This window comes from Chryseobacterium urinae (assembly GCF_030518295.1).
GTDB lineage: Bacteria > Bacteroidota > Bacteroidia > Flavobacteriales > Weeksellaceae > Chryseobacterium > Chryseobacterium mucoviscidosis.
The window spans coordinates 1-57,133 of record NZ_JAULSJ010000027.1; the positions used below are offsets into that span (position 1 = coordinate 1).

Sequence of the window (57,133 nt, forward strand, 5' to 3'; positions counted from 1 at the left end):
GCAGCATTTGTCTGAGCTCATTTTCTGGATTTCGGCTGTGGCGGCAAAGCCGCCACAGCCGAAATCCAGAAAATAGCGAGTGCGGAGAGCGGGATTAAGCTCCTGAAAACAATGGTTATCAGTTTTTTATTTTAAAAGCAGTGCCTTTTACAGCACTACTTTTTTAATCATTTCTACGGCAGATTTTTTGTCTTCCAAAGCATTCAGTACGTCGAAAATTTTGTCGGACCAACCTGCGATAAGGTATACATCGTTTTGTTTGATATCCAAAGGCTGTCTTCCGTAACCCGCCAAGTCAAAAATATACAATTTTGCATTTGGGTGAAAACTTTTGTATTGATTCCATGAATCTTCGAAAGAATTTCGGGTTCCGTTGCTGTTCCAAAGCTGAGTATCGGTGAAAATCATTACTTTATCCACTTTTTCGCGTCTGTTCAGCAAATCTTCGATAACCAGATAACCGTTGGTAGAGTAACCTACTTCGCCTTCTCTTTTGTAGAATGCATCTACATTTCTCAGAATACCGTTTTTAGGCATCGGAACTCTTTTCCAAGTGTCACCGAATATTCCTGAAACCACATTTTTGCACTGTGACTGCAGCATCATCGACATCAACAGACCAATATCGTACAGCAAAACTTTAGATCTTGGAGAAACCGACTTTTGCATTGAACCTGAAACGTCTGCCGCGATCACCACCGAAGTATCGAATCCAAAACCTTTGATATTTTTGGCACTCACCAAAACCGCATCTTCCAATGCTTCGAGAATTGATGACAGATAAGGTGATTTCATACTTTTCAGTTCTCTGTACGCCGACAAGAATCTGAAAGGCAGCTGTTTTGAATTTCTCACCGCTTTTTCATCCGAAAGATAGCTGCAAACTTTCTGCATCGCATCCGGAGAAACGTTGGCTTCCAGAATATTTCTGAGGTTTCGCAAAGTTGCCATATAGCCCAGTTTGTTGCTGAAAATCAGTTCTTCCCATTTGTTTTTGAAGGCGGCTTTTCTTTCGGCATCATCGGCAAATTTTGTTTGTCCCAAAACGGAAAGTTCTACTTCCCAAGTGTAAGGTGTTTCCAACGAATCGTTGACGATTTTGTTGAAAATTGCCTGTTGGTTTTCATCTTTTGCTTTCGGGTGAACCAAAAATAATGCATCTTTCAAGGTTACTTCCGCTTTTCTGTTGTATTTTGCGAACTGGTATTCATCAAATTTATTGAATGATTTTACCAGACCTTTCTGAATTTGCTTTGACAGTTTGTTGAGTTTTTTAAGATCTGTTCTTTCGTTTGCCAATTGGTAATACGCCAAAAGTTCAGTAATTTCATCCGCTCTCTGAATAACTCCGTCGATGGTTCTGCTTACCAAGTCTGTACCTGAAGTCTGCTTTGCCAATTCGGTCGTCAAAACCAACGGAATGGATCGCAGATACATATCTTTTCTTGCGTAAACTGCCAGTTTTGCAACGAATTCCGGATCATTTTTCTGAATCAGGGACTGAATTCTTGTGAGTCTTTCATTTCCTTTTTCATAAGTGGTATTGGATAATCCTGTTGTAACAACAGCACTGTATAGTTCTTCAGCAGGTGTCATGGTATAAGCTTTTGCACCTTCGTAGTTCGTTACTACTTTATTCTCTTTTCTTAAAAAATTAAATTTCATGGTTACTGTTTTTTTTGTTAAACATTTCAGAGGATTATCACTTTCTCCCTGATTTCTGATGCAAAGTAAGGATGCTTTTGCGCAATGTTTTTGCGTAGTATAATTTTTTTGAAAAAAATTTTATTTAAACACTAATTACACGGATTCTTGCACTAATAATACCAATCTTCTTTGTGAAATCTGTGAAAAAATTTGTGGGATTTGTGTTTAGAAAAAATCTATCATGCATTTTATATAAAGGAATTAATAATTGGGAATTTATGAAAATACGTTTTCTAGATTTGTTTCATTAAAATTTTAAACTCATGATTAAAGGACTGTACGAAACTCATGTTCAGGTGAGTGATCTGGAAAATGCAATTGAATTTTACACCAAAGTTTTAGGATTAGAATTTGCCCATAAAGAAGAAAACCGAAGAATTGCTTTTTTGTGGATCGGAAAAAACAAGGAATCCATGTTGGGATTATGGGAGCAGAAGGAAAATCTTCAAACAAGGCATTTTGCTTTTACCGCTGATAAAGAAGATATTCTGAATTATTCTGTCGAATTTCTGAAAAATAAAAATTTAAAACCTTACAATTTTCTGAAAGACGGCATTGAAAAACCGATGGTTTTTGCATGGATGCCTGCTTTAGCAATTTATTTTAATGATCCGGATGGAAACCAGCTGGAATTTATCTCGGTTTTGGATGGTGACGGAAAACCGGAGTTGGGCGTGCTTTCTTATGAGGAGTGGATGGAAAGGAAATAAAAAAACTCCCTTTCAAAAGGAAGTCCTTGTTACATTTTTCAGATTACTGAATTGTTATATTAGTATTGTTGCAAACACCAATACAAAATTTTTGCAATATTTTTAGCATCATCTACACCTCTGTGATGTGTACCTTCAAGCTTAAGATTCAGCTCACCCAAAGCACTTGCCATACCTACACTTTTACGAATCGTGGGATGCAGTTCTCCGAATAATGTTTTCACATTGATATGGTCATCGCTCAAAGGATAATCTACATTAAATCTTCTTGCCTGATTTTGAAGCATATTAAGATCGTAGTTTCCGTAACTTGCCCAGGTCAGATCTTCAGAATCGTATTCCACTCTCAGAATATCTAAAGCATCTTCTAACAAAACACCTTCATCATCAAGCATTTGTTGTGTAATGGAAGTCAGTTCCGTACAGAACGGACTTACTTTCGAGTATTGAGGTTTTACCAAAATCCCCTCATTTTTGGAAATCTTTCCGGTTTTTGCATCCATGATACACACTCCGATTTCTATGATTTCGCTTTCCTGTCCTCTCGGCGGTCGGTCTTCCCAACATGTGGCTTCAAGGTCTATAATTAATATGTTGTCTGTTGTTTTCATTGTTGTAATATTTAATTGTTAAAGGTTGGAAGATGGATGCGGGAAGATGGAAGTTTTTACAGCGTGTAATTTACTTCAAGCCTCCAGCTTCAGACTTCTAACCCAAATTCACCCCAAAATTTCTCTTAAAATTCTGGCGGCGTTGTAAGCATCGTCTGCTCCGCTGTGATGATTTCCTTCAAAATCCATATTCATATAGCTCAGGGCTCTTTTCAAACCCATCATTTTAAACAGTCCATTGTATTTTTTGAACTGATACATAATATTGATGTAATTTTCGGAAAAAGGATCTTCAATTCCGAGATAATCGCACTGTTCCATGATCTGCTCTTTGTCAAAGTTTCCGAAACCTGCCCAAGTAAGCTGAGCTGAGCCATATTCATCTCTGATTTTTCCGCAGGCTTCTTCGAAATAGATTCCTTTTTCTTCAATTAATTGCGGTGTAATTCCTGTGAGATTTGTACAAAATTTATTGATTTCAGATCTTTCGGGAATTACATAAATACTTTGTTTTTTGGAAATTTCCTGCGTTATTCTGTTTAATTCGCAAATTCCTATTTCTATAATATCGGTTTTTTGTTCTGCGGGAATTCTGTCATTTTCCCAACAAGTAGCTTCCAAATCGATAATTACGATTTCGTTTGTTGTTTTCATGATTTTGATTTTAGGTTGGAAGATGGAAGCATGAAGATGGAAGTTTCACACTATGAAAATACTTCCAGCCTCCAGCTTCAGACTCCCAACTTTTTAATTTCTCGGTGCAAACGGAGGTGTCCATTTTTTCTTTTTCATGATTTCCTTTACTTCCTCGTAAGAAACCGGATAAAAATTATGGCAATCTACTCCTACATCGAAGCTCAGAGCCATTTCATCGTCGGGTAATGTTCCGTGCGAATGTCCGTAGAGCTGCCAAACTCCGCGGTGTGAGCCGTTCCATGTTCTCATGGCGTAATGAAAGAGGATGATCTTCTGTTTGCCGTTGCTGTTTTCAGGCTCATCAATTTTCAGTTCGTGATAATCTCTGATGGAAGCAAATCGTTTTGGATAAGTCAATGCTGCACCTTCATGATTTCCTTTTATCAAATGAATGTTTCCGTTTAACCGATCCAGAATTTCTTTCGTGAAATCCGGTTTGCCTAAACTGATGTCTCCTAAATGATAAACGGTGTCATCTTTACCTATTTTCTCATTCCATCTTTTGATGAGTTCTTCGTTCATGTGTTCCAAAGACTCAAAAGGTCTTTCGGAGAATTTTATAATGTTTTCATGACCAAAATGATGGTCTGCTGTAAAAAATATGTTTGGTTTCATTTTTTTTAATTGTTTGTTTTTAACTATAATATTTCACTATTTCCTCTGTCATTCTGAACGGAACGAAGTGGAGTGAAGAATCTCTAAAATCTTTATGTGAGGTTCTCTGAACTTCGTTCTCATCCCTTCAGGCTGTGTCAGAATGACAACTTAATGCATAAATTTTGTAATTTTAGTTCAATAAATATTTAATTCGTTAAGGTTTCATCACCATCCACAGATCTTTGAAATCCGGAATATGAGTTGTAATCAATGATGAGTTGTGTCCGGAGTTTTCTTTTACTTCACGGGAGCCCCATTCACCACGCTGTCTGTAAGGAATTACTTCTGCCCAGACTGCTTTTGTCGGATCTATCGCCAATAAAGCTGCCACAGTATCATGAAGTGCCTTTTCTTTGAGTTCCACTGCTTTAAGAAACAGCTTCAATCCTTTATTTTCATTTCGAAAAGGGATCAGGATTTCTGCATCTTTCTTTGTAAAAACAGCAGCATGACAAACATTTTTACTGATCATCCGTCTCTCAGTCATTGGGATTGAAAGCAGCTTTTCAGCAGCCAACGGATTTCCATTCAGATTGAATGTCGCACAGGTAAGCTTTCCGTCAAATTTTTCCAGCCGATGTTCTTTTGGGACAATATTATCGCCTGCAAAACCGCCCTGACAAAACCAGCGATCGAAGAAAACTCCGGTTTCCCACAATGAATGCGGATTTGTAAGTGCTGCCCCCGTCAGTAAAGTACAATCTGGAAATTGATGAAGTGTTTCATTCATAATGTTTGCTGCGGTATCATCCGCTTCTGAGTCTTCAAATTTTCCGATCCAGTCTTGGTAAAAACCCGAAACACGGCTCGCCGAAGATTTTGGAGTTCCTGCGCCGACGCGGACATCTTCCCTATCCAGAATTTGCAGAACACGTTTTACAAATCCTATCTGATCTTTTCCTCCCGGATGTATGGATACGCTTGCGAGATGAACCTTGGGATGCGTTGCCAAAACAGACAACGTCATCGAATCATCAGGATCAGCCGTTTCCATATCAAAATGAAAAGGTAATTTATTTTGCATGATTATTTTTAGTTTTTTAAATTTTAGTTGAATAAATAATTTTAATTAATTGATTTATAAAATCATATTAATTTATCGCAAAGAAAAACAAAAGATTTTTTTTACTTATTGAAAGTTGGTAAGCTAAACAAAGGCACTTCGTTTATTTAAAAAAGACAAAAATGGTATTACTTTGATAAGTTTTACGCCTTTGTATATCTTAAAAGCTGAATTCTTGATAATTGAAACTCTTTGTTTTACCTTGCGTTTAAGAAGACTTATCACGAACTCAGGTCGATTAATTTCCCTGAAATGCTTTATAAAAAGCGGTTTCAATTTCCAGTTGATCGCTTTCGACATATCGTCTTGAAAAGTGAATCGGAATGGCTTCTCTTACTTCACATTCTTTCATGATTTTCCCCGATGCAGAAGCAAAACTGTGATAGTTGATCTTCGCAAATTCATGATCTTCATCTTTGTAGAATGTTTCGATGTACACCATATCCGCTTCTCTGAAAACTGTTTTTATCTTTTCATAATTGTCTTCGCAGACCGCGTGATCCATGATTACGCCTAATTTATATCCTTTGTTTCGAGTCAGAAAGTGAAATAAATCGGATGCTTTATAAACCGTTCCTTCGATTTCAATTTCTTTTTCGGAATCGTTATTTTCAAAGGCTTTCTTCAATTCGCTGATCCATTTTCCTTTTTTGAATTCTAAACCGTTTTCATTAAAAGTAACCGAATCTTTTTCTCTGAATAAATAAGCGATGGAATCTGTTTTGTGATCCAAAATTGCAAAATCAACATTCACATATTCGTCTTCAAAAAGGAAATTCTGGGTTTCTATCAATTCCAGATTCCAATGTGGAGGACGAATTTTATAGACATTAATTTCTTCTTTTGAAACGATTTCTCTAATCTCATATTCAATTGCATTTTCATCAATTAAATTCCAAGTGTAAGATTTTAACCTTGCTTCAATCTGCCGGTGAATATTTTTCGGTCCGCAAATCACGATTTTTTCTCCGCTTCCAATTTGATGTCTGAAAATGCCATCAAAATTGGAAAAGTGATCAATGTGAGTATGACTGATGAATATCGCTGAAACTGACTGTACTTCTTTTACCGTCAGTAAACTCGCTTCACCACAATCACACAGATAATGTTTTGCTGAATTCGGGACTTTTATTAATATACTGATGTCTTCTTTTAATAGACTTTTTATTTCTGCCTGTACCATTTTTTTAGTTTTTTTAACCATAATTAATTACTTCTTCTGTCATTCTGAATGGAACGAAGTGGAGTGAAGAATCTTTAAAAAAAATTGATATTGAGATTCTCTGAACTTCGTTCGCATCCTTTCAGGCTGTGTCATAATGACAAACTTCCTGCATATTAGACAGATAAATTTATGGTTCAATTTAACACATAAAAAGTTCCGGTAAATATATTACCGAAACTACACTTTTAGAGTCATTAACTCTTCTTTTATCACATCAATGACCAAAGAATTCAGTTTTTTATTGATTCTTTTCTGTTCTTCTTTTTCTATGGTGGTAAAAACTTTCGGGAAATCTTTTTCAAAATCTTCTAAAATATCCTGAGCAAAAATGCCGATCACTTTCCCAATCATTTTGGGTTCGAATTCACCAATTTTGCTGACCACATTGTTTAGCCTGTTTACAGTTGCATATTTTTGGATTTCTTCCCAGATATTCTGAGCTTTTTCACTAAAGCTGATTTGCTTTTGAGCGGTTTTTTCCTGTTTTCTTACCACTTTAGATTTTTCAATCCATTTTTCATTTTTATTTTTCAAAATGACTCTTGAGCCGTTTCCAAAATATCTGGTTTTTAAAGTTTTCACAATGGTTCCTTCACACCTATTGTTCTCGATTTCAGGAAGTCCAAGCCAGCCCGGAATTTTAGAATCGAAAACATTCGGAAACTTCAAAGCATCTTCCAAAGTTCCCTGAAAAAGAATTTTTGCATAGAAAAATCCGGTTTCTTCGAAAATTTCATTCACCACATCGGTATCCAGATAAGTAGTTCCGTTCAGCTTAATGTCGAATGCGTAAAATTCGTTGTGCGGAGCATATTCAATACCTTTCTGCACTTTTACCGCATCTTTTACAGGTTCCACTTCTTTGTGTTTGTAACCTCCGCCGAACAATTCACCGTAGATCACAACCGTTTCAACATCGGGATGAATATTTTTCACTTTTTCGAATACTTCGATGACGTTTTTTCTGTAACGTTCTAAAATCTGATGTGCGTTGAAGAATTTTTCATCCTTTTCGATGAAAGCAGTTCTTTTGCCGATTTTAATTTCCTTTCCGTCGGTAAAGAAAGAGAAATTAGCTCCGTGAACCTTCTCCTGCACGATGAAAACCTCATCCCAAAAACCCTGAATCCTGATCTGATCGATTACGCGGGTCTGGTAAGCGTTTTCTATTGAGTTATATGTTTTGAAAATCATTTTTTTTAATTTTTTGATTTGTTTTTACTTAAACCTCACAGGTTTTGAAAACCTGTGAGGTTTCATTACTGTATCTATCAGCCTAAAAATATCCATTACCATTTTTTAAAGTTTTTTAAAAGGCTTTCAATATTTTCCTTTCCGACAGGATTCATGGAATGGCAATAGAACTGTGGCAAATCCAAATAATTATCCATGCAATATTCTACCAGCCATTTTGCACAATCGTAGCCTGTTTTTTCCACAAATTCCTGAGAATCGGGTTTCAAATAATGTTCATCGGCAAGATCGTTGTCAAAAGAGATCATTTCCGGAAGTCCTTTTTCCAAAATCCTGTTGACAAACTGTTCGTAATTCCGAACGATATGCCAGTCTTTTCTGAGGAAAATATCCTGTTTGGTATAATGATCCGCTTCAACAGGATATCGTATATCATCCAGAAACAGTAATCTTTTTGTTAGTTCCATTGCTTATTTTTTTAATTTGAAAAGTAAATATTCAAAGCTTTGATAATACTTTTCACATTTGTATTCGGATAAAATCCTGAACTGTTGATACAGTTGATTTCAACAATTTTCCAGCCTTTATCGGTTAAACAAATATCCATTACAAAAGCTTCTTCCAAATTGAAAAGTTTGATCATTTCATTGGCGAAACTCAATCCGTCTTCTGAAACTTTTTCCTCAAAAGGAGCATGATAATTGAATTTATAATATCCTGCATCGATAATCTGTCCGCCAACAATCCAAAGTCTTGCTTCTTTGATCGTTCGTTTTGCTTCAGAAATCTGAACCAAAGAATCTTCTGTAATTCTGTTGGTTTGATCTTGCAATGCTTCAAAAGCAAAATCTTTCCATTCTGTTTCTGTGAAAACTTTTCCTGTAAAAATTTTAGCTTCATTGTATGGTTTAATGAATTTGAGTTCATCTTTTTTCCAAATCAATTCTTCTGAAATTTTATGTACGGAAACTTTGTGGTTGAGAAGGTTTTCACCATAATATTTGGAATACACTTCATACAAATGATTGCCTCCGTAAAAAGAACCGGGAAACCAATCTGTATTTTGCTTTGCCAATCTTGCAATCGTCACCGAACCATATACGAAAACATCTTTTCGGTCTGTTTCGAAGTCAATTTTTTGTGCGGTTGGAGGAATATTAATTACGCTGTAATCAATATTTAATTCTTCCAAAGCATCAAAAATTTTGTAATGATCGGGATCTAAATATACATTAGCCTGAACTAAAAAATACATGGTTATTAATTTTTTAAGGTTTTTATTTCTTGGATGGAAGCTAGAAGCTGGATGAGGGAAGTAATCGAAGCGTTTTAAACTTCCATCTCCCATCATCCCACTTCCAGCTATTTTACACCATCATATCAGCACAATTGGAACTTGCGAAGGCGTAAGGTTTTGCTTTAAACACATATCCCATTCCCAGAATATATCCCATTGCGTCTCTTAAGGCAACATTGGATTTGAAATCCGGATCGGTGTTAATGTCTGCGTGTACCTCCATTTCCACTCCATAAGCATCCAGAACAGCGCAAATAGCGTAAGCAATTTCTACGGATTTGTTCACCTCGTTCAGCATACGTTCTTTGATACTGATAGTCTGTATTTCTCTTTCTTTTCTGATAAAGGTAAACGCTCCTTTTCCCTCACGAATAAATACTACTGCCGTAGCATAATTAATGGCATCCCCATATACATGGGAATCTGAACCTACACAAACCTTCAGTCGGTGTCCATTTGCCTGTTCGCGGATGATGGCTTCTTCTACCAGTTGGGTGATAGAGTTTTGGAAAATTTTTCCTGTCATGTTCTGCCATACTTGTTGTTGCGTTTCCATTTTTTCTACATGTTTTGTATTTGTTTTAATATTTGTTTTAACGCAAAGTGCGCTAAGTTTTTTTATCTACTATTTGTTTTTAAGTTCGCAAAGGCGTTTCACTCAGCTAAGAACACAAAGCTTTTTTAAATTCACTTGCGAAGCAAATTGACCATTGACTATTAACATTCCTGCACTCCGAACCGGACTCGAACCAATACCATCAGTTTTGGAGACTGAGATGCTGCCATTACACTATCGGAGTAGTTTTTGTTGATTCATCAGGACTCGAACCTGAACAACAAGAGTCAAAGTCTTGTGTGCTGACCAATTACACTATGAATCAGTTTTATAAGTAATGAGTAATAGGTAATTAGTAATTTTTTTGCGCATAATTCATTACTTATTGCACACTACTTATTACTTATATCTCGTGGAACAGACAGGAATCGAACCTGTACCTTTAGTTTTTCAGACTAACGTGCAGACCTGCTACACCACTCTTCCAATTTTATAGGTAATGAGTAATTGGTAATCAGTAATATTTTTTGCCTGCAATTTATTACCCATTGCTTATTACCGATTACTTATATTCTGTACGGGAAGAGGGATTCGAACCCCCAAAACCTTGAGCCTAAATCAAGTGTGTCTGCCATTTCCACCATTCCCGCGGATTTCATTAGTAATGAGTAATTGATAATCAGTAATAAAAATTATCTTCTATAAATTTATAATTCGTATTAACCTTCAATAATTATTCATTGCTCATTACTTATTACTTATATTTTTAGGTTCGAGAAAAGCCTGTCTATATTTATAAACTATGCCTGTAATGTTTTTTAAAGATCTTCTGCGCTCGACAGACCTTTCTCTTTCCATTTAACCTATTTCTTTGTGAATTGTCAATCGTCAATTTACTTCGTAGTCAATTATTAAATTCACTTGCGGAGCAAAATTCACCATTCACCTTTTCACTTTCCTGTACTCTATAAGGGAATCGAACCCTTGTTTTCTGCTCGAAAGGCAGGCGTCCTGAACCGTTAGACGAATAGAGCGTTTTTGTTGTGAATTGTTAATAGCCAATTTCTTTGCAGTCATTTTTTTAAATTGACAATTGACTATTTACCATTCACTTTTTTTGACCATCTGACCAGGAGTCGAACCTGAACAACAAGAGTACATTTCCTGCATGCTGCCATTACATTATCAGCGGTATGGTGGAAGTAGTAGGATTCGAACCTACTCAGCAATGAAGCAATAGATTTACAGTCTGCCCCGACTCTCCAGCTTCGGCGTACTTCCCTTTTTTCATGAGTAATAAGTAATTGGTAATGAGTAATATTTTCCAACTAACTTTTTTAATCTTTAATTTTTGAAGAAAAACAAAGCCTGTCTTAATTTTTAGTTTGATGTAAGAACTTCTGCGCTCGACAAACTTTTTCTTTCTTCGGAACTAATCTCATTTTAGTTATTTGAGATGGTTATGGGATTCAAACCCACTCAGCTTACGCAACGGTTTTGCAGACCGCCCCGACTCTTCCACTTCGGCGAACCATCGTTTTTATGAGTAATCAGTAATGGGTAATGAGTAATTTCCCAATATTCTGATTATTCTTTTTTATTTAAATTTTCATTAAAAATAAAGTCTGTCTTAATTTTTGTTTGATGTAAGAACTTCTGCGCTTTGACAAACTTTATTTGATCTAAAATTTATAATATGTTTAAAAATTTCATTATCTCGCTTCAAAATGAGTTAAGAAAAAGCCTGTCTATATTATATCGTGTTTTTGGCTAAAGATCTTCTGCTCTCGACAAGCCTTTTCTTTTTTCTTTTTGAAACAATTAACTTAGTTTGAATTGTGAATAGTCAATTATCAATTTGCTTTGCTTGTCAATTTTTAAATTCACTTACGAAGTAAAGTTCACCATTGACTATTCACTTTTCTGTAATTTCGGAAGGACTCGAACCTTCAACCTTCGGCTTATGAAACCGATACTCTAACCTATTGAGCTACGAAATCGTTTTTAATTTGGTGAATAGTCAATTGTCAATTCGCTTTGCTTGTCAATTTTTAAATTCACTTACGAAGTAAATTCACCATTGACTATTCACTTTTTGCACTCCATAAGGGAATCGAACCCTTGTCGTTCGGTAGAAAGCCGAATGCACTAACCTCTATGCTAATGGAGCAAACTGTCTGGAAAGCAGGGTTCGAACCTGCGACCTCCCGCGTCCAAGGCGGGTAAACAACCACCGTTATCTTTCCAGTTTTGCAGATTCACTTCCATTTTCTTTTCCGGGAGACAGCCGAAGCCGAAATTTTCCGTGAATCTTTGCGGTCTATGCGAGAATCGAACTCGCAGTGCCCGAGAGACAGTCGGGAAGGTTAACCATTACCTCAATAGACCTTTTGTGATTCCGAGAGGATTCGAACCTCTATATTTGGTTTAGAAGACCAACATTCTATCCTGTTGAATTACGGAACCTTTTTGTAATCCCAGAAGGACTCGAACCTTCAACCTTCGACGTATCAGGTCGATGCTCTATCCAATTGAGCCATGAGATTGTTTTTAATTTGTGAATTGTTAATCGTCAATTCGTCTTGCTCGTCAATTTTTAAATTCACTTACGAAGTAAAATTCACTATTAACTATTCACATTTTTGGGGTATCTCCGGGGATCGAACCCTGTTCTCCGGTGCCACAAACCGACGCTTTACCAAATAAGCTAGAGAAACCATATACCATAAAAAAAGCGCCTCTTTTCGGGAGGCGCTTTATATTTCTGGACGTGTCAGTTCATTAGCTGACCCATGTATATAAGCACCTTTTTCCCACAAATTCACTATCAAGAAGAATAACACAAGCATATCTTTGCCCCATCGGTTCTGTACCGCGTTGTCCTGAATATAAATTAGATATGTTATGTAATTGTTTCATTTTATTCTTGTTGTTTTAAAAATGTTTTTTTGAAAGGCTTGAAAACCTGTTGCTTTCAATTTTCGGTTGCAAAGTAAATATGATTTTTTTTAACTCGCAAATTTATTTTTCATTTAAATATTTGAAAATCAATTAATTATGTAATAATTTTAGAATAGAGAATTTCCGTCCGCAATACTTTGCAGATGTCTTAAATACCTAAATGACTGTCTCTCATCGGGTTACTGATCACGCTCTATTTTCTTATTAATTGTTCATTTGTTATTAAATAATTTTCATTTTTATGGTTATTTTTTTTCATTCTAAATAATTTCTGCTCTAAAAACACAAAAAACGCCTCGGTAATCGAGGCGTTTTTGCAGTATTTTGATAAAATTTTTACGGTTTTACAGTAAATAATTTTCAAAGCAAGCACATTTCGCCTCATAAGATATCATCCATTCATACCCAAACGATCCCTTTAGTACAGGGCGATCGCATAGATTTAAACTGATATGTGCTCTTTGTATTGTCATTATTTTATGGTTGCAAAGATAAATCTTTTTCTTAAAAGTTTTTTATTTTGTCTTTGCGAACTGAAAGTGAAGCAATCTATATTATATCATTTTACTTTGAGATTGCTTCGTCGCCTTGCTCCTCGCAATGACAAACAAATCAATTCCTGAATATCCTGTTCCTTCCCGTCTTATACCTGGAAATATCTTTCAAGATCACTTCATCATCCGGATTGAAATGCTTCAGTTCATTTACGATTTCTGAGCGGGTTGCTACTTTTTCGGCGATGATTTCATAGGCAATATTTCTTGTGGTCGATTGAAGTTTCGGATCTTTTTTAAATTCATGCTTCATGGCTTCAAGATAGGTAATCTTCTTCTCTGAAGGCGTTTTCTGATAAAGTTCCTGAATCTGCTGATCGAGTTTTTTCACATCAAAAATATTGGCAAAATAATTATTGAGACAGTTGAAGGCATCACGGTCTTCTTCCCATCCTTTCAGCAGAATTTTCTGTGCCTCATCGGGCAATTCCATTTTTTTACGGTAAATTAAAGAACCTTTTACCATCTGACTGTTGTTTACATAATCGTCCACCACCATCTGATAATAGATATTGGCATTTTTGGCATCATTCATTTTCCTGTAGAGATCGCCTACTTTTTCTTTCTGTTCGAGTTCTTTGTACAAATCGATTGCTTTTTTATACTGCTTTGCTTTTTCGTAGCAGTTTGCGGCTTCCGATTTATTTTTCAGTTTTTTAAGAAAAATTACTGCGGCTTCATTGTATAAGCCTCCGTCTTCCAGTGTTTTTGCTCCGCGATAGTAATCTTTCATCAAGTTCATGTATACTTTTGCCGCTCTTTTATAATCTTTTTCACTGATGTATTTCTGAGCCAGTTCTTCGTATTTATTCCTGATCTTATCGAAAAGGGATGCTTCCAGATAAAAATTTCCTCCTCCGTTTCTGCCTTTTCCCGAAGAGTTGTTTTCTTTTTCCTTTTTTTCCAACTGCATGAGTACCACAAAAATGATGAACGCAACAATGGCAAAAATCACTAGAGTTCCCACCACACTCCAAAAACTCTGATGGAAAAGCTGCGCCAGAATTCCGATTATTTTGATGATGGCGAGAATGAAAAAAGCCGCCATAAATTTGTCTGTAAATTTCTGTCTATTCATCCTTATCAGATTTTAAAATGGTTTCATCTTCGCTGAAAAGACGGTAAAGAAGCAATACAATGCCGATAATAAGAATCCATACAAACCAGTTGTACCCGAACATTTCGATCAGCGGATAGAAAATGTACGCCAACATCGCCATCAGAATAATCATTAGGAAAATCTTGGTTCCCGCCGGAACATTTTCACCGCCTACATTCAGCGATTTTCTTTTAACGAAGAAAGAATACAATCCTACCGCTCCCGTCATCGCAACAATCAGCCAGAAAATTTCTGTAAAAGAGGTGCTTTTTTCTTCCGGATTACTTTTTTCAGCGTTCAATGTCGAAATAGCAGGCGGAGTCTGTGGAAGTTCTTTCGTTCCGTACAGCCTTCCCAATGAATCTTCCACCAAAATGGCTTTCTTTTTCATAATGGTTTTTACAACTCCTTCATCGGCAGGTTTCCCTGAACCTGATTTCTGAATGGAATCTTTAATTTTCTCTCTGATTTTCCCTTCATTCTGAGCCAGATATTTTACAATTTTCTTTCGATATACTCTTTTTAATGAATCGGTTGCCGCATCTGTTTTGTCATTCAGCTTAAAAATATCATTCTGAATTTTATCAAGCGGTCTTCCACCGTTTTTGAGATATTCCTGATAACTTTTTTCACCCGGTTTGCTCATGCTTAGAGAGGCACTCATATGTTCTTTCATCAGTTCTCTCCGCTTTTTTCCGTACATGGAGTCGATTTTCATATCAATATCGGTAACTCCTGATTTGTACGCCACTACAGGAGCCATCATTGTTTTATCCCGAGTCTGGACTTTGCCTGAAGAAATGGATTGAGATTCTTTCGCTCCATCTTTATTAAGATTCATAAAAACTCTTGCTAAGCCGATCATTAAAAGGACAACCCAGAATATCCAACGGTAATTTCTACCGGAAGATTTTCCATCCAAATTGTCTTCCTCTTTTTTACCAAACAGTTTTTCGAGCCATGAATTTTTAAATTTGAAAATTCCGAAACCATCTCCTCTCGAAGTTCCCATAATATCCAACGGAACGCCAAGTTCTACAGCTCTGTCCGGATATTTTTCGATATATTTTAAATATTTTTCTATTTCCTTTTTATTTCCCACCATTACCTTTTTCATGTCAAACGGAAGATTTTTCATCCACTCTTCTTCGGTTTGCGGCTTTTCGAGAGATTCCAGAACTTTTTCATCGTCCATTTCAACGGTAAAACTTTCGATTTTCTGAGGAATCTGTACTCCTTTCGAGGGTTTTCTTACTTTATCTTCAGAGATCTCCGGATTCTGAATAATGGAAATCCAGTCGATTTCTTCATTTAATTTAACCAGACCAAATTCAGGATGCATGATGAGATATTCCGCATCGATATTCTGCCACTCTTCAGGATTTACTTTCGGATAAAAGACCGTATTTTCCGGAATAAAAAATCTATTGTCTACACATTGAAAGTAAGAATTTCTGCCAATTTCATTCGGAGCCGGATTTTTAAATACCAAAAAACATCCGTATAAAATATTCGGTTCTGTGGAAGGAATCGGGAACGACTGAATTTGATGTAAATCTATTCCTAATATTTCCATCTCGTTAAGCCATACAAGCGGCGAAGAACCTTTGATTAAAAGTCCTTTTTTGGGGTAATTATTTTTCGGAAAGGGTTTAATTCTAAGTTCCATATTCCCAAATTTGATCTATAAACCGTTCCATATATTCAACATACATTTCTTTCATTGTTCGCACTTTCAAAAGTGTATTCTGTGGCAGATAATATTCTGAGCCTCCGAATTCCGTGTTGGTTGCCAACGCCAGATTTCCATATTCTGTGGAAGGAATATAAAATTCGGGGATATTTTTGTTGCTGCTTTTAAAAGTCAGCATTCCGCGATTGTCCGTAATAATTTCGCTTCCGTCTGAAAAGGTAAATTTGTTTTTATTCTGCTCCGCACAGATTTCCAGCGGATCATTATTTCTGTAAAACGTGATGGAATCTTCGTTATATAATTTGTTTAATTCGTTATTTGAAATGACTAGCTTTTTTTCTGTATTGATTCCGATATTGTGGAAATTATTCAGGATTTTTAATCCACTGTGGATTAATTTGTTAAGTTCAGATCCAACTCTTAAATTATTTTTATAAATTTCTTTCTCATTCACAAATGCCTCTTCAAAACTAACATTTCCATCTATAGCAATTTTATTGCTGTAAGGAATATCATCCAAATGCAAATAAAAACTTTTATTAAAGTATATAAGTTGACTTTTAATAGGTATATTTCTTCCTGTCAAATTCAGCTCAGAATATTCTTTAGTATTTAAATTTAATTTGGAAATCAGCTTTTTATCGGGTTGATACTGGCATAAAATAAAGTCTCCCTGCTTATTTTTTGCCAACGCAAACTGACCTTTTGGCTTTACGGAAATATCATCAATTAAAATTTCGCAGCCATGATGCGTTTTATACGTGTCATAATAATTGCGGTTGTAATAATTGTCTGAAAGATAGGTTCTCAGCAACTGTTTTTTATTGCTTAAAATAAAAAATTCCCCTTCATAGAGAAAGGTTGCGATTTTATTGATCGGCGCAGGAAACAAAATCGGATAATTGAACGGAACATTTGCTTTTTTGCCGTTCCCTGAAAATTTACTTTCCCTTCTCTGTCTTCTTTCCGGCGGGTTTGCCCACAGTTCCTGCAACGGAAGCATAATTTTCTGGATGTGCTTTCTTGTTCCTTTATGATATTTGTAAAAGTTCAGCTCACCGTTTGCAGAAGTCGTCACCAAAAATTTCAGGCGGTCTCTGTTTTCTTGAATGATTTTCTGAAGATTTTGATGGCTTAAGTTTTCCTGATTCGTGATGAAAAAAACTTCCAGATCTTTTTCTTTATGTTCTTTATTAAAAAACTTTTCAAGTGCGCCTGAAACTTCCAGAACCGGACTTACATGATTGAGATTTTCCACTACTTCATCCACATTATCCAGAGACATCGGGATGATATTCTGTCCCAATGCAAAAACTTTGCATTCTGAAAGTGCTTTCGGATGTTTGATGACCGCAATTGCCGATGCAAACCCCAAAACTTTCGGGGTTCCCCAGTTTTTCAGGGAAGTATCAATTAAAATAATTCTTTCAAAAATATTTTCTTCGGGCGGAATTTCTCTTTGGATAAACAACGCTTCATTGTTTGCAACACGGTTCATGAAAATGTCGTCTTCATTGGCAAATTCAGACAAAAGCATTCTGTGAAGTTCGCCTTTATTCGTCATATCCGAGATTCCTCCAATCGGCTGTTCTCCGGGCGAAAGATGACGCATCGGGATTTTCAGACCGCTCCAGATCCTTTTAATCAAACTTCCGACCTGAAACGTTTTCGGCTCTTCAATAAGTTCCTGAATAAAATCTTTATCGGTTTCAACGGTGGTTTCTTCTTCCACCACTTCATCTTCCAATTCCGAAATATCTGTGAAACCTTTCATGGCATTGATAATGGATTTTCTAGTCGGAAATTTATTCTGAAGAAGCGCTAAAGTTTTAATATCTCTGTTAACCGCAATTGAAGTCAGAGGCTTTTTAACAGCAGCTTCGCCGATGATATGAGGTTTGGTCTCAAATATTTTTAAGATTAACCCTGAATTTACAGAGGAAACCCGATTGTGACTGTCTTTAAAAATGGTCTGTAAAAGAATGATTTTATTCTGTCCCCGCTTTAAAGAACTTCCGATACTGCTCAGATTTTCTAAAAATTTAATGACAAGATCTACATCGGATTCATTTTCCGCAAAATTATCTTTCTGTCTGTTCAGATAATAAAAAACGCCGTCTAAATTTAAGTAGCCATCATGAAGCGCATACAAAACAAGCAATAAAGAACCGAAAGGCGGAAGACCCTGTTCTTTAAGTTCCTTAAGAATTTCCATTACGTAGGGTCTGTACGCAATTGCGCCTACATTCGGGATCGAAATAAGGTTGTTTTCATTATATCGGGTGTCGTCCGGAACATCTTCGTCGGTTGTCCACTCCCAGAAATAATTGATATATGATTGGAAATATGCAATTATATCCATTCCTGTGATTTTTCAGTCAGTCGGAAAGAGCTTACGGATAATTTGCGGAAATCTTCTTTATTTAGGTAAAGAACATTTCCGTTTTCGTTCCATAAAAGCCACTGATCGCGACCTGCGTTATATTTTCTCTGTAATAAAGAGCTCATGTTTTTAAATTCAAAATCGCAACCTGTCGGTAAAAGATGTCCGTCTTTTGACCAAAATGTTTTTCCCGGAAAACTTAATAAAGGTTTTCCGATAAACAAAGCATTGTCATTAATTACCATCCAGTTGATTTTCTCCAGCTTAAATTTCGGCAGTGTGATTAAGGTTTCCCTGATTTCTTTTATTGAGCATAACAACGCTGTTGCGGGATGCTCTTCTTCGCTCGGTTTCAGTTTAATTTCAATTTTTCCGTCAATTCCGAAAAAATTATTATTGAATGACGGGAAAGTTAATCGCAAAGCTTTATCAATGGGAGTCCAAAGCAAAGCCGTTCTCATTTTTCTGCTCGGAACCAGAGCCTCTTTTCTGAATAAAAGTCCGTCTCTTAATTCATAAAGCAGAAAATTCGGTAACTGTTGAATTTCCGATGAAACCGCCTGTTCATCTGTAAAACCTTTCAGCCAGACCACATCTTCTTCTAAAGCAATCTGAACATTTTTCCAGTCGCGGATGGAGCCCAGAACATCTTCATCTGCACGTGGAATTTCTGCCCAGAATTCTTTTAGACCGTTTGAAGAATCTTTTGCCATAGATTTTCAATTTCCTGTTGAATGTACTGTTTCTGCTCAGGATTTCTGATCCACTCGCATCTCGTCTGAAGATATCTCAATTTATCTTTGATGACGTTCTGCTCTTCAAAACTCAAAGATCCCTGATTCCATTTTTCGACTAAGATTTTTACGTCTTTCATCACTTCTTCCGGATTCGGCGTTTTGTTTTGCAACGCCTGCGGATGAGATTTCGGATGGTCGTCTTTTTCAATGGTTCTGTTGATGATTCCTTCAAGAATTTCGATCTGTTCTTCGGTATCCCAAATGTGTTTTAATACCCATAAATCTGATAGAATCGCTTCGTTTCTATCACAAATTAAAGCACTTGCCGCGATAAGGTTCTGCAATTTTACGGCTCTACGGTCGGAAATGGCAATTCCTGTATTTCGCAGACTGATGATGGTGTTTAAATAGACTTCGTAAATGGGTCTTAAATCGACTGTTTTACACAAATTCTGAAGTTCTTTTATTTCGTGGGAAAGAATTTCGGGAGTTTCTGTTTCCAGATTATTTTCCAGTTTTCTTCCGGCTAAAAGCACCTGTTGAAGAAGATCGGGATGTACATAATCTACATTAATTCTGATGAGAAAACGGTCGAACAACGCGTTCAATGCTTCGTCTTCAGGAAGAACGTTACTCGCTCCCACGAACATGAGCGCAGGAAGGTGCTTGGTTTCTTTTCCTCTTTTAAAAATCTTTTCATTTAAAGCCATCAACAGCGAATTCAGAATGGCTGAATTGGCATTGAAAATCTCATCAAGAAAAACCATGGACGCTTCGGGCATCATTCCTTCGGTGTTGGTTAATAATTCTCCTTCTTTTAATTTTCTGATATCAAAAGGTCCGAAAATTTCGTTCGGTTCTGTAAAACGGGTTAATAAATATTCGAAGTTTTTTCCGTCTTTTACGGTTTTTGCCAACGTTCTTACAATGGCAGATTTTGCGGTTCCAGGAGGTCCGTACAAAAAGGCGTTTTCTCTTGCCAGAAGACAGATTCCCAATAAATCGACGACATCGTTTTTTCCGACAAAGGTTTCTTTGACGTGGTTAAGAACGGTGTTTAATTTTTCTATATTTTGAGTCATTTGTTTTTATGTTATAATTTTTCTTGATGGAAATTATTATTTTTTTTGAACTGTTTTTTTAACGCAAAGTCCGCAAAGTTTCTTTTAACTACTAACTGTTTTTAAGTTCGCAAAGGTACTTCGACAAGCTCAGCATAAACTATTCACTTAACAAAGCGAGCAAAGGTCTAAATTTATTGTTATTTTTCTTTTTTGACGAAAATTATTGTTTTTTTGAACTGTTTTTTTAACACAAAGTCCACAAAGTTTTTATTTACTTTCTATATATTTTAACCATTAAGATTTATTAAGGGTTTAAGATTAGTTAAGAGAAATAAATTTCTTAAGCTTGCCTTTAATTTGCTTACCTATTCTTAATTGTTTAATTTTTTGCGTGATTTTAGGTTTTTAACGCAAAGTCTGCAAAGTTTCTTTTAATTATTTACTGTTTTTAAGTTCGCAAAGGCATTTCACTTAACAAAGTAAATAAAGATTTATAATTAATTTATTTAATGAAAAATCTTAATGATAAAAAATATAAAAACCCGCTTACGGTAAGTGATATCAGTAAATCTATATAAAAGCTAATCGGCAGTTCAAAATATTTGAGACCCATTATAACATAAGATCCTAAAATCAAAAACATCACAAGTATATTGATAAAGACCGAAAATGGTGCTAATGCCAAAAGAAAGGATATAAAAACAAAATACGTAATTGCCGCAAAAAAAAGATAAAAATACTTTCCATATGTTATATATTGGCTGTTTACCATTGCTTTAAATTCTGAGAAACTGTGCTTTCCTGCTATAAGATCATAAAAACTTTCTACCAAATCTCTGAAAATAGTTATCGGGTTATATCCATACATGAGGCTTACAAAGCTTCCGACTACAATAATTAAAACCATTGTGACCACCTGCAACAAAGATATATTTTTAGCAAAATTTCTGAAATATCTTTTTCCTTCAGGAGAATCTAATGAAAAATCTTCCAGATGGAATTTAAGACCATAATTAAAAGGAATATAACCAAAGTTTATTTTTACTCCGTTTTTTAGGCTGTAGGAATAAAGAGGTTTACCGAATGTTGAAAATACGTGCACTTCATCTACTTTCAGCTTTAAAAATCTGCTGCTCAAATAATAAGCAAAAATGCAGAACAGAAAACCGTAAGTCGAAAAAATAATGCCGAGAGTGAAAGCTGTATTTATTTCCATAATTAGTTTTTACTTAAAAAATTCCACCAGCTTTTCTTTTTTGGCTTTTCTGCTTTTTTTCCTTCCGATTTTTCTTTATCCAAGAGAAATTTAGATCTCTTATAAGCATCAGTAACATCAAAATACAATTCAGAACCGTTTTCAAGAGTTAATACATCTAAATATTTATCTTCATGCTGAATTAATCTTTTCTGAAGATATTTTTTGCTTAAACGAAGCTCCAGAAGGTCATCTTCATCGGAAGCCCTGATAACAATATAAGGATTTTCTATAGTTCCGTCTCCTGTTTTTTCTATACAATTCAGAATATTATGACAGATAAATACTATACTTTCTGCGGCTTTTGTATTTCCTATCTCATTTAAAGAAATAAATTTTAAAAAATGTGCTCTTGGACTTAATAAAACATTAATGGTAACGTAATAATTCAGTTTATCATATTCCTTATTTTCATATAGTTTTTTCATGATTTCCAAATCATCAGAATCAGGATCGTAATCAGGATTAGTGATAATCAATTCTCTGTGTTTTAAAAAATTTTCTTTTGTAGGATCTGCCACAAAATCAAATACAGTCTTTTCTCTCATTCTCTTAGGTTATTGTTTTTAGTTTTTTCTAAAGAGCTTCTGGTTTATCGTTTCTTTTTAAACGCAGAATTCGTAAAATTTTAATGATCTATTGTTTTTAATTCTTTCCAAAATACGTCTTTATGCAAGCCAAATTCGGCAGTCAACAGATTATTGAGGTAAGGAATTTCTGCAAGCTGATAGGATTTCTTTTCTACAATTCTTTCCAGATAGAGCTTTCGGTAGGTTTTGTCTTTTAATTCTTCTTCCCAGTTGGTGTCTTCGAGATCGAGATCAAATCCTACTGCTGAATAGTGAAATTGTTTCAGAATATTTTCCAGCATTTTCACCAAAGGATCTTCCGGATCTGAAACCTGTAAAGCAGAAACAATCTGTGGTAAAAACCGAAGTGATAAATCCGCAGATAACATGGCTGAAATGTCTTTTTTCCCTTTGAAAGACGGAATTAATTTGTTTAAATCTTTAGCCGTATTTTCTCTTATTAAATGAAGCTGCGCACTGTAATAGACTATTTTGGCAGCCCAGACTGCTGTTTCTGTATCGCAGACAAGTGTATCGGATAAAAATTCAAGCCTTTCTTTTTCAAATTCAGCCTGAAAATAATCTGCGGCATCCTGTTCTTCTTTTTTGGAAATTTCATGAATATCTGAGAAAATGGTGATGCATTCTTCTTTTCGAAGGAGAAATAAAGTGTCTAAAAAAGCTGATTTTTTTTCCATCATTTAACAAAAATAAAAAATATTCTTTTCGAATTGAAAATTTTGAAGGTAAGTTGATTATAAATCTTTAATTAAAAAATCATTGTTCAAGGATTAAGAAATCACAATTTTATATCTTTGCCCTTTCAAATAAAAAATTATGAGTATCCACATCAGTGCAAAAAAAGGAGAAATTGCTAAAGTTGTTTTACAACCCGGAGATCCGCTGCGTGCCAAATACATTGCGGAAAACTTTTTGGAAGATGCTAAACTGGTAAGCCAGACCAGAGGAATTTTATATTACACAGGTTTATATAAAGGGAAGGAAATCTCTGTGGGAGCAAGCGGAATGGGCTTTCCAAGCATCGGAATTTACTCTTTTGAACTTTTTACAGAGTATGATGTAGATACGATCATCAGAATCGGAACCTGCGGTGCGTATACCACAGACCTGAAAGTGTATGATCTTCTGAATGTGGAAAATGCAGCCAGTGAAAGCACCTACGCAAAATTCGCATGGGGAATTGAAGAGGAAAGCATTTCTCATCAGGGAAATATCTTCAATACCATCAACGAAACGGCAAAAGAAATGTCTTTAACGGCAAAAGCGACGAACATCCACAGCAGCGATATTTTTTACAGAAAAGATCCTGCAATTCCAGCAATTGCCACAAAATATAACTGTCCGGCGGTAGAAATGGAAGCTTTCGGATTATTTGCCAATGCTAAACATTTAGGAAAAAATGCGGCAACGATTCTTACGGTTTCGGATATTATACCTACCCACGAAAATATTTCGGCAGACCAAAGAGAAAAGGCTTTGAAACCAATGATTGAGCTTGCTTTGGAAGCGGGGATTAAGAGTTTGTAAAAAAGTTGCACAGATCTGTGCAACTTTTTTCTTTTTTAAGATCATACTTGTTGATCGATCATTGTATTTTCTTCACAGATCGTTTTTGAGCATTCATTGAAAGTATTTGAAAAGTCATCAGCAATTTGTTTCATCTGCTCCGTACTAGTTACAGAAGTATTAAACCTCCAGTTAACATATACTGATCCATCTGACTTTGACAAGAAGAAAAGCGGCTCAAGCTCAAGAAAAATCAGATCAATATTTTCAAAAGTATTTATTTTCTCTTCTTCATAGACATTAAAATCGATAACAGAAAGATTGATGAAAGATTTACATATTTTTCTGAAAAATTTTTCTTCATCCCATTTGAGCAAGGCGTAATTATACACAAGATGTTTTGATAAAGTCATGAAATTCTTTGCTGTTTTAATGATTTCATCAGTACTTAAAGGGTAATCTGCTGCTGGATAAAAGCATTCTCCGGAATATTCTCCAATACTGTTAATCGAAAAAATATCATTTTTTCCTGAAACTAAAAGACCTATGAGAGATTTTCCCTGATAAGGATAAATCGTTTTAGCAAAAACATGCATGAATATACTCACCCAACTGATTCCTTTTTTCTTAATGATATTCTGAATTTCAGCAAAGTTTTGAATTGTAAAAGCGTGGAAATATGACTGTCCTTTTTTTGAATAGTCATCCACAGGTGTATAATACTTATCTTTAACTAAACTTTTTATTTTATCATCATAATTTAAATCATTAAAACACTCGTAATCAATATCTTTAATTATTGTACCATCGTATTCCTTAAGAATATTTATCCAATATTTTTGATCCGATTCCAACGTCTTAAATAATTTACTATTTCTTTTCACAGCATACTGACCAAAATCAAAAACTTCTGTAACTTCTGCCCCTCCGTAATAATCAATCAGATCATTTTTAATTTTCTGCAGACCATTGGCATCACAGATCATATGGTGTGCAAATATTTTGAAAATAAGCATTTCTTTATGCCTGAAAATATGAAAATACATTAAAGGAGCATCGTAAATGCTTAATGATTGATTTTCGATGCGTATCGGATGAAAATATTCATTGGGATTTTTTGTTTCAGATTCCTCCGGTAATGTTCTAAAATAATCGATATTATTTTGCGGCAACTCTTTCAAATAGATTATATCATTTTCCAGTATAAATCTGCAATTCAGAAGTGTATATTTTTGATGCAGTTTCCTTATTGCGCTATTAATTTTATTTAAATCTATTCTTCTAAAATTGATATCAACTTCCAGAAAAATATTTCCCTGAGCTTGATACCTGTAAAAATCCTTAATCTGTCGGATAAAAGGATAATGATATTTAATTTCCATGGTTTTATAAAATTAAGCGGGTGTAACCAAAAAAACTGATAAAAACCGTTTTAGCATATATTCATAGAAATCTTCCCAGTATGACTGCTGATCTCTTCCGTTTTTCAAAGAGCTTTTCTCAACCAATTCAACGCCTGAAAATACTTTGGGTAAAGAAAGGAATTGTGTAAAAAACCGTCTTTCGTACATAAGGTATAACGGAAGTATTCTAGGCTCTGCAAATGCTATATACTTAGGAATTAAAGCAATTGTTTTTTCTTTACTGTGAGAGGTATAGGTATATTGACTGTTAAACACGGAAACAAAGGGATTACACTGAAGTTTTACATCCAGAAATTTATTTTTCGATAAACTGAGAATTCTGTTGGTTTCCAACAAGTGATTTTCTTCAAATTCCAGCAATTGCTCTTTACTTATCCTGTAAATATTATTTATTTGGATATGATTCTCTATTTTTCTGATCTCTTCTTGTATTTCCACATGAGACAGATTATTATTTATCCATGCAGTCGTAAGTTCGTTAGAAAGTAACTTCATGAGTATTGTATTTTTTGATTATTCTGTTGTAATATTCCGGGAATTCCTGCCAAAGGGTTTCTGCGACAATACACATATTGTGGGCCTCTTTTTTATGATCTCCGATAAGGTGTATAAACAATGTATTTTGTCTGTCATGAAAATCCAGTAAACTATTAAAATTATCCAAGGGTGTTTTAGGCATCGGCAACAATGTCTTTATTTCTCGTTTTTGATGGTGTGCAAAACACGAAAATAAATACTGCTCAAAAATACACGGGAAACATATATTCTCACCCTGAAGATCATTTAGGATATGTAAATTTTTATCTACAAACTGAAATGATTCTCTGCAAAAATTCTTAAAAAAATCCAGATCGTTTCCTCCTATAATTCCTGCATTATACTGGGATCCGTCTTTTAACATTTCTGAATCTGTATTTAAAAATTCAGGAAAAAATGCAAGCTGTCTTTTTAATTTTCGCAGGTTGTATTTGTGATGTCCGTTATCCATTTCAAAAGACTGGGCAACTAAAGGCGCATTATGGAAATCCTTAAGTGGTTTGCAAATAAAGGCATCATTATCAACATGAAAAAAAGGCTCATCTTGTAATGAATAAGTATAAATTTTCCCTAATGCCCAGACATGATTGTATTCTCCGTACTTTTTAGTAAGATCATCAAGACAGACATGAACTTTGGTATAAGGAAGTTCCAATAGATCTATAAGAAGGTTTTTTCCAACTTTGTCGGTATATAATTCTACATTTTCGTAAAACTTTTTTGCTCTTAAAACACTCAGAGCAAAAGTCATGTACTTATTAAGGTTTAGTTTAATAAATTCTCTCTGATTTCTTGTGGATAAGTCAGGATGTGACCAATAACTTTGTATTATTTTCATAGGCTAGTTTTTCAAAATCGATTATTTCGTCGCAAAATTCATGGAGATTATTTCTATGGGAAATGATCAGAATGATCGCATTGGGTAATTTTTCTCTGATATTTTTAAGAATAATCCTTTCCAAACCTACATCCAGCGATGCTGTAGCTTCATCGAAGATGATGATTTCGGGCTGTTTGTAAAATATTCTCGCAATGGCTATTCTCTGCTTTTCTCCGTCGGATAGAGTACTTCCGCTAAAAGTGATGGTCGTATTTTCATGATCTTCCAGACGATCAATAACATTGGAAAGGCAGATAATCCTGATAATTTCACGAAATTCCATGATGTTTTCTTTTTCTGCTCCGTATTTAATATTATTAATTACCGTATCATGAAAAAGCTGGTTTTCTTTTTCAATCAGACCAATAAGAGAGGTGAGATTTTTAACCTTATCAATAGAAATATTATTGATATTGATATGCCCCGAATCCGGATTGATAAAATTCATAATGAGATTGACCATAGTGCTTTTCCCAATTCCGCTTTTGCCTTTTATTCCATATGTTTTCCCACTGTCAAAAGTGTATGAAAAGTCTTTCAATATATATTTTTCATGATATTTAACTGTTATATTTTTTAATGTAATCGTTGAAACTTCAAGGACTTCTTCTTTTAAATCATCCGTATTTTCTTCTTCGGTAATGTTATCGTAGATTCTTTTCATTGAAACTTTTGACTGAAAAAATTCGTTGGCTCCCGCTGCAAGCCCGATAATAGGTGCGTAAATCCTGTTTAGGTATTGTATAAAAGCGATAAGGGTACCTATTGTCATTAAATCGGAGTATACAAGCTTTCCTCCGTACAAAAGAATGATAAGCGGACCAATGGCAATTAAGAAGGTTGTAATATTTGAGCTTATCCCATTCCAGTATGTATTTTCAACTGCATTTTCGCGCCATGTATTGTGATAATTATTGAGAGTTTGTATTTCTTCGGAGAGAACATTGTTACTTTTAAGAACCCGTATGTTTCTTATTCTTTCTAAGAAATAATTATAGATATTTCCTTCGATGTCTACTAATTTCAAATACGTTTTCTTAATTTTTCCTTTCAAGGCAAATGTATTGATGATCAAAAAAGGTAAAACCACTAAACTTACCAAAGTAAGACTTACGTTAAAATAAAACATAACTCCCAGAACCCCGAGCACAACCATACTGTTGTTGATATAATTAAGCAATGTCGAAGAAAAAAAGTTCTGTACTTTATCCACATCATTGGTTAAAAGATATATCAGTTCGCCTGTTTTACTTTCTTTGAAAAATGACGTATCTTTTTTAAGCAAATTTTTATATAAAACTCTTCGGATGTCTGCAATGATCTTTCGGCTTACATTTACATACAAGATCCCGGAATAGAATGAAAACCCGATTCTTATAATATAACATCCCAAAAGCAGCAGAACGATTTTTACAAGATCTTCATAGGTTCCCTGAGGAATGGTTTTATCTATGATAATTTTCAAAGCATAAGGAGTTACCAGTGACAAAGCATTGGTAATAACAAACAATACAATAAGCAAAATATAGTGCCTGATATATTTTTTAATGATATGAAAATAAAATCTGAACATTTAGTTTTCTAGTATTTCTTCTATTTTATCGCACAAAATTTTATGCGGAATTTTGTTAGGAAAAAGTGATACCTCATCAAAATTTCTGATTGTAAGAATGTCTTTTTTTTCGGCAAGAAATGCCTCTCCATTTTTAGTAATGTAAGAAAGACAGTTTACATATTTAAAATTCCACCACAGCAAGGGATGATAATCATTAACATAGGTTTGTTTCCCTGTATAGACGATGCATTTTTTTCTTTCTTTTTCGAGGATGTTGTGCAGATAATAATTAATGCCGTTGAATAAATGTGCAAGACCTGTACAAGGCGACAACATTCCGTCTACATAATCTGATGCCATTAAAGACATTTCTTTTCTTATCCCCAGTTTTCCCGGAAAAATAATTTTATTTAAAATATCAGGCTTTAAATCTTTTTTCAAAATATTCTTCAGGTCGTTACTTTGGCTGAACAATAGTATTTTATATTTTTTCTCTTTTACAAGCCATTGTATGATTTGCAGAAAGACTTTTTGATCTATTATTTTCTCAGCTTGGGATGCCTCATTAATTAAAGCAAATATTTTATCTTCTTTTTCTATTCCGTGAGATTCGAGCCAAAGATCTGCATCATTTATTTCTTCTTTTTTTATTTCAATTTTATTATAGTGCTTTTTGTTGTACAAAAGCTGTCTTTTGAGATCATCAAGCATAAAATATTTTCCGAAAGCAATAGAATGAAATCTCTTATTTTTCTCATGATCTACCGGAAATGTATAGGTTAAAACCGGTTGAGAGTTGTTCTCAATTTTGTTTTTAACATTATAATACAACAGAAATTCTGCAATAACAAGATCATATTTCTTAAAATCTATACTACTAACAGAAGAATTAAGCAGTCTTACATTTTCAGGAAAAGATGACGAATAAATCCTTTCGATATGATGATAATTTCTTACACCGGTAACATAAATATCAATCTTTTTAGAAGGCTGTTTCTCGTTAAGAACAAACAGCTTATAGTTAAGATCATAATACCAAAAGCAACTGTCTCCGATGAAGAAATTCTGATTGAAATCGCATACAATACAGATCTTTCCAGACTTTGTTATATTTATTTCATATTGCTCACTTTCAGCCGGAAGAATATTAAGTGTCAAAAAATTCTCAAGTTTTTCATTAATTGATTTGATGTCAAAGTGTAATTTTTGTTGTTTGATATATTCTGCAATACCTGGAAAACTTAAATTAGGATTGCTTTTATTATTAAAGAAATAAACATTTTCAAAAGATCTGCCTTCCTTCTGACTGTTAAAAAAGTCGGCTTCTGAATGATAATGAGCGATCACGACATCATATTCATCTGTTTCATTTTTATTAAAATCATTTTTAAATGATACATTCTTCATCAATTCTTCCGGCAAAAACAAATTCTTTACTTTTTGATCCCGGTCTGCAAAAATTATTTCTTCATGATGAAAAATCGTAAGCACAGCGATGAGCTGACGGATAACATCAGGATCCCATTCATCTTCTTTAAAAAGACAATGGTGATCCAGAACTATTAATATTTGCTTTTTCATGATTCAAGAAGTTTGTTTTAATTAGGTCTTATCAAAACAGATCCTGAGCTTCCAACGGAGCTTATCTGTACCGTAAAAGACTTTTCATACCCAGCTAGTGAAATCTCTTTTTTAGATTCTCCGGAGAGCTCAATACTTTTTATCAGTTCTTTATTTTTTTTGAAAAATTCCAACTTCACGGACTGATCTTTTAAATGATGTTCTATCACGAAGTTTTTGCTTTGAGACTGGCACGGAATATCAAACTTCACTTTTTTATGCAGCTTTACGAATTTCATCCTGATTCCGCATTCCGAGATTTCATTTTCCCATTCTTTCTGATAAAAAAATGATGTTGTTGTAAGACAGAACATCATTAGTACTGTAAAAACTGTTAATTTTTTCATTTGTTTAATCTATTTTGTTGTTCGGCATTGCTGTTATCAAATGATTCTCTTTGAGTATTTTTTTTACCTGCATTGAAGTTGTAAGTAAGTCCCAAAGAATAAAATCTTGTAGGAAGTCTGTTAACAATACTCCTTGTGAAATCATTTTCATCAATATTTATTTTAATCTTTCTCAGCCGGAAAGGATCTACTGCATCAAAGCTTAGTGACAAGGCGTCTTTAAAGAAAGATTTTCTTAGCGTAAAGTTCAGACTTTGCTGACTGTCCAGAAAATATTTGTTCCATAACGATTTGCCTTTATAATCGTAATTGATATCCAAATAATATTTGTGCGGAAGTGTCAATTTTGCAGATAATGAATAATAGGGACAAAACACACTTACCTTTTCGCTATCAAAAGTTACCTGTTTATAGCTGTTGCTTGTAAAAATATTCAGCTTAAACCATTTTGTAATATCGACCGGAATAAAAACATTCCAATACATTTCGTTTTCCTTATTCAGGTTTGCATAGGTTTTGTAAGTAATATTTTCAAGATTATCCAAATAATATACTTCGCTGATCATACCTTTTGTTGTATTTAATCCTGCTTCGAAAGAGTATTTATCTTTCAGCAAATAAGACATCTTAAAATTGTTCTGGAAAAAAGGCATTAATGAAGGATTTCCTACATTAATGAATCTTGTATCTTCTATATCTTTAAAAGGATTCAGCAACTGGAAAGATGGTCTTGTTATTTTTCTGTTGTAAGAAAAGTTGATATTTCCTTTTCCCAGATCTTTCTGTAAAAATACTGACGGAAAAAAATTCCACCTGTCTGCATCAATCTGATATTGCGAGAAAGAATCTTCTCCATGATATGCAGTACGCTCAACCCTGCCTCCAATATTAAATGAAACGGAACCTATTTTGCTCTGATAACTGCTGTAAAAAGATAATATATCTTCTTTGTATCTGTAATCCGAACTTTGATAAGTCTGCGAGTAATCTATTTCATTTTTACTTAAAGAAGAGATAAACTTTGTTCCCAGTCTCAATTTATTATTTTGATTAAAGACATAATAAAGATCTGCATAACCAATGTGCATATCAACAGAAAGAGGATTTTGTATTTGGAGAAAATCCAGAGCTCTTCTTTGTGAATCATCGTTCAGATAAAAAAACGAATCTACATTGGAAGCATAATTATTAAAGTAGCCAATATAATTATATCCTGTCTCCAGTTTACTTCCTAAAGAATCGATCTTATATTTGTAGCTTATATTTAATAAATGATTTTCTAATCTAATTTTTTTTGAATTATTAATAAAGTCTAAAGAGTCTCTCGTGTTTCTGAAATATTCCAGATTGGTTTTTCCTGTAGATTTTATATTATTTACAGAAAAAGTATAATCGGCAGTCAGAATATGTCTGGATGTAATTTCGTAATCAATTCCTGCTTTTAATTCGTTATATCTGGGAGACTCTACATATTTTTCTTTCTGAATGGTCGAAAAGTTCGACTGAGTATATTTCTGAATTTCATCGTTATCAGAATAGCTTTTACCTATATAATTATTGTATCCTAAGAAATAATTTACTTTATTCGTTTTATAATTGAGTCCAAATCCGGAAGAAAAGCTCGTATATCTGTGTTGCTGAATATTTTCATAGATATATCCACTCAGTCCGTAGTTATAATTTTTCTTTAAGATAATATTTATGACTGCATTTTTTTCGTCCCCTTCATATTCTGATCCCGTTTCTGAAGTAAATTCTATTTTTTCAATGGATACAGAAGAAATAGACTTCAGATAATTCTGAAGCTGTGCTCCAGACATTCTTATTTTTTTTCCATTAACATAAACCGAAACTCCTTGCTGACCACGATACTGTATTCCATTGGCAATATTTGCATTAACTCCGGGAACAATATTCATCAATGTATATCCATTATCTCCGGATTTGTATATAGATCTGGAGATATTAATTGTGGTTTTATTAAGTTCTCTTGTGATTAATTTTGGAGCCGCGGTTATCACAATACCTTCAATTACACTTTCTTTTTCGGAGTTTAGTGTGAAATCCTGTTTAATATTTTTATCTACGAAAATATTTCTAAATTTTTCCTTATTTGGATATAATAGCTGAAGAATATATCCTCCTTTCGGAACATTTCTGAAGAGATATTTCCCATCCTTTTCGGTAGAAGAATTGGCAACTACAGCTGAGTCTTTTTCGGCACGAAGCAATACCTGTATATCTCTTACAGGTAAAGAATTACCAGATACCGTTCCTTCTACAGAATATTGCGCATGAAGAAATATCCCTAAAAAAAGAAAATAAAAATTATATGTATTAAACAGTTTTTTCATTTGTATGTTTCATTACTGCTGCAGTAATTTTTCCGATAGATTCAAAAAAGGAAATATCAAGCTCATCATCTTCAAATTCAATATCAAACTCTTCTTCCAGATAGGTAATAAACTGTAATGTAAGCATTGATTCTGAAGGTAAAGTCTGTATTTTTTCCTCGGTGGTCATCTCACTAAAAATGCTGTTTTGGGAGGTAATCGTATCCAAAATAGCAACAATTCTTTGTTCTGTACTTATCATAGTTCTAAGTTTTTATAACAATATTTTACCGCTAAGGTATATCTGGGGGTTTTACAGATTCTGGAAGGTAATCCTCCTTTGTGTTCTATATCTCCGTTAAAAACCACGAATCTTCCGGGTTTTGGAAGTACACAGAATTGTGAATCTCCTTCTGCATAGAAAATGGTTTCTCCGTCATAATTTTTCTCCCAATACTCATTGATGTAGTAAAGTATGGTAATATCTCCTCTGTCTTTCGGGCAATCTCTGTGAGGAAATTCTACGTCTCCGTAAAGAGACAGATTGATGTAGGCTCTGAAAAGTTTGTAATCCTCTGAATCCTTGACAAACTGATTAAGAAGTTCTTTGGATTTTTTTCCTAAAAATGTATTATTTTCAAATTTTTCTGTATCAAAATTAACTACATACTTGGGGAACTGATCTGCATGATTACTTTTTTCCGTTCTGGCATAGCTCAGCGAACTTGCAAACTTGTAAAATGATTCTACTTCTGTCTGTGTAAGAACATCATCCACAATGTAGACATTTTTATCTTCTATGGTTTCCTGTCTCAGTTTCATAAGTTTCTTATTTTAAAGTTGGTCATTCCGGTCGCGATAATATTATTGATGAACTTCTTATTGTTTTTATTGTCAGATTTTGCAAAAAACTGTTTTACGTTCTCATAATTGGTTTCATTCATGAAATTTCCTGTGTATGCGAGTGAGGTTTCAAGATTGATCACAAAATGAAAAGTATCACTTGGTACATACATCATTTCCCCGGGATTCTGAACTACCATTAATGGTTTTATATTACTATTCAGTAAATTTTGAATATTTTCAATACCGAATTTTTCTTTTTCTTTTTTAATGATAGAATTATATGCTTTGGGATAAATAAACCATAGTTTCTTACCTTTCAATAGAAGAAGCCAAGAATTAAACTTCCAAACATCGGTATGAATATTTGTGAATGTATTTTTATTTCCGTAATAAAGCCATGTAAGTTCTTTTTTTTCTTTTTCAGTAGGATAAGATTTGTACCAACACTCAAAAATCTGTGGAGCATGTATTTGAAAATCGATGCTTTTCATATTTAATCTCAGATAATATGCAGTACTGCCACTCTCGGAATAGCTTTTAAAGCTCATTTTACTGGCTTCCTTCTCTTCAGTAGATTCGAATTCCCAGTCTTTTGAATGGAAAGTTTTTTCCAGTTCTTCAAAATCAATACTTTCATACAGGTTTTTAAATCTTGATTTCAAAAGTACCGGAACTTCCGGATAACCATATTTTGCTTTGAAATCTTTTGCCGTAAGATCAGAAAAATCATTAATCTCTATCGAAGGAAGTTTGTCTTTTATCTGATCAAAAACTTTATTATAATCCATGGTGTTTATTTTTTAAAAAAATTTTGAATTTGTTTTATTATTACCGTTTCATTTTTATCATTCTTTATATCAATCACCGGCTTATCAAGATTTTCGGAGTAGAAAGACAGTTTTTCATCATATTCCTTGTCTGTAAGTCTGGTTTTTAAAGTAATTCCCTTTTCATGTTTTATAATCCACGGAGTAAGGCAGTAGAACAGTACATCGCAATAATTAAAAGATTTTACGGCTTCAACCGTTCTCTTTATAAAATCTATTGTATCATCGGGACTGATTGTACATATAATTGCATCAGGATAAAAAGCATTTGTATAAATAAGTTTTTCCGGTAATTTATTAACATATACAGGATGTTTGGGCAAAATTCCGCTTTGAATTCCCGTAATAATTACATCCGGATTTTTCTTTTGCTTTGAATAATTTTTTAATCCGTTAATGATATGATACCATTCTTCAGCTTCAACTTTTACAGAACTTTTGTACCCGAAAGGGAAAACAGAATCTGCACCCAAAACACAGCCTTGCGGTTCTGTTGAGATAAAGGAAACTTTATAATTGCTTTTTTCCAGAACTTTTTTAATTTTTAGCTGGGTCGTAAATTTTCCCTGTTTGCTGTTGGTTCCTATAACACAAATTGAAGGGATCGTTGTTTCGAATGAAGAAGAAATGTTCATGTAAATATCTTTCTTCATTTGGCGGTCAATATGCGTTAAAAAAATCTCTCCTTTGTAATGGATCTTTTCATTTTTAATAATATTTTTAATGATCGATTTTACTGAGGCATCCCAGAGAATAAAATTTTTATTTCTCCTGAGACATTCCGTAATTAGCTTTAATCCGAATAATGTGTTGATCTCATCTTTCAGATCATTAAAATATCCTACAACCAAAGTATCAAATAAGAGAAAATCCTCATCTTCAAGTTTCTTTGTTAAGGGAATCCCATTTGTATTTTTTTCTTTATGAATGATGTTTCTTGGTGTGTCTATGATTAAAGAAATGTCGTATTCAGACTGTTCTTTATTTTCGATAATCGATTGTATTTCTTTTTCATCAAAAGGAAAAAGAGCCAGCTTTCTGAAGTTTTGAGATGGCTTTAAAACTTTCGTAAGAGCTGTAATATCTTCTTTAATGTATTCTCTGATGTTTATGATATTCCGACTGATTTCCGTATCATGCTTTGTAAGGCTGAAAATACTCTTATCAGAATTTTCTTCGAGCCACTTTTTAAGATCCGGAATAGTTTTCCATTCTTCGTTCCTGTAAGCATTGCTTACAATTCCTGTAATATGTGCTGTTGCAAGACTGGTTCCTACACTGAAAGCAAAAGAACGATTGGGAACGGCAACTCTCTGAAAGCCTCCCTTGGCAATAATATCGTAATTGTCATTCAGTACTTTGAAACTTTGTTTTTCTTTAATATAACCTGTTCCTATAGAAAATGTCTGTGTAAAATTAGCAGGAAAACATTGTTTCGAAGCATCATAATAATTGGCTGCAAAAATGGGAATTCCTTTTTCATAGGATCTGTTGATTGCATGCTGCATTTTAGCAGGCGTGATCTCGGAATTTATCCCCATACTTATGTTGATGATATTCACATTACAATCTACCATTCTGGAGATAGCTTCTGTTAAAAGATCTTCTGATATAACATGATTATGAGAATCGAGCTTTATAACATATAAGTTACATGATTTCAGGTGCGAATTGATAATTGAGGCGATTCCTGTACCATGACCTTTATGATCACTAAATTCATTTTCTTTAGTGATGATATTTCCTGAAAAATCTTTAAACAATGTAATACCTTTAATATCACATTCTTTAAGTCTCTGATGGGTATGGTCTACTCCTGTATCAATAATTCCTATAATCATAACTTCAATTTTATTTTGCAGAATGCCCTGTATTTTCCAATACATTAATCTGTGGTCTTGAGATGGTTTCCGGAGAATAAAGCATATTGATGTATTGTTCTTTTAAGTAATCTTCCAACTTATATTTCCATGAACTGCAGATCGGTACATTCGCTTTTATAGCTTCGTGCGAACATGTAATTGTGTCGCAGATAGGTAAAACCTTACAGTTGGTACATATTTCATTATGCTTGAACCTGTTGAATGAAGAATGTTTTGTAAATTTCTCTGCGTTATATCCTTCAAATACTGAAGCAGGAGCATGAGAATCATCATGAATTGTTTCCCAGCATTTGTGAATATAACCGTTCGGATCAATCGTCATACTAATCGGTGAAGCCCATGTTGCACATGTTGTCTGGTAATTAGGAAGATCCCATTTCAGCTTGGATTTTATTTTCAGATTGGTTTCATCGCTCCATGCATTAAATCTGTTCATAATATTTTTTCTGAAGCTCATTTTAAAATCGAAGAATTCATCAAGATTCATTCTTTTTTCCAGTTCTTCTTCTGAAGTTTCGATCTCTTCATACGTACGTAACCATGAAGGATCAAATGATACCTGCTTAAATTTTTCCGGCCAGATATTCATATTTTTGAGATCATCTAAAAATGTATCTATTGTCCCGGCAACCTCTTTGTCTACATTTATTCTTATTAAGAACTGTATTTTAGAATCTTTAGGAACTTTAGAAAGATTTTCAAGAATAACTTCGTAGTTTTTTTTGTTGATCTGCTTTAAAGGTCTTTTCTTATCATGAGTTTCTTTTGCACCGTCTATGGTAATCTGTACGCTGTGCACATCACAGTCTTCAAGAATTTTTACGTTTTTTTCGCTAAGGTAAATTCCGTTCGTAATGATATTCGACACGTACTTTAGATTATACTTCCTTGCGATTTCTGTTAGACTTACCGTGAGATCCTGAATTGCTTTTACATTAATCAGCGGTTCACCACCATACCAAGTTATAGAAAGGGTCTCAATCTCTTTTCCTGATTTTAAAACAAGATCCTCTATATAATCTTTTATTCCCTGTTTTACTTTATCTTCTTTTAATGTATGATTGGGTTTTACAAATTCAAAACAATAAGAACATCCCATATTACATGTAATGGTAGTTCCAATAGTAAGATTGATTGTTTTCGCAAATTTGTACTGGTTTTCATCGGTATATCTGGAAAATAATGATCTTACATCTTTATCCGATTCTATAATGTATTCCTTATCATACAAATATTTTACAAGATCATTAAACCGTCCTTCGCTTTCATCGTGTATAAAAAAAGAATACTGACTCTTCTCCAAAAGAAATTGTCCATTTTCAAAATTTAATACTTCCAATCCGCTGGTAAGAGAATTATAAAGAATAAATTGATTTTCTTCTTCTACAGGAATAAGAAAGTTATATGGATTGGCTTTAAGTTTTAAAATCATAATTATTAGGATTAAAGATTAAATAGACCGTTTATCAACGACATTTACGGTTAGAAAAGAATATCGTCATCATTGGAAGTGTCGCCCGATGCTTTCCCTGTAAAATAACTACAGTTAAATGATTCACACAGAGCTTCTGCTTCATCTACCAACTTATTTTCGATAGGTTGCGGTTTTACCAGTTCTGATTTTTCAAATTCAGATTCTTCGGTTTCAGGATTTACTTTTGATTCCATTTTTTCCCGTTTAAAATTTTTGTAAGAAATAGGCAATCAGCATTTGCTGAATGCCTATATACCTTTTAATTAGAATAAGATGTCTGTATCTTCTGTAGTGTCTCCAGACGCTTTACCAGCGTTGTAACCACATCCGAAAGATTCGCATAAAGCTTCTACTTCGTTTGATAACATATCATCAATTGGAGTTGGCTTTACTAATTCAGTTTTTTCTAATTCGATTTGAACAGTTTCTGGGTTGTTGATTTCTGTTTTCATTTTGTTAAATTTTTTTAAATGATTAATAATTTGTTTGTTTATGCTTATTTCGAAATAGCCGTTATTAAAACCTTATCATTGTAAGGCTGTAAGTCTTCGATCTTCCTGATATTTACATGAATATCCGGCGAGATCCCTTTACCTTCTATACTTTTTCCGTCCAGCATAATAATGCTTCTGGTAAAGGCGTTTGTTCTGAACTTTATGTTATTGTTGTTTTCCAGTAGGACTTCGTAAAGTGTAGCTAAAGCACCCGCCGTATGTTCTATCCCGATTACTTTTGTATTTTTAAAATATTTTTTCAGGTTATAAGCAAGAAGCTCAGATACACACGAAGTATTTTTATTTACTAAAACACGAAGTTCCAGTTTGTTGCTGATAATGTTATCAGAAAGATTTTTATTCACAATTACGTCTTCATTTTTCCCTGAAAATTTATCTCTCAACTGATAGTATTTAAACTCGTCCGGGATAAATAATGAAAGTATTTGTGCTCCTATCAAAAAGTCTCCTCCTCCATTGTTTCTAAGATCTATAACCAACTTTTTTTTGCTTTTGATCTCAGGCAGATTTTCAAGAAAAATATACAATGCATCCTTATCAATATGTTTTATTTTCAGATAAACTATCTCATCATTTATTGTTGAAAATTCAGTTTTCTGTACAAAATTCGAAGGTATTTTATATGAATCTTTATGTGTATATTCAACAGTTCTTACTTCTCCTTTTGAATTTTTTAATTCAAGTTTTGAGACTCCATTTGGTTCTTTCAAGAGCAATTCGTTTGCTCTTTCTGAAGAAAGTTTTTGAATTTCTGTTCCATCGATTCTGACAATGGATTCTCCTAAATAGAGTTTATTCTTTAAGCTATCATCCAAAATCGCGGATACTTTGTAACCCTCTTTCAATCTATACAATAATACACCTGTTGATTTGTTTTTTGTTTTACAACCATTCATTTTAATGGAAAAATGAGGATCATTATATTTCTGTCTGATATAGCTGTCGACTCCGGAAATATAATTACACATTCCGCTAAGTGTATCTGCTTTTATTTTTGCAACTCTACTTACGGGTCTCGCAAAATCAAAAGGATAATTTTTTTCTATAATGCTAATGAGGCTGTCTATACTTTTATACTCAGATTTATTATTCTGTAATCTAAAGTATAGTGTCCCTTTATTGTCTTCTTCTTTATCGAACTTCGGATAAGATTTATAAAGACCATAAGAATCATACCTTGTTCCGGACATCTTTCCTGATAAGGAATTTGGCAGAAAGTTTTTTTTCTGAATCTTTATATTTCCTATAATAAGATTTTTTATTTCACACACCGATTCTCTATCCGGATCTTTCTTTACAATCTCAAAATCAATTTCTTTAATTTCTGACAGTAATTTTCTGTCTAAACCTGGAAGTATTGTTTCAATTTCTTTATATCCGTTTTTTGGATTTATGTTAAAAATTACTTTTTGTGTAGCCGGATCTTTTATACTTAATGTTTCTATATTTTTTGAAAAAAGCTGAAAGATTACACTTGCATCAGAAGAATCATGCTCAACAGAGTGTTTTTTTATTAATAAAATCCTTTTATCTTTATTAATATTAAAAGAACTTCCTTTAATATTAAAATCATTTACACTGGGAATGTTGTAGTTTATGTAATCTGATTTTGTATAATATAATGTATCAACATTCTTCTCCAGATATGCAAACTGCATCTTCTGCGCATAGTATACATTACTTATTAATAAAATTATATAAACTAAAGCTCTCATTTTATTTATATCTTTTTTAAGCTGACTGTTTCACTATAGAAGAAATATCTTCCAAAACATTCGTATCGGATAGCAAATAATAGTTTTTATTAAGAAACTCTTTCAGAGTATTATATTTAAACAATACAGGAATAGTTTCTGAACCCAGATAATGAATCGGGTCGGCTAAAATTTCAGCTTCAATTCCTAAAGCCTTCAATATTCTCAATAATTTTGAATCACATTCTGCCAACGCAACAGATTCTTCGCTTTTGCAAACTTCATTTAAAGCAAAAACCATTAAAGTCTTAAAAAGCCGGAAACTTCTTTTATCACATTCATGCTTTATTGCAAATCTTCCAATATGCCAGATATTTGTTACTTCATCTGAAAGAAAGCATAGCGGATCGATATAAAATAATTTTTGCATCGGTAAAACATCATAGCCGTTCCACTTTATTGTTCTGATTGATCCCATGATATCCCCGGAATTATCCGTAGAAACAAAAACTTTAGAATTACAGTAGCTGATTTCCTCTTCATATACACTCTCTGTTTCTTCTTCAAAATTATTTAAATCATAACGCCCTTCATGGTGCTGAAAATTTTCCGTTACAACAAATTTTGCCAGACTGTATAAAGTAATATTATCCATAGAGTTAAAATTTAAATTATGCATCGTTTTGTTTTCTTTTGTAAAAATATTGTAGTGAATTGCATTATTTACTACACTTTTGTGTAGATTTGCTACAAACAATTAAATCACACCTTGGTGTAAATAAAAACACTGAATAATAATGGATGAAGTAAATAAGTTTTTCTCTTATAAGAACAGAATAGAAAATAATCTGGGTGCTGAAGCATTTGAAACAGAAAATTATCTTGAAGTAATCAAAGCTTTTTCAAGGCTTACATATCAAAGTTTATATGTAATAGATTATGAAAAGAAAATTTTTGAATACGTCTCGGATAATCCTTTGTTTCTATGCAACTGCACACCCGAAGAAGTACAGAATCTTGGATATCTTTTTTATTTCAAGAACGTAACAAAAGATGATCTGGAACTACTTTTTAAAATAAATGAAGCGGGGTTCAATTTTTTTGATAAACTTCCCGTAGAAGAAAGAAAGCTGCATACTATATCTTATGACTTTCATCTTGTGACTGAAAATAAATCAGCAATTCTTATCAATCATAAGCTTACACCATTATTTTTATCGAAAGACGGTAAAATGTGGAAAGCGATGTGTATTGTATCATTATCGCCAAACAGCTCTTCAGGTAATATTAATATATACAAACAGGGAACAGATGACATTTGGGAATACAATCTTGTTGCAGAAAAATGGACTTTAAGAAAAAAACTAAGACTTTCCGAAAGAGAACTGGAAATTCTTAGGCTGTATGCTCAGGGTTTAACGATTAATGAAATAGCGCAAAGGATTTTTATATCTGCAGATACCGTAAAATTCCACAGAAGAAAATTATTCGAAAAATTGGGTGTATCTAACATTACAGAAGCTTTGGCTTATGTTACGAATAATAAACTTCTGTAAGCTTAAACGCTCTGCATAATGGTATTTAAGTAAAATTCAGGAAATACTTTAAAAGATTTATGAGTTGCAATATTGAACATAATATGTGTACACATTGCCGCGACCGTCCACGAAGCAATTGATAATTGTGGTGGTGGCAGACTTTCTTTTTCGTTTTTGTAATCCTCGATGATGTTTTCCAACCATTCGTGCGGCTGCTTCCAGAATCTTAAATATCCGGCAACATATTCTACCATCTTCAGCTCATTAAAATTTTTATCATTTGTAAGACTGCTTATTGGAAGACCATTCGGAGCAATAACAGTCACCAACCCTCCCCAACCGAGATTATAAGGATGCAAAATATGAAGTTTTTTCTTTTGGCATATTTTATCAAAACGTAAAGGAATATCGCTGGTAAAATCCAAAGCATTGATGGCAATTTTATTTTTCCCGATAATTTTCTGCAAATTATCTTCAGTAATAAATTCATTATAAAATTGAAGTTTCGCCTCTGGATTAATACTTTTTAATCTATTGTATAAAGTCTCTGCTTTGTATCCCGAAATGTCATAAAATGTATAGTTTTGCCTGTTAAGGTTTGAGTTCTCTACCACATCCCCATCAATAATAGTAATGTTTTCAAAACCAAATCTTAAAGCACATTCGGCAATATTACTCCCAATTCCGCTGCCTGCAAGAAGAATCGGAATATCCTTAATCTGATTTTGTTCTTCTTCAGTTACATATAAGCGATTTCTGGAATAACGATCATTCATTTTTAACTATTTTTTACAAATATATTGATATGACATTACATTGAGACTACACTAATGACTAGAAAATAATAAAACAACATACAGTAATTTATAACAAAATAAAAAGAGTTTTACATCATCTGTAGAACTCTTTTTTTATATCCTGAAAAAATTACGGGCGACTTCCGTGGTTTCATCTGCAACTTCTGCTATGCTGATTTTCTTCAGATGGGCAATCGTCTGTGCTACATACGGTAAAAAGGAAGGTTCATTTCTGCGGTTCTGCATTCTCGGCATATTTTTCGGAAGCATAAATGGCGCATCGGTTTCAATCATCATCCGGTCGAGTGGAACATATTTTATAACTTCTTCCAAATGTTTAAACCTGTTCTGATCGCTGATGGCTCCGGTAAACCCTAAATAAAAGCCTTTATCCAGATATATTTTGGCTTCCTGTAAAGTTCCTGTAAAACAATGAACGACGGCTTTTGGAAGTTTAGACAAATATTCATCCGTTATTTCATTAAATCTTTTAAAGGCAGATCTTTCATGAAGAAAAAGCGGTTTATTCACTTCAACCGAAAGTTCAAGCTGGGCGCGGTAACATTTTTCCTGAACTGGTCTTGGTGAAAAATCCCTGTCGAAATCCAGTCCGCATTCTCCTACGGAAACAACGTGGTCTTGTTTTAATAATGTTTTTAATGCTGGAATACTTTCGCTGTTGAAAGATTTTGCATCATGAGGATGAATTCCCGCCGTTGAAAACAGAATTTCGGGATAGTCTTCTGCAATTTCCGCAGATTCTTGGCTTCCACGAATGCTTGTTCCTGTAAGAATCATCTGCTCTACTCCATTGTCGAGTGCGCGGTTGATTATTTCTTCCTGTTCGTCATAAAATTGTTTATTGGTTAAGTTTATACCAATATCGATTAATGTGTTCATTTCTTTATTAAATTTAGTTTTATTGGACATATTTCTTTTGCCTTGAAGCAAAAGAAACAAAAATTCAAGACCTGGAATCTGAATGCTAAAAATTAATAATATTCTCTAAAAATTCTAAACTCGCGCGAATTTCACATTTGTCCTTCGGCTCTAAATAGCTCCCGCGCTCAAACAGTAGAATTTTTTTAACGTTCACATGATTAATTTTCTTAACGCTTCAGCTTCCTATGTCCTTTAGTGACTGTTTATTTTTAATTCTATTATTTTTTTAGTCATGTTTTTAATTCCAAAAGCATTTTTATCTGTTTTCCTACCCTTCCTATCTCTAAAACCAGCAAGACAAAAAATGAATCAAAAAAAGGGAAACAGGCAGGAATTGAACCTGCAACTCATCTTAGAATGATGCGCTTTTCCGTTAAACTACTGCTTCCGTATGAAAATTTAAGCGTTTATAATTTCTTCAATCATCTCCTTTAATTCTGGAAGTGCTTTTGAACTGCTTTCCTGTACCGAAAATAATGTTTTGCTTCCTTTTAAAATATAATCAAAATACGTATCGCTCTCAGGATTGATCAGGACGATCCATTTTGCACGTATTTTTACTGTTTCCACAATATTTACAGGCAAAGCCGTTGATCCCGAAGTTCCGACTACAAATAAAATATCTGTATGGTCTGCAATGTTGTACGCTGTATCGAAATGATAGTATTTTTCATTATAACTTTCATCAAACCATAAAGTATGAGGACGAAGCCAGTTTCCGCACTTTTTACATTTCAGATCGTCGATATCATCTGCTGTTAAATCTTCGGTATACTCTTTAAATTTAATATTTTCAGGAAAATCGAAAGGTTCGCTGCATTCTTTTGAACAGCGTACTTTCTGCTTGCTTCCATGAATTTCATAGACATTCTGCGTTCCCGATCTTTGGTGAAGCCCGTCAACATTTTGAGTAATTAGCTTAAATCTTTCACCTAAAAGCTTTTCAATTTCCGTAATCGCCAAATGTCCTAAATTAGGTTTTGCTTCGGCAATCATTTTCTTCCAGAACAGATTGTACTGCCATACTTCTTCCTGATTCTGGCTGAAATATTTATACTTCCCGAATTCTTCCGGACGGTGATATTTTGTTCCTTTGATCCAGATTCCGTCGATTGAGCGGTAAGTCGGAAGTCCGCTTTCCGCAGAAATTCCGGCTCCGGTAAGGAAAGTAATGTATCCTTGTTTTTCTTTGAGGATTGTATTTAATATGGTTTGTAATTCTTTCATGATTTTCATTTTAATTTTCTTTTGCCTTGAAGCAAAACAAAAGTTCAAGACTTGGAATCTTACGCTAAAAATTAATAATGTTCTCTAAAAATTCTAAAACTCGCGCGAATTTGGTATTTGTTTTTTGATTTAATATTTTCACCGCGCTCAAACAGTAGAATTTTTTTAACGTTCGCATGATTAATTTTCTTAACGCTTCAGCTTCCTATGTCGGCTTAATGAAAAAAAATCTGCGAGAGAAAAAGATTAATCCTAAAATGCTTTTTAAATTTTAAAAAAACAGAAACAGGCAGGATTCGAACCTGCAACGCTCCTGGGCTCGGAGTGCTTTTCCAGATTAAACTACTGTTTCTTATTTTTAGGTTTCAGCTTCCAAAAGACCGAAATATTCTGAAGCGGTTAAAGCTCTTACAGCACCACGCGGCGGAATTTTTTTATTCAGTTCGCAAATCAGCAGATCTCCCTGTCTTTTTAAACATCTGATGTGTGGGATGATGTTTTCATGAATTCTGAAAGTGGATGCAATTGCCGTTAACGCATTGTCTTTATACGCTTCTTCAATCCACAGCCAATGTTCCTTTTCCGTAGAGGGACACCAGCATTTTACAGCATAAGAATAACGGTTTGCAGAACCCCAGACGAATATTCCGAGTTTTTCATTTTCAACCTGATGAACTTCATACTGATTGATTTTCTTCGTTATATATTCATTTCCATTATCATCATATCCAAAATAATTAACCTCAATTTCTGCCTGATTGATCTTTTCAGCTTTCAGGTTTTTCATTAAATTCCCGACTCCGAAATAACTGAAACAGAAAAGCTTAAAGTTTCGGTCTTTGTCATTGAAAAATTCATCAAAACCGATCGGCTCTACTTTATCCCATAATTTTTCAATTCTATTTAAAACATCATTAAAAACCGGAGTATTGTAATGAGTCCACTCTCTTTCAAATTCCCGTGTTTTAAAATTCTGAAAGCTGCTGTGTCTAAGTTTTAAAATAGAAATCAGCTTTTTAAAATAATGACGTTGCAAATTCAAAACAAAAGTAAAATTTGACCTTCCGACAATAAACTGATCTTTTGTAATGCAAAGACTGTCCGTAACTCTAAAATAAATATTTTTTGCCACATTCTCCAGTCCGGTATGTGTTCCGTAAAAATAATGCGTAACCTCCTTCAAAGCAGGAAACTCAGAGCCTGCTAAACTGGCATTATCTAAAACTCCTACATATTCCAGAGATTTAAGCTGAACTTTTGAAGAACCCAGTATTCTTCCGCTGACTTTCTTTAAATGATCAAATCTATTATGAGTATATGCATGAATGTCTAAATCTCCACCGATTTCAACAATATTCGGGGCCGAAATCTGATAGGTACAAAATGTACTTTTTATCTTTTCCAGTGCATTTAAGTAACAGGTTCCCGAACCATGATTTTTCAATGCTCCGTTTATTTCTTTCAATACGGGAAAAGAAGCTCCGGACCGATGATTGATCATAATTCCGCCAGAGATTTCCAAAGCAGAAAAGTTAACATACGAACCATTTTCAAGATGAATGGTGCCCGTCATTTCCTGAAGTTCAGGAAAGGAAAGTTTTGCCCGCACAAGGCGAAGATTACCTGTCATTTTTTTCAGCACAGGGAAATCATGGGTACATTCATCGGCTAAAGATTCGGTGATTTCTATTTTAAGCCCTCCATGAACGAATTCCAGATTCGGAAAGGAAATTTCTTTACCAAAAATGTTGATTCTTCCGCGGATTTCCTGATGCGGTATCATAATATGGTCTCCGAAAATATCAATATTAAAGATTCCGTCTTTTGGAAGATTTTTAACTTCATACTGATGGTTTATCGGGATAACGACTCTTCCCTGTACCAACTTTTTACTTTTTGCGTACACGGCAGCATTTTTCAGTTCAATGCTTCCTCCTATTGTTGCTAAGTTTTTAAAGCTGAAATCAACAATACATTTAAAATTGCCTCTTACTTTTTCCAACCGGTCCAACATTGCAGGGCAATGCATCGTAAAATTTTCTTCTACCATTTTCAGCTCCGGAAAACAACAGTCGGGAGCATCTATGGAGAGATTCCCTTTTACAGTCTCAAGATTCGGAAAATTGCAGCCTTCCCCTCTCAACACGAGATTTCCTTTAATTTCAGTACAATCAAAGGCTGTGTTTTTAGCATAAATTTCTATAGATGCATTCTCATCAAAAACAGCTTCCGTGAAGTCTTTTACGGAAAATATTTTATATCGTTGTATGGGTTTAGTCGTATGCATTTTCTATGAGTCTTGTTATGGGGTTATATTCCTGCTGGATATATTTTACAAAACATTCGCTTTGGATGCGGAGCGTTTTGTGTTCGTTATGCGTGATAAAAGAATCCTCTGAAGTAATGAATGTTTCCGTAACTCCGTTTTTATCATAAATACTGTAATTTTTAGCTTTCAGCATATGCTGGTTGCTTGTTTTTTCAAGACAGTAAGTTTTAAAATCTTTGGTGAATTCTGAGAAGTTTTCAATTGGATTATGATTATTAGCCGGTCTTTTTCTTTCAGTTCTGGTTAATTCTTTTTCTTTTTTTTCAGGCTTTTCCAACGTTTTTTCTACAGATTGGGGAACAGGTTTTGGCAAAGTTTCCAAAATGACTTTTTCTGTTTTATGTACCAAAGGTTTAGATGTTTCAGGAAGCTTTTCAACAACCGGTCTTTCTTTCCACTGCATCGGAACAGGGGTATACACTTCATCAATAATTCCGAAAAAAACTAATACTTTTTTTAACATGGCTTTTATTTTTAAGATAAAGCAAAAGAAGGTCGGGATCGAACCGACAACTTATTCGGTCGGAATATATTTTTCCGGATTAAACTACAACTTTTGTCTTATGTATTCATTGTGAAATGGGCAGGATTCGAACCTGCAGCCTCTGACTTGGAAGGTCAGCGCTCTTCCCTTGAGCTACCATTTCAGTTTTGGGAGACAAGCAGGACTCGAACCCGCAACTCATTTTAGGAGAATGTATTTTTCCATTTTTATTACTATTGTCTCCATTTTGGGAGCGCAGCAGGACTTGAACCTGAATTTCCGGCACGATAAGCCGGTGTCCTTCCATTTAGACGATGCGCTCTTAGAAACGGGCGGGACTCGAACCCGCGACCCTTAGTGAGGAAGACTAATGCTCTTCCATTGAGCTACCGTTTCTGTTTGGGGAGATAAGCAGGATTTGAACCCGCATCTATTCCGTGCAGGGAATACATTTTTCCGATTAAACTATTATCTCCGTTTTGGAAAGCGTGTGGGACTCGAACCCACGACCTCCGCCGCGACATGGCAGTATTCTTCCTGCTGAACTCACCCTTTCTATATTTTACCATTCATTAATTTTATAATTTTTCAATAAAACTCCGCTGAAATAATTTCCGTTAATTCCTTCCACAATAGGATGCATAATTCTCGCGGCTCCGTCTACAGAATCCAATGGCGGAATGTATCCCTGCTCAAACTGTTTCTTTCGTAAACTTTCCTTCGCACCTGTAGAAATCCATCCTACATCCACTGCCGCCATATAAATCTGATCTTTTTCAAATTCTTTAGCGGAAGTAAGCGTCATCATATTCAAAGCTGCTTTCGTCATATTGGTATGCGGATGAAACATCGTTTTGTTGTTATAACTGAAAATACCTTCTGAAGATGTTACATTAACGATGAATTTTTCTTTGAAAGAAGAAGCCTTCATTAAAGGTTTTAATTCTTTGATCAGGAAATACGGCGCAATGTGATTGATTAAATTCACCTCAACCAATTCATACATCGAAATTTCTTCCAGTGTGGAGTTCCAGCTTGTTTTATCACGATTATCCACCGGTTGTCCGAAACGCGTTAAAGCGACATTTGTTTCTTCATTTTCCGCATATTCCAGTTTTCCGACCTCTGCGGAAATGGGGGTTGCGTTCGGAATCAATTGCTGATTGTTTTTAAACTCAACGAGCATTTCGTTTTCACGTCTGATGATCGGAAGGTAATACTGATCGGGATATTTAATCGTCTGTGCCGCATTATTGATGAGAATATCGAGCGTTTGAAATTTCGACTGATAAAAGTCTATAAATTCCTGAATTGCCTTCAAATTTCTCAGATCGAGACCATACACCCAAAGTCTGTCTTTCCATTCTTCATAATCTGCTTCCTGCTGCAAAGTTTCCAGTGCCAAAGCCGGAAAACGGGTCGTCAAAACCAAATTGGCACCATTTCTCAGGAGCTTTAAAGCCGTTGCGAAACCTACCTTTACACGTCCTCCGGTTAAGATGACATTCCGTCCCGCTAAATCTGCCGAAAGAAAACGTTTTTCGTAATTTTCATCCGCACATTTCGGGCATAATCTGGTGTAAAAGGAATGGGCGTACTGATAACTCTGGTTACAGCAGTAGCAGTTTTTGGGAATCTGTAATCTGGTGAGTTGGGTATCGTTTTTTTCATCATCATAAAAAGCAGAAACTCCCGCCAAAGCTTTTTTCATCAGTACCGAATCTGAATTAATTTCAAGATCGTGCGTTTTCATCTGAGAATAACTTTCCAGACGGTTTTGTTTTTTGGCGTTCTTATGAATTTTTGTGATCAACCCGGAAAAAGTTTGGTTGTCCGGATTAAGAAATGGCTCATCTTTCAGGGCTTTTAATACCTTGAGACATGATTCCCATTCGTTTTGCGTAAAGTTTTGGTTAGAAAAATCCATTGCTTTTTATTTTACGCTTACAAAATTATCTGCGTAATGCGCAATGTTTTTACGTAGAGATAAAAATTTTTAAATCATTAAGTTTTTTTAACCTGAGTTCGGGATAAGTCTTCTTAAACGCAAGGGTAAACAAAGAGATTCAATTATCAAGAATTCCGCTTTTAAGATATACAAAGGCGTAAAACTTATCAAAGTAATACCATTTTTGTATTTTTTAGGTAAACGAAGTGTCTTTGCTTAGCTTACCAATTTTCAATAAGTAAAAAAATCTTTTGTTTTTCTTTGCGATAAATTAATACAACACTATAAATCAATTATTTAAACTCATTTCTTATCATGAACTGAGTTTTTTAATTAATTAAGATTAAATCATTCTGATTTTAAAGTTTATATTAAGATTTTAATACTCCTAAAGCTTAATGACCTATTAAATGATTCAAAAACTTATTGTAAAGAATTTTCGTCATTAATAAAAAACTCCAGAAAGCCGATCAAATTTTTTCCGCCGTGGCTCCAGCGGATTCCGTGACCTTCTTTTTCCCTGACCTCAAAAACCAGTTCGTGTTTATAATGAAAGAAAACATTCCACCATGTAGTGTGGTCGAGAATGTAATTGATTTTCTCCATCACTTTTTGCTGTTTCTGCTGATTATTTCCTTTTACTTCGCCCCAGAAATCGTCATTCAGCCGACCGACGTGTTTTTCCCAAGCTCTCTGCGCAATGGTAATTTCGCTGTTAAAAGGCTTTTCGCAGGCTTCGATCAGTAAACTTTTTAAAGGCGGAACGGCGTTTTCATCACGAAGACTTGCCGAAGTGAGGCGTTGTCCTAAAATATTCAGCCAATGTTCGAAAGGAATTTCTTCCAATTGTTTTGCTTTGTTTTGATCTGAATTTTCAGATTCTAAAACAGAGATTAATAATTTAAAACTTTCATCACGGTCGATTTTAATTTCTTCATTAAAATACGGCAGATCCCAATCTAAATTTTGATCTTTAAATCTCTTAATATTTTCTTCTAAATTTTCAAGATGTTCTTCGGCTAGAATGGCGTGATATTTTTCTTTCCATTCCACAGAAAATAATGATGTATATTTTTGAAATAATTGCATGGTTTTTATTTTTAAAACACGAATAACGCTAATGTTTTTCACAAATATCACAATAAATTATTTGTGTTTTTTAGTGTTTTTATTTGTGCAATTTGTGTTTTATATATGGAGTTTGTGTTTAAATCAACACATTTTGATAACATTAGCCGATAGGTTTTCTTCCTGAATTAAATATCCGATGAGATTGAACCAGCTTTTGCAGTGATCCAGAATCCATGCATCAGAAGTGACGAGGATTTCGGCATTTTCTGCTAAAAATTTATCGGGATTAAATTCCAGTTCAACGTTCCAGTTGAGGTTATTTTCAATGGCAAAATCCATGATCATCTGTTTAATTCTTCCGCTGTTTGACACTGGTTTATCGAAAATCCAGATCAGCTTTTCTGCATGAGATTTATGCAAAAAAGAAGCAACGAGTTCAATGGCCTTCTGCGTCTGATTTACTCTTTTGTATGTTCCGAAAACACCGGAAAGATCTCGGAAACAGCCATCCGTTCCTTCGAAAATATAAGCTCCGGAAAGAAGGCTTTCCAGTAAAATCAGGACATTGAAGCCATCAAGATATATTGTTTTGGTTTTCAATTCAGAAATTTCGAGTTGTTTAGATTTTCTGTTCTGAAGCTGAGTTTCTGAAGTGGAAGCTCCACGAACTGCCTGAATCTGTCTTGTTTTGAGGCGGTAATGATTTCCCACCAGTTCCGACGAAGCTTTTTCAGCATAATTCCGGCTTAATAAATACTGCATATCCTGAACTGCCAATTTCATTTTCTCAAGCTGTTTTGCGGAACCGAATAAGGTATCATCTCCTGTATTTTTTCCCCGATTTCTGTTGCTCATGCCCAAATGAATTATTTTTCAGCGTAAGTATAATAATTTGCATTGGAATCGAAAATAATTAAGCTATTTTCTTTTATGCCGTAAGTTGCATTTTCGCTTATATAATCAAAATTTTCAGGCAAAGTTTCGCCGTCCGTTTTTAGCAGATTGTATTTGTTGTCTTTTTTAAATGCGCCAATAACATTATTTTGATAAGCTGGAGTAACACACTCAAATGGTGTTGAAAGAATTAAATTGAGTTTATTATTTTCATAGGTATAATAATTCCACTTACTGTTTTCGTATAGCATAACGTAATTCCCTATAAATTTTGCGTTTTCAAATTTTATTTTAAGAATCTCAGTTCCGTCTGGCAGATAAAGACCATATTTATTTTTCTTTTTTAAAATCAGTAAGTCTGTATTTTCTTTATAAATTAAACGGTGCTGCGAAATAATAGAATCCATTTCTGTTTTAAAAACCGGTCCTTTGTCCATCTCAATTAAATTATATTTCCCGTTTGGGCTTTTCGATATAAAATAATCGGGCGTTGCGGGCTCTCCGCAGTAAATAGAAGATTCCCGGAAAATTCCATTTCTCACATCATATTTAACGACATTATCGAATACTGCATATTTTTCGTAAGAAGTTAATTTAATCGGATAGGAAGATAAAGAGTAAAAAATAAATCTACCACTTCGATCAATCAATCCCCATCGGTTTTTATACTTTACAACAGCCGTTTTTCCAACAAAAGGATAAGCCATTTCAAATCCGTAAGGAAATATTTTTTGCCTTGTTTTACTATTATAAAAATAAAATTCATGGGAACCGTCACCAGAATAATCATATAAATTACTGACAAAAACCGTGTCATTATCAGTCATCCTAACGAAATTATCCAGCAAGTAAAAATCTATTTTATCTTTAAATTCAGAAAGTGCATTCTGAGAGAAAAGACTTCCGGAAAAGAATAGTAAAATGAGAACAGTATATGATATTTTCCTCTGCAAATTCATGGTTATAAAAATATTTTTACAAATTACAAAACTATCTCAATTAACAATACAAAACTGAAATTATTTATACTTACTGTTGTTACAGAAAAATCTTAAGAAAACTAAATCTAACAATAGCGGAAATACGTTTTATTTTATGCAAATCTACTCTTTTCAACTTAAGCGCACTGCTTTTTAATGCAAATAAAATCAGCAATTTAAGCATACCTTTTTTTTTATAATAACAGTTCTCTGTTATAATATCATTTCAATTGCTTTTTAATCTCCATAATTTGATTAAATTTACCTCAATAACGTATTTCCTTTTGAAGTACATCATCATCCTGAAAAAAGTTTTTATGAATAAAAAAAGTGCCACGATATACGATATTTCGAAAAAGCTAAATGTAAGTGTGGCAACGGTTTCCAGAGCATTGAACGATCATCCGAGAATAAGTGAGGCAACGAAGGAACTGGTAAGAAAAACTGCCAAAGAAATGAACTATAAGCAGAACAATCTTGCCAAAGCCTTGAAAAGCGGTGAAACGAAGAATGTAGGAATTATCGTTCCGTATATCAATACCAACTTTTTTTCTTCTGTTATACGCGGCATTGAAGAGGAGCTTTCTCCTTTTGGTTATCATGTGATCATCTGCCAGAGCCATGAAGATGTGATCATTGAAAAGAAGCATCTGAATACGCTTCTTAATGCGCAGGTTGACGGTATTTTCATGTCAGTTTCCAGAACAACTGTTGAAACGGAACATATCCAGAACATTTTAGATACATCAAATACGCCGATCATATTTTTCGACCGTAAAAAGGATATTCCGGGAATAAGTACGGTTACGATTGATGATTACCGGGGTGGTTATATTGCTACGGAACACCTCATCAATGAAGGTTACAAAAACATCTGTCATTTTTCGGGAGATCTGAATCTTGAGATTTACCGTAACCGTCTTAATGGCTATAAACAGGCACTCATCGATCATCATTTTTCTGTAAAAGAGGAAAATATTATTTCTACAGGAAGTTCTATTGACGCCGGAATCGATGCTATTAAAAAGTTATGGGAAAGAAAATCTGTTCCCGATGCTATTTTTTCGTCCAGTGATTTTGCTGCTTTGGGAGCCTGTCAGGAACTTAAGAAAAGAAGCATCAGAATTCCTCAGGAAGTTGCCGTGATCGGTTTTTCCAATGAACCTTTTACCCAGTTTATGGAGCTTCCGATGAGTTCTGTAGACCAGACTCCGGTAACGATGGGGAAAATGGCAGGACAGGTTTTTATCGAAAGTGTAAAAGAAAACAGCTTCGGTGTTTCCATAGAGAAAAAAGTGGTACTGGCTCCTCAACTTCATATCCGAAAGTCTTCGAAGAGGAAGTAAATTTTTTATCTTTTTTGAAATATTCTCCTGTTCATTTTCATCAGAAAACATTTACCAAGTGATTTTCAATATGATGGAAATGCTTTATATTGCATAAAAACAGCTCTTATTTAATTGAAAAATATGAATGATTCTAAAACTATAATCAGCCAACTCGAAAATACTCTCAATATTAAATTTGAAAAAGAAAATCCCAAAGAGGAAAACCTTTGTTATATTTCAGAAAGATTAAGCGAGTAATTTTTTCTAAAAATTGATTTTATATTTTTAATAACTAAATTATTTTATCCTTAAATCGTAAAGAGCTGCTTAGTATCTCTGAGACCTTCAGTATTTTAATTGATCACATCTTCTTTGTCATCTATCTCAAAATAGATTACAAAAAAGACTGTCCTTTTGGAACAGTCTTCTTAGTTTATCTCAAATCCGTTATATGAGTTACTTTTTGCGTCTTTTTATCAATACTTATCATCACATCAGACCACGTCCAATACTCGCTATACTCAGAAACATCTATGCTTCTTGGCTTATTAAATCCTTCTTCCAGCATAGCTTTTGTCATGCCAATAATAATTTTACTGTTGAAAACAGCTTCTCCGAAAGTTTTTCCATATTTTTTAATTAGTGCTGCCTTTCTCTGCTCTGTCTGTTGTGTTTCTTCTTCTTTGGTTTTAAATTTTTCGTCATCCAAAAGATAATTTACATTGATCGTAGAAAAATATTGATTTTTAACTTTCTTAGGCATGTTATAGAAAAAATCAACTTTAAAATAATTGTTAAAAAAATCTCCCATCGTAAAATAATAATCAGATAAACCTTTATTAATGGTAGAATTATTCTCATAATCAATAAAATGAACTTTACGGGGCTTGTCATACTCAGTCAGTATTTTTTTAATTTCCTGCCTTGCTTTAAATGCCTGCTCTTCAGAAAAATTTAAAGAACTCACATCAAAATTTCGTATAATCTGTTCCATTTTATGAGTTTCTATCTGATTGAAATAATACCTGTCGATAACACTCTTTACCATTTTAATGTACTCAGGATTAATATCATTTTCTTTCTTAAACTTATCCAGTCTTTCCAAAGATTCTTTGTAAGCTAATGCTGCATTCTGATAATCATTTTTCCACAAATAATAATTTGTTTTTATCAGATAGCAATTGGCAACATCATAAGAACCTCTTTCCTGATTATCCATACCTTTGAAACAATTATTTACATAGTTAATAATAATATCGTACTTATTATCATCAAAATTAGGATCAAAGCAGAATGTAGCTAATTGTTGTGCATCTTTGGTAAACCAATAATTAGAATTGTTTACACCGCCTTTTTCTTTTAGGTAGGCTAATGCTTCAGAATATTTTTCTCCTTTAATAAATTTATTGTACTTACTCTCATTCAACTTCATCTGTGCATTAAGACTAAGACCAAAAGTTATTAATAATGATACAAATAGTTTTCGTGTTATCATGGTAATTAATTTTATTGGGGGCAAAAGTAAATAAAATTTTCAGAAATATATGTAGAAATGGGTTTTTGATAAGTTGTTTAATAAATAGTAAATGATGGTTTACAAAACGCTATATGTATTCTAAACTTGTAGGGATAAATGTACACCTCATCTTTTGATTAATATTATAAAAAAAAAGCGGTTGAAAAAACCGCTTTACTTTTACCAAAGATTTGCTAGTAAACACATCCGCAACCTGTTTCCCATTCTTGGCAAAGACGAATAGGTTCATTACACCATCCGCCGCCACCTCCACCGCCGCCGGTTACTCTGTAGCATATACCATCGTTACAGTAATAAGATCCTACAGTGGGTGGACAGTTTCCATCCAGGTCGCAGACTGCGTAAGCAACGTCACCGCCGCTGATAAGTACGAGCTGGCTTCTTTTTAATTTTTTTAGATTTTTCATAATGAATATTTTTAATTTGCTGATTACTAAGGTATAAAATTTTTAAATCACTTACAAGTGTTTTATATAAAATCGAAATTTTAAAGATTATGAACGAAAAGAAAATGCTCCCTCCAGAAGCAGAAAGACTTTTCAAATAATTATTAAAAACAAATTTAGTGTCTGAATAAAAATTTTTACTACATTCGTTTTCATTAAAAAAACACACGATTTTATATAAACAGTATTAACCTTTAAAATCAAAAATGATGGGATTAACAAATTTGAACTCCACCCATTTGAGCAGTGCAAAGATCACTGCGGCACAGGATGCCATCACGGCATTGGAAACAGCGCTTGCTGAAATTAATTTTAATCTTTCCGCTGAAGACCGTAAACGTTACGGAAGCATCAACGAGCAAAACAAGCTCTTTGTGAACAAAGTTTACGACTACAACAGCAGTCAGCCCAACCTGAGTTCTCCCGAAGTCGACTGGGACGAATTCAACAGAGATCATACCTCCCGAAACAATATGGAAATGATGATCAGCAGGCTTGAAAGTATTATTACGAGACTTAAAAATTCCAAAACGCTGCATGATTACGACAATTATCAGTCGGCTTTGGTGGATTATTCGTACTCCACCTACAAAGCGGGAACCTCAGCACCGGGATTTGAAGACAAGTATAAAGATCTGAAACAGTTCTTCGTGAAAAATTCAACTTCTACAGCTCCATCCGAAGAGAAAAAGTAAACAGTAACACACAGATTACCCCTCCCAATTCTAAGGAGGGTATTTTTATGCTTTGCCTTAATCTTTTACCTGTTCCGACACGCTTTTTAATGATGTCAAGGCGTTACTTACTGTTCTGCATACGTTCAGTAAAGATTCAGAGCGGTCATTTAATCACCTCGATACGTCATTGAATGGTCTGCCGACATCATCTACCCTCTTAGATACCTTCACGAAAGATTCGGAGGGGTCTTTTATCTATCCAGATCGATCTTTTACCCGTCCGGATAATTTGCATGATCTATTCTAAGACTTACATTACCTCGCTGAAGATATCTGCAACGCCAACGGATGTTTTAGGAACGTGTCGGGATAGGTTGGGTAACGTATCGAAACCTTTGAAGAATGTGTCGGTACTTTCGTGGGACGTGTCGGGATGTATATCTTACGTATCCGGTGGGGCTAGGAACGGCAAATTTGAGTTTTGGAACGTGAACGATGTCGCGGATTTGTAATCCGTGACCTACACTATCTATGTTTTAAGCACGGATTACAAATCCGCGATATCAAATCCATGCTATCAAACCCCCGCTATTAAATTACAAATCCACACTATCGAATCTGCGCTATCGAAAAAAATATTTTGTAAATTTAAACAAAAACACAAATGTCTACAAAATACAAAGCTTTAGATATTGATCAGGCTTACTTTATCACAATTACTACTGTCGGATGGGTTGATGTATTTACCAGATTATCACAAAAAATGGTAATTATAGAATCTTTAAAATATTGTCAGGCTCAAAAAGGACTCTCTATTTTTGCCTACTGCTTAATGTCAAACCATCTTCATTTATTTTGCAGAGCTGATGGGAAATATACGTTATCGGAAATCATGCGTGATTTTAAAAAATTTACTTCAAAAAAAATCATTGAAACTATACAGTCTGAAACTGAAAGCAGAAAAGAATGGATGCTGGATTATTTTAAAAAATCCTGCGAACATTTATCTCGGGAACAAAAATTCAAAGTTTGGCAAGATGGATATCATGCCGAGGAAGTTTTTTCTAACAAATGGATTAAAGAAAAAATAAACTACATTCACCAAAATCCTGTGAAACAGAAAATAGTGACAGAACCTGAGCATTATTATTTCAGTAGTGCACGGAATTATGCAGACTTCGATAATCCTTTGGATGTTCTTGTGATTTTTATGGGGTGAATTGTTGCGAGTTGTAGTCACGGATTGCAAATCCGCGACATTGGGTATGAATAAAATTTGTTGATATTCTTTATTTAATTATTTTTAATGAAATTATTGTTTGGATTAAAATTTTTAAAATAACAAAAAAACAATATCGTGGATAACACCCAGATGTCGCGGATTTGCAATCCGTGACTTGATAAAAAATCACGGATTGCAAAAACGCGCTATCGAAGTAATA

Annotated in this window: 51 protein-coding genes and 22 tRNA genes; 6 read left to right on the plus strand and 67 right to left on the minus strand. The window is 34.1% G+C overall.

Annotated features, from left to right (window positions below; all coding sequences use genetic code 11):
• Positions 1-147 precede the first annotated feature (147 nt).
• Positions 148-1,665, minus strand: coding sequence for a TROVE domain-containing protein (locus QWT87_RS15575; RefSeq protein ID WP_302717066.1), 1,518 nt, complete (start codon positions 1,663-1,665; stop codon positions 148-150).
• Positions 1,666-1,970: 305 nt separating this feature from the next.
• On the opposite strand from QWT87_RS15575, the gene QWT87_RS15580 reads away from it, so the two are divergent.
• Positions 1,971-2,417 (plus strand): VOC family protein, encoded by a 447-nt coding sequence (locus QWT87_RS15580; protein WP_302717068.1) that lies wholly within the window; start codon positions 1,971-1,973, stop codon positions 2,415-2,417.
• 59 nt (positions 2,418-2,476) lie between these two features.
• Here QWT87_RS15580 and QWT87_RS15585 read toward each other — a convergent pair whose 3' ends face one another.
• From QWT87_RS15585 to QWT87_RS15735, 31 genes are all read right to left on the minus strand, one after another.
• Positions 2,477-3,028, minus strand: coding sequence for a 3'-5' exonuclease (locus QWT87_RS15585; protein WP_302717070.1), 552 nt, complete (start codon positions 3,026-3,028; stop codon positions 2,477-2,479).
• A gap of 108 nt (positions 3,029-3,136) precedes the next feature.
• The gene (locus tag QWT87_RS15590; RefSeq protein WP_302717072.1) at positions 3,137-3,682 is read right to left on the minus strand and encodes a 3'-5' exonuclease; all 546 of its coding nucleotides are present in this window, start codon (positions 3,680-3,682) and stop codon (positions 3,137-3,139) included.
• A gap of 93 nt (positions 3,683-3,775) precedes the next feature.
• Entirely contained in the window at positions 3,776-4,339 is a 564-nt protein-coding gene (locus QWT87_RS15595) for a metallophosphoesterase family protein (RefSeq protein ID WP_087708938.1), read from the minus strand.
• 196 nt (positions 4,340-4,535) lie between these two features.
• Entirely contained in the window at positions 4,536-5,405 is an 870-nt protein-coding gene (locus QWT87_RS15600) for a nucleoside hydrolase (protein WP_302717076.1), read from the minus strand.
• A 277-nt stretch (positions 5,406-5,682) separates the two neighbouring features.
• Entirely contained in the window at positions 5,683-6,627 is a 945-nt protein-coding gene (locus QWT87_RS15605) for an MBL fold metallo-hydrolase (RefSeq protein ID WP_302717078.1), read from the minus strand.
• A gap of 219 nt (positions 6,628-6,846) precedes the next feature.
• Positions 6,847-7,863 (minus strand): RNA ligase, Rnl2 family, encoded by a 1,017-nt coding sequence (locus tag QWT87_RS15610; protein ID WP_185206730.1) that lies wholly within the window; start codon positions 7,861-7,863, stop codon positions 6,847-6,849.
• 95 nt (positions 7,864-7,958) lie between these two features.
• Positions 7,959-8,330: a cyclic-phosphate processing receiver domain-containing protein gene (locus tag QWT87_RS15615; protein WP_185206732.1), complete on the minus strand. Its 372-nt coding sequence runs from the start codon at positions 8,328-8,330 to the stop codon at positions 7,959-7,961.
• Positions 8,331-8,341: 11 nt separating this feature from the next.
• Positions 8,342-9,118 carry an ATP-grasp domain-containing protein gene (locus QWT87_RS15620; RefSeq protein ID WP_185206734.1) on the minus strand — a complete coding sequence of 259 codons (777 nt, stop codon included), beginning with the start codon at positions 9,116-9,118 and terminating at the stop codon, positions 8,342-8,344.
• 112 nt (positions 9,119-9,230) lie between these two features.
• Positions 9,231-9,716 (minus strand): ribonuclease H-like YkuK family protein, encoded by a 486-nt coding sequence (locus QWT87_RS15625; RefSeq protein WP_029298559.1) that lies wholly within the window; start codon positions 9,714-9,716, stop codon positions 9,231-9,233.
• A 173-nt stretch (positions 9,717-9,889) separates the two neighbouring features.
• A tRNA-Trp gene (locus QWT87_RS15630) sits at positions 9,890-9,960 on the minus strand.
• 8 nt (positions 9,961-9,968) lie between these two features.
• A tRNA-Gln gene (locus QWT87_RS15635) sits at positions 9,969-10,041 on the minus strand.
• Positions 10,042-10,129: 88 nt separating this feature from the next.
• A tRNA-Phe gene (locus QWT87_RS15640) sits at positions 10,130-10,202 on the minus strand.
• Positions 10,203-10,292: 90 nt separating this feature from the next.
• Positions 10,293-10,366, minus strand: a tRNA-Leu gene (locus QWT87_RS15645).
• A gap of 311 nt (positions 10,367-10,677) precedes the next feature.
• Positions 10,678-10,750 (minus strand) — tRNA-Glu (locus QWT87_RS15650).
• A gap of 160 nt (positions 10,751-10,910) precedes the next feature.
• Positions 10,911-10,997: transfer RNA gene (locus QWT87_RS15655), tRNA-Tyr, on the minus strand.
• Between the two features lie 173 nt (positions 10,998-11,170).
• Positions 11,171-11,252: transfer RNA gene (locus QWT87_RS15660), tRNA-Cys, on the minus strand.
• 390 nt (positions 11,253-11,642) lie between these two features.
• Positions 11,643-11,716, minus strand: a tRNA-Met gene (locus QWT87_RS15665).
• 98 nt (positions 11,717-11,814) lie between these two features.
• A tRNA-Glu gene (locus QWT87_RS15670) sits at positions 11,815-11,886 on the minus strand.
• Between the two features lie 6 nt (positions 11,887-11,892).
• Positions 11,893-11,964: transfer RNA gene (locus QWT87_RS15675), tRNA-Pro, on the minus strand.
• Between the two features lie 68 nt (positions 11,965-12,032).
• Positions 12,033-12,104, minus strand: a tRNA-Asp gene (locus QWT87_RS15680).
• 5 nt (positions 12,105-12,109) lie between these two features.
• Positions 12,110-12,182: transfer RNA gene (locus QWT87_RS15685), tRNA-Arg, on the minus strand.
• Between the two features lie 6 nt (positions 12,183-12,188).
• Positions 12,189-12,262, minus strand: a tRNA-Ile gene (locus QWT87_RS15690).
• Positions 12,263-12,359: 97 nt separating this feature from the next.
• Positions 12,360-12,433: transfer RNA gene (locus QWT87_RS15695), tRNA-His, on the minus strand.
• A gap of 856 nt (positions 12,434-13,289) precedes the next feature.
• A complete protein-coding gene (locus tag QWT87_RS15700; protein WP_185206736.1) occupies positions 13,290-14,309 on the minus strand; it encodes a tetratricopeptide repeat protein in 1,020 nt (339 codons plus the stop codon).
• Complete coding sequence (locus QWT87_RS15705) at positions 14,302-15,999, minus strand: APC family permease (RefSeq protein WP_185206738.1); 1,698 nt, start codon at positions 15,997-15,999, stop codon at positions 14,302-14,304. The genes QWT87_RS15700 and QWT87_RS15705 overlap by 8 nt, the downstream gene beginning before the upstream one ends.
• Positions 15,989-18,385, minus strand: coding sequence for a hypothetical protein (locus QWT87_RS15710; RefSeq protein ID WP_185206750.1), 2,397 nt, complete (start codon positions 18,383-18,385; stop codon positions 15,989-15,991). Before QWT87_RS15710 ends, QWT87_RS15705 begins: the two co-directional genes overlap by 11 nt.
• Positions 18,376-19,119, minus strand: a complete 744-nt coding sequence (locus QWT87_RS15715; RefSeq protein ID WP_185206752.1) for a hypothetical protein — start codon at positions 19,117-19,119, stop codon at positions 18,376-18,378. The genes QWT87_RS15710 and QWT87_RS15715 overlap by 10 nt, the downstream gene beginning before the upstream one ends.
• Positions 19,092-20,225, minus strand: coding sequence for an AAA family ATPase (locus QWT87_RS15720; protein WP_302717086.1), 1,134 nt, complete (start codon positions 20,223-20,225; stop codon positions 19,092-19,094). The genes QWT87_RS15715 and QWT87_RS15720 overlap by 28 nt, the downstream gene beginning before the upstream one ends.
• A 484-nt stretch (positions 20,226-20,709) precedes the next feature.
• Positions 20,710-21,423, minus strand: a complete 714-nt coding sequence (locus tag QWT87_RS15725) for a hypothetical protein (RefSeq protein WP_302717088.1) — start codon at positions 21,421-21,423, stop codon at positions 20,710-20,712.
• A 2-nt stretch (positions 21,424-21,425) separates the two neighbouring features.
• A complete protein-coding gene (locus QWT87_RS15730) occupies positions 21,426-22,010 on the minus strand; it encodes a DUF4919 domain-containing protein (RefSeq protein ID WP_185206762.1) in 585 nt (194 codons plus the stop codon).
• A gap of 80 nt (positions 22,011-22,090) precedes the next feature.
• Positions 22,091-22,729 (minus strand): hypothetical protein, encoded by a 639-nt coding sequence (locus QWT87_RS15735; protein WP_302717090.1) that lies wholly within the window; start codon positions 22,727-22,729, stop codon positions 22,091-22,093.
• Positions 22,730-22,868: 139 nt separating this feature from the next.
• On the opposite strand from QWT87_RS15735, the gene deoD reads away from it, so the two are divergent.
• Positions 22,869-23,579: a purine-nucleoside phosphorylase gene (deoD, locus tag QWT87_RS15740; RefSeq protein WP_087708910.1), complete on the plus strand. Its 711-nt coding sequence runs from the start codon at positions 22,869-22,871 to the stop codon at positions 23,577-23,579.
• 41 nt (positions 23,580-23,620) lie between these two features.
• On the opposite strand, the gene QWT87_RS15745 is transcribed toward deoD, so the two are convergent.
• The 16 genes from QWT87_RS15745 to QWT87_RS15820 form a co-directional block, all read right to left on the minus strand.
• Positions 23,621-24,940, minus strand: coding sequence for a condensation domain-containing protein (locus tag QWT87_RS15745; protein WP_302717091.1), 1,320 nt, complete (start codon positions 24,938-24,940; stop codon positions 23,621-23,623).
• A gap of 12 nt (positions 24,941-24,952) precedes the next feature.
• A complete protein-coding gene (locus QWT87_RS15750) occupies positions 24,953-25,477 on the minus strand; it encodes a hypothetical protein (protein WP_185206768.1) in 525 nt (174 codons plus the stop codon).
• A complete protein-coding gene (locus tag QWT87_RS15755; RefSeq protein ID WP_185206770.1) occupies positions 25,461-26,357 on the minus strand; it encodes a DUF6734 family protein in 897 nt (298 codons plus the stop codon). The genes QWT87_RS15750 and QWT87_RS15755 overlap by 17 nt, the downstream gene beginning before the upstream one ends.
• Positions 26,323-27,972, minus strand: coding sequence for an ABC transporter ATP-binding protein (locus tag QWT87_RS15760; protein ID WP_302717093.1), 1,650 nt, complete (start codon positions 27,970-27,972; stop codon positions 26,323-26,325). The genes QWT87_RS15755 and QWT87_RS15760 overlap by 35 nt, the downstream gene beginning before the upstream one ends.
• A complete protein-coding gene (locus QWT87_RS15765; protein ID WP_302717095.1) occupies positions 27,973-29,535 on the minus strand; it encodes a glycosyltransferase family 9 protein in 1,563 nt (520 codons plus the stop codon).
• 17 nt (positions 29,536-29,552) lie between these two features.
• Positions 29,553-29,921, minus strand: coding sequence for a hypothetical protein (locus tag QWT87_RS15770; protein ID WP_256038080.1), 369 nt, complete (start codon positions 29,919-29,921; stop codon positions 29,553-29,555).
• On the minus strand, positions 29,918-32,275 hold the full coding sequence (locus tag QWT87_RS15775) for an outer membrane beta-barrel protein (RefSeq protein ID WP_302717098.1): 2,358 nt from the start codon (positions 32,273-32,275) through the stop codon (positions 29,918-29,920). Before QWT87_RS15775 ends, QWT87_RS15770 begins: the two co-directional genes overlap by 4 nt.
• Entirely contained in the window at positions 32,259-32,516 is a 258-nt protein-coding gene (locus QWT87_RS15780) for a hypothetical protein (protein WP_108410325.1), read from the minus strand. Before QWT87_RS15780 ends, QWT87_RS15775 begins: the two co-directional genes overlap by 17 nt.
• Positions 32,513-33,076, minus strand: coding sequence for a FlmC family 2OG-Fe(II) oxygenase (gene flmC, locus QWT87_RS15785; RefSeq protein WP_185206781.1), 564 nt, complete (start codon positions 33,074-33,076; stop codon positions 32,513-32,515). The genes QWT87_RS15780 and flmC overlap by 4 nt, the downstream gene beginning before the upstream one ends.
• Positions 33,073-33,888: a JmjC domain-containing protein gene (locus QWT87_RS15790; RefSeq protein WP_302717102.1), complete on the minus strand. Its 816-nt coding sequence runs from the start codon at positions 33,886-33,888 to the stop codon at positions 33,073-33,075. The genes flmC and QWT87_RS15790 overlap by 4 nt, the downstream gene beginning before the upstream one ends.
• Positions 33,889-33,893: 5 nt before the next feature.
• The gene (locus QWT87_RS15795) at positions 33,894-35,768 is read right to left on the minus strand and encodes a S8 family peptidase (RefSeq protein WP_302717104.1); all 1,875 of its coding nucleotides are present in this window, start codon (positions 35,766-35,768) and stop codon (positions 33,894-33,896) included.
• Positions 35,769-35,778: 10 nt separating this feature from the next.
• Complete coding sequence (locus QWT87_RS15800; protein ID WP_302717106.1) at positions 35,779-37,242, minus strand: radical SAM/SPASM domain-containing protein; 1,464 nt, start codon at positions 37,240-37,242, stop codon at positions 35,779-35,781.
• A 50-nt stretch (positions 37,243-37,292) separates the two neighbouring features.
• The gene (flmA, locus tag QWT87_RS15805) at positions 37,293-37,478 is read right to left on the minus strand and encodes a FlmA family RiPP peptide (RefSeq protein WP_123906942.1); all 186 of its coding nucleotides are present in this window, start codon (positions 37,476-37,478) and stop codon (positions 37,293-37,295) included.
• Positions 37,479-37,547: 69 nt separating this feature from the next.
• A complete protein-coding gene (gene flmA, locus QWT87_RS15810) occupies positions 37,548-37,736 on the minus strand; it encodes a FlmA family RiPP peptide (RefSeq protein WP_108411243.1) in 189 nt (62 codons plus the stop codon).
• Positions 37,737-37,780: 44 nt separating this feature from the next.
• Positions 37,781-39,514 carry a S41 family peptidase gene (locus tag QWT87_RS15815; protein ID WP_302717109.1) on the minus strand — a complete coding sequence of 578 codons (1,734 nt, stop codon included), beginning with the start codon at positions 39,512-39,514 and terminating at the stop codon, positions 37,781-37,783.
• Positions 39,515-39,530: 16 nt separating this feature from the next.
• Positions 39,531-40,148 (minus strand): hypothetical protein, encoded by a 618-nt coding sequence (locus tag QWT87_RS15820; protein WP_302717111.1) that lies wholly within the window; start codon positions 40,146-40,148, stop codon positions 39,531-39,533.
• Between the two features lie 142 nt (positions 40,149-40,290).
• Here QWT87_RS15820 and QWT87_RS15825 point away from each other — a divergent pair, with 142 nt between their 5' ends.
• Complete coding sequence (locus tag QWT87_RS15825; protein WP_108411076.1) at positions 40,291-41,049, plus strand: response regulator transcription factor; 759 nt, start codon at positions 40,291-40,293, stop codon at positions 41,047-41,049.
• A 2-nt stretch (positions 41,050-41,051) separates the two neighbouring features.
• On the opposite strand, the gene QWT87_RS15830 is transcribed toward QWT87_RS15825, so the two are convergent.
• The 17 genes from QWT87_RS15830 to QWT87_RS15910 form a co-directional block, all read right to left on the minus strand.
• Entirely contained in the window at positions 41,052-41,807 is a 756-nt protein-coding gene (locus QWT87_RS15830; protein WP_108411077.1) for a ThiF family adenylyltransferase, read from the minus strand.
• Positions 41,808-41,942: 135 nt separating this feature from the next.
• Entirely contained in the window at positions 41,943-42,728 is a 786-nt protein-coding gene (locus tag QWT87_RS15835) for a TatD family hydrolase (RefSeq protein WP_302717114.1), read from the minus strand.
• 361 nt (positions 42,729-43,089) lie between these two features.
• Positions 43,090-43,158: transfer RNA gene (locus QWT87_RS15840), tRNA-Arg, on the minus strand.
• Between the two features lie 11 nt (positions 43,159-43,169).
• A complete protein-coding gene (locus QWT87_RS15845) occupies positions 43,170-43,997 on the minus strand; it encodes an SIR2 family NAD-dependent protein deacylase (protein WP_302717115.1) in 828 nt (275 codons plus the stop codon).
• Between the two features lie 281 nt (positions 43,998-44,278).
• Positions 44,279-44,349, minus strand: a tRNA-Ala gene (locus QWT87_RS15850).
• Positions 44,350-44,355: 6 nt separating this feature from the next.
• A complete protein-coding gene (locus QWT87_RS15855) occupies positions 44,356-46,284 on the minus strand; it encodes a hypothetical protein (RefSeq protein ID WP_302717117.1) in 1,929 nt (642 codons plus the stop codon).
• Positions 46,271-46,789 (minus strand): hypothetical protein, encoded by a 519-nt coding sequence (locus QWT87_RS15860; RefSeq protein ID WP_302717119.1) that lies wholly within the window; start codon positions 46,787-46,789, stop codon positions 46,271-46,273. The genes QWT87_RS15855 and QWT87_RS15860 overlap by 14 nt, the downstream gene beginning before the upstream one ends.
• Positions 46,790-46,901: 112 nt before the next feature.
• A tRNA-Gly gene (locus QWT87_RS15865) sits at positions 46,902-46,973 on the minus strand.
• A 7-nt stretch (positions 46,974-46,980) separates the two neighbouring features.
• A tRNA-Arg gene (locus QWT87_RS15870) sits at positions 46,981-47,053 on the minus strand.
• A 7-nt stretch (positions 47,054-47,060) separates the two neighbouring features.
• A tRNA-Asp gene (locus tag QWT87_RS15875) sits at positions 47,061-47,132 on the minus strand.
• A gap of 2 nt (positions 47,133-47,134) precedes the next feature.
• A tRNA-Gly gene (locus QWT87_RS15880) sits at positions 47,135-47,206 on the minus strand.
• A 4-nt stretch (positions 47,207-47,210) separates the two neighbouring features.
• A tRNA-Ala gene (locus QWT87_RS15885) sits at positions 47,211-47,285 on the minus strand.
• A gap of 5 nt (positions 47,286-47,290) precedes the next feature.
• A tRNA-Asp gene (locus QWT87_RS15890) sits at positions 47,291-47,362 on the minus strand.
• A 10-nt stretch (positions 47,363-47,372) separates the two neighbouring features.
• The gene (locus QWT87_RS15895; protein ID WP_302717120.1) at positions 47,373-48,737 is read right to left on the minus strand and encodes an SDR family NAD(P)-dependent oxidoreductase; all 1,365 of its coding nucleotides are present in this window, start codon (positions 48,735-48,737) and stop codon (positions 47,373-47,375) included.
• A gap of 444 nt (positions 48,738-49,181) precedes the next feature.
• A complete protein-coding gene (locus QWT87_RS15900) occupies positions 49,182-49,847 on the minus strand; it encodes a hypothetical protein (protein ID WP_302717121.1) in 666 nt (221 codons plus the stop codon).
• A gap of 123 nt (positions 49,848-49,970) precedes the next feature.
• Complete coding sequence (locus QWT87_RS15905) at positions 49,971-50,684, minus strand: DUF434 domain-containing protein (RefSeq protein ID WP_302717123.1); 714 nt, start codon at positions 50,682-50,684, stop codon at positions 49,971-49,973.
• 11 nt (positions 50,685-50,695) lie between these two features.
• Positions 50,696-51,682, minus strand: a complete 987-nt coding sequence (locus QWT87_RS15910) for a hypothetical protein (RefSeq protein WP_302717125.1) — start codon at positions 51,680-51,682, stop codon at positions 50,696-50,698.
• Between the two features lie 338 nt (positions 51,683-52,020).
• On the opposite strand from QWT87_RS15910, the gene QWT87_RS15915 reads away from it, so the two are divergent.
• The gene (locus QWT87_RS15915) at positions 52,021-53,049 is read left to right on the plus strand and encodes a LacI family DNA-binding transcriptional regulator (protein ID WP_302717127.1); all 1,029 of its coding nucleotides are present in this window, start codon (positions 52,021-52,023) and stop codon (positions 53,047-53,049) included.
• Between the two features lie 415 nt (positions 53,050-53,464).
• Here the strand turns inward: QWT87_RS15915 and QWT87_RS15920 are convergent, their stop codons facing one another.
• The gene (locus tag QWT87_RS15920; protein ID WP_302717128.1) at positions 53,465-54,526 is read right to left on the minus strand and encodes a hypothetical protein; all 1,062 of its coding nucleotides are present in this window, start codon (positions 54,524-54,526) and stop codon (positions 53,465-53,467) included.
• 215 nt (positions 54,527-54,741) lie between these two features.
• The gene (locus tag QWT87_RS15925) at positions 54,742-54,975 is read right to left on the minus strand and encodes a hypothetical protein (protein ID WP_076392864.1); all 234 of its coding nucleotides are present in this window, start codon (positions 54,973-54,975) and stop codon (positions 54,742-54,744) included.
• A 248-nt stretch (positions 54,976-55,223) separates the two neighbouring features.
• On the opposite strand from QWT87_RS15925, the gene QWT87_RS15930 reads away from it, so the two are divergent.
• Together QWT87_RS15930 and QWT87_RS15935 are read left to right on the plus strand one after the other, a co-directional pair.
• Positions 55,224-55,709 (plus strand): hypothetical protein, encoded by a 486-nt coding sequence (locus QWT87_RS15930; protein ID WP_302717131.1) that lies wholly within the window; start codon positions 55,224-55,226, stop codon positions 55,707-55,709.
• A gap of 646 nt (positions 55,710-56,355) precedes the next feature.
• The gene (locus QWT87_RS15935) at positions 56,356-56,910 is read left to right on the plus strand and encodes an REP-associated tyrosine transposase (protein ID WP_302717130.1); all 555 of its coding nucleotides are present in this window, start codon (positions 56,356-56,358) and stop codon (positions 56,908-56,910) included.
• Positions 56,911-57,133 lie beyond the last annotated feature (223 nt).

What these genes read in the sequence shown, in the direction of transcription:
- QWT87_RS15575 (WP_302717066.1), bottom strand. Translation starts at nt 1,665, where the DNA reads ATGAAATTTAATTTTTTAAGAAAAGAGAATAAAGTAGTAACGAACTAC.
- QWT87_RS15580 (WP_302717068.1), top strand. Translation starts at nt 1,971, where the DNA reads ATGATTAAAGGACTGTACGAAACTCATGTTCAGGTGAGTGATCTGGAA.
- QWT87_RS15585 (WP_302717070.1), bottom strand. Translation starts at nt 3,028, where the DNA reads ATGAAAACAACAGACAACATATTAATTATAGACCTTGAAGCCACATGT.
- QWT87_RS15590 (WP_302717072.1), bottom strand. Translation starts at nt 3,682, where the DNA reads ATGAAAACAACAAACGAAATCGTAATTATCGATTTGGAAGCTACTTGT.
- QWT87_RS15595 (WP_087708938.1), bottom strand. Translation starts at nt 4,339, where the DNA reads ATGAAACCAAACATATTTTTTACAGCAGACCATCATTTTGGTCATGAA.
- QWT87_RS15600 (WP_302717076.1), bottom strand. Translation starts at nt 5,405, where the DNA reads ATGCAAAATAAATTACCTTTTCATTTTGATATGGAAACGGCTGATCCT.
- QWT87_RS15605 (WP_302717078.1), bottom strand. Translation starts at nt 6,627, where the DNA reads ATGGTACAGGCAGAAATAAAAAGTCTATTAAAAGAAGACATCAGTATA.
- QWT87_RS15610 (WP_185206730.1), bottom strand. Translation starts at nt 7,863, where the DNA reads ATGATTTTCAAAACATATAACTCAATAGAAAACGCTTACCAGACCCGC.
- QWT87_RS15615 (WP_185206732.1), bottom strand. Translation starts at nt 8,330, where the DNA reads ATGGAACTAACAAAAAGATTACTGTTTCTGGATGATATACGATATCCT.
- QWT87_RS15620 (WP_185206734.1), bottom strand. Translation starts at nt 9,118, where the DNA reads ATGTATTTTTTAGTTCAGGCTAATGTATATTTAGATCCCGATCATTAC.
- QWT87_RS15625 (WP_029298559.1), bottom strand. Translation starts at nt 9,716, where the DNA reads ATGGAAACGCAACAACAAGTATGGCAGAACATGACAGGAAAAATTTTC.
- QWT87_RS15700 (WP_185206736.1), bottom strand. Translation starts at nt 14,309, where the DNA reads ATGAATAGACAGAAATTTACAGACAAATTTATGGCGGCTTTTTTCATT.
- QWT87_RS15705 (WP_185206738.1), bottom strand. Translation starts at nt 15,999, where the DNA reads ATGGAACTTAGAATTAAACCCTTTCCGAAAAATAATTACCCCAAAAAA.
- QWT87_RS15710 (WP_185206750.1), bottom strand. Translation starts at nt 18,385, where the DNA reads ATGGATATAATTGCATATTTCCAATCATATATCAATTATTTCTGGGAG.
- QWT87_RS15715 (WP_185206752.1), bottom strand. Translation starts at nt 19,119, where the DNA reads ATGGCAAAAGATTCTTCAAACGGTCTAAAAGAATTCTGGGCAGAAATT.
- QWT87_RS15720 (WP_302717086.1), bottom strand. Translation starts at nt 20,225, where the DNA reads ATGACTCAAAATATAGAAAAATTAAACACCGTTCTTAACCACGTCAAA.
- QWT87_RS15725 (WP_302717088.1), bottom strand. Translation starts at nt 21,423, where the DNA reads ATGGAAATAAATACAGCTTTCACTCTCGGCATTATTTTTTCGACTTAC.
- QWT87_RS15730 (WP_185206762.1), bottom strand. Translation starts at nt 22,010, where the DNA reads ATGAGAGAAAAGACTGTATTTGATTTTGTGGCAGATCCTACAAAAGAA.
- QWT87_RS15735 (WP_302717090.1), bottom strand. Translation starts at nt 22,729, where the DNA reads ATGGAAAAAAAATCAGCTTTTTTAGACACTTTATTTCTCCTTCGAAAA.
- deoD (WP_087708910.1), top strand. Translation starts at nt 22,869, where the DNA reads ATGAGTATCCACATCAGTGCAAAAAAAGGAGAAATTGCTAAAGTTGTT.
- QWT87_RS15745 (WP_302717091.1), bottom strand. Translation starts at nt 24,940, where the DNA reads ATGGAAATTAAATATCATTATCCTTTTATCCGACAGATTAAGGATTTT.
- QWT87_RS15750 (WP_185206768.1), bottom strand. Translation starts at nt 25,477, where the DNA reads ATGAAGTTACTTTCTAACGAACTTACGACTGCATGGATAAATAATAAT.
- QWT87_RS15755 (WP_185206770.1), bottom strand. Translation starts at nt 26,357, where the DNA reads ATGAAAATAATACAAAGTTATTGGTCACATCCTGACTTATCCACAAGA.
- QWT87_RS15760 (WP_302717093.1), bottom strand. Translation starts at nt 27,972, where the DNA reads ATGTTCAGATTTTATTTTCATATCATTAAAAAATATATCAGGCACTAT.
- QWT87_RS15765 (WP_302717095.1), bottom strand. Translation starts at nt 29,535, where the DNA reads ATGAAAAAGCAAATATTAATAGTTCTGGATCACCATTGTCTTTTTAAA.
- QWT87_RS15770 (WP_256038080.1), bottom strand. Translation starts at nt 29,921, where the DNA reads ATGAAAAAATTAACAGTTTTTACAGTACTAATGATGTTCTGTCTTACA.
- QWT87_RS15775 (WP_302717098.1), bottom strand. Translation starts at nt 32,275, where the DNA reads ATGAAAAAACTGTTTAATACATATAATTTTTATTTTCTTTTTTTAGGG.
- QWT87_RS15780 (WP_108410325.1), bottom strand. Translation starts at nt 32,516, where the DNA reads ATGATAAGTACAGAACAAAGAATTGTTGCTATTTTGGATACGATTACC.
- flmC (WP_185206781.1), bottom strand. Translation starts at nt 33,076, where the DNA reads ATGAAACTGAGACAGGAAACCATAGAAGATAAAAATGTCTACATTGTG.
- QWT87_RS15790 (WP_302717102.1), bottom strand. Translation starts at nt 33,888, where the DNA reads ATGGATTATAATAAAGTTTTTGATCAGATAAAAGACAAACTTCCTTCG.
- QWT87_RS15795 (WP_302717104.1), bottom strand. Translation starts at nt 35,768, where the DNA reads ATGATTATAGGAATTATTGATACAGGAGTAGACCATACCCATCAGAGA.
- QWT87_RS15800 (WP_302717106.1), bottom strand. Translation starts at nt 37,242, where the DNA reads ATGATTTTAAAACTTAAAGCCAATCCATATAACTTTCTTATTCCTGTA.
- flmA (WP_123906942.1), bottom strand. Translation starts at nt 37,478, where the DNA reads ATGGAATCAAAAGTAAATCCTGAAACCGAAGAATCTGAATTTGAAAAA.
- flmA (WP_108411243.1), bottom strand. Translation starts at nt 37,736, where the DNA reads ATGAAAACAGAAATCAACAACCCAGAAACTGTTCAAATCGAATTAGAA.
- QWT87_RS15815 (WP_302717109.1), bottom strand. Translation starts at nt 39,514, where the DNA reads ATGAGAGCTTTAGTTTATATAATTTTATTAATAAGTAATGTATACTAT.
- QWT87_RS15820 (WP_302717111.1), bottom strand. Translation starts at nt 40,148, where the DNA reads ATGGATAATATTACTTTATACAGTCTGGCAAAATTTGTTGTAACGGAA.
- QWT87_RS15825 (WP_108411076.1), top strand. Translation starts at nt 40,291, where the DNA reads ATGGATGAAGTAAATAAGTTTTTCTCTTATAAGAACAGAATAGAAAAT.
- QWT87_RS15830 (WP_108411077.1), bottom strand. Translation starts at nt 41,807, where the DNA reads ATGAATGATCGTTATTCCAGAAATCGCTTATATGTAACTGAAGAAGAA.
- QWT87_RS15835 (WP_302717114.1), bottom strand. Translation starts at nt 42,728, where the DNA reads ATGAACACATTAATCGATATTGGTATAAACTTAACCAATAAACAATTT.
- QWT87_RS15845 (WP_302717115.1), bottom strand. Translation starts at nt 43,997, where the DNA reads ATGAAAGAATTACAAACCATATTAAATACAATCCTCAAAGAAAAACAA.
- QWT87_RS15855 (WP_302717117.1), bottom strand. Translation starts at nt 46,284, where the DNA reads ATGCATACGACTAAACCCATACAACGATATAAAATATTTTCCGTAAAA.
- QWT87_RS15860 (WP_302717119.1), bottom strand. Translation starts at nt 46,789, where the DNA reads ATGTTAAAAAAAGTATTAGTTTTTTTCGGAATTATTGATGAAGTGTAT.
- QWT87_RS15895 (WP_302717120.1), bottom strand. Translation starts at nt 48,737, where the DNA reads ATGGATTTTTCTAACCAAAACTTTACGCAAAACGAATGGGAATCATGT.
- QWT87_RS15900 (WP_302717121.1), bottom strand. Translation starts at nt 49,847, where the DNA reads ATGCAATTATTTCAAAAATATACATCATTATTTTCTGTGGAATGGAAA.
- QWT87_RS15905 (WP_302717123.1), bottom strand. Translation starts at nt 50,684, where the DNA reads ATGAGCAACAGAAATCGGGGAAAAAATACAGGAGATGATACCTTATTC.
- QWT87_RS15910 (WP_302717125.1), bottom strand. Translation starts at nt 51,682, where the DNA reads ATGAATTTGCAGAGGAAAATATCATATACTGTTCTCATTTTACTATTC.
- QWT87_RS15915 (WP_302717127.1), top strand. Translation starts at nt 52,021, where the DNA reads ATGAATAAAAAAAGTGCCACGATATACGATATTTCGAAAAAGCTAAAT.
- QWT87_RS15920 (WP_302717128.1), bottom strand. Translation starts at nt 54,526, where the DNA reads ATGATAACACGAAAACTATTTGTATCATTATTAATAACTTTTGGTCTT.
- QWT87_RS15925 (WP_076392864.1), bottom strand. Translation starts at nt 54,975, where the DNA reads ATGAAAAATCTAAAAAAATTAAAAAGAAGCCAGCTCGTACTTATCAGC.
- QWT87_RS15930 (WP_302717131.1), top strand. Translation starts at nt 55,224, where the DNA reads ATGGGATTAACAAATTTGAACTCCACCCATTTGAGCAGTGCAAAGATC.
- QWT87_RS15935 (WP_302717130.1), top strand. Translation starts at nt 56,356, where the DNA reads ATGTCTACAAAATACAAAGCTTTAGATATTGATCAGGCTTACTTTATC.